The following is a 57,103-nucleotide window of genomic DNA, read 5'->3' as shown; positions in this document are numbered from 1 at the left end:
AAGGACTTATTATTATTTCAATGATTGATAATATTGATGATTATGTAACGAACATCAATGCCATTCGAGAACATGAATTCGATGCTGATGTCGTAGCGTTTATGCGTGAAGTTGAAGAACGGGGTGAATGGGATAATCCAACCTATCAAGCCTACGCCACGCAACTTGATCAGGCATATATCACGCGTCACCCAAATGCACCGCATCATCAGATTAGTACAATGGGTACGGCCGTCTATAATCATTTCCAGGGAAATAATGAATTTGTGATTACTGGCGAATTGGCCCATTGGTCGGTTGCAGAGCGGCTACATGAAATCACGGTGCAAACGTTACTAACATTTGGTGGCCATGAGTCAATGCCATTGTCAGTAGCGCGGGAGATGCGCGATAAAATGCCGAATGCGCGGTTGCGTGTCACGCCAGATGCTGGACACGTCCACATGGTCGATAATCCAGAAGTATTTTTCTATAATCTGCGACATTTTATCCAAGATGTTGAGACGGGCACTTTCCAACCAGATTAATTACGGCTAGCCCGTTCGTGAACTTGATTTAACAAACCGGTAAAAAAGGACTACACTATAAGGGTAGACATACACGCCGGGCCAATCACCTGACGCGCAAATTAAAAATGTGCTGGAGGTATGGATTTATGTCACAGAAGAATAAGTTGAAGAAGTTGTTGGAAAAGAAGGGGATTGAGTCAATTAACGTTGACGGAACACCAACACCTGTTCAAAGTGCTAAGGAGATCGATTTGATCGAAGCTGCCAAGGCAAACGGCATTATGTAATTGATAAATGAACAAAAATAAAGCCAGACACACGTGCCTGGCTTTATTTTTGTTCATTTTTAATCGTGCGCAATCCGGGCTTGGGCGGCTGCGGCAATTGCTGATACGATATCATCAATAAAGGTGTTCACACGACCGCCAGCGTGTTGCTCGTCGTTCAAACGACCAACGATACCGGGCTTTAATCGGTCGAGGTAGCCAAAGTTTGTCCAAGAAATGGTGCCGTAAACGCCAAGGATTGACATAACCAATTGCTCATCAATGCCGTAAGTACCATGATCACGGTCGATGCGACCTTGCAATGGTTGTGGCAATTGTCGAGCTTCCGCCAAGTCGTCAATTGCGAGACCGGTCATCACTGCATCTTGTACTTCGGTTTTGTGTAGGACGTGTTGTACTGAGTCAACGGCGTCTGCCATTGTTAGGTTGGGAATGATGGCCTTTTGACCGAACAAAACCAATTCGCCGATGTCTTCTAAGTTTACCCCGCGTGCGTTTAGCATCGCCACGACGTCTTCGTAATAGTCACGTTCTGTGAATAGCATAGTAATTTCTCCCGGAAAAAAGTAATAGTTCCATTATAGTCAATAACAAAAGCGAACGGTGTTTCACATGAAACATTCGCTCGCTTAAATTTTACGTTTAATTAAAAGGTTAAGACAACTTTACCAGCAGCTGAACCTTGACGAGCAGCAGCATGTGCGTCACGCAAGTTAGCTACAGTGAATGGCTTAATTTCGCCAACCTTGACGTTGATTTTGCCAGCGACCATATCGGCGTACAAAGCTGCCAGGTTAGGGCGCTTACCCTTTAGGTAAGTGTGTTCAGCATCAATGTCGAATGCGCTCATGGCTTCGTCATCGTAACTTGTTAGGTTGCGTAGCTTACCACCTTGCTTCAAAATCTTAGCAGATTGAATGGCAACGGCCCCGCCAATTGTGTCCAAAACAGCATCGAAATCAGACAAGTCGTTTTCATAAGCTGTGTGATAATCAACCGGTGTGACATCACCAAGTGACTTCAAGTAGTCGAAATCAGCTGGCTTAGCCGTTGCGTAGACTACCGCACCACGGTTCAAGGCAGCTTGAATAGCAACGGATCCAACAGAACCGGCCCCACCTTGAATCAAGACTTTTTGTCCAGCCTGAACGTCTAAGTCATCAGTAATCATTTGATAGCCAGTAGCAGCACCGATCACGGCAGCTACCGCGTGTTCGTCATCTAGTTCAGCTGGCACCTTGGCAACTGCAGATTGGCCAACGGGAACTTCTTCAGCGTAGGTTTGGTGGTGGCGCGTTGCGGCGACACGGTCACCGACTTGGAAATCCGTGACTTCTTCGCCGACGGCAATAACTTCACCAATCACGCTTGATCCAGGAATCAATGGGAGCTTATCGGCTTCACCGGCAAGTCCTTGGATAAACTTTACATCGTAAGGATCGATTGCAACCGCGTGGTTCTTAACTAGCACCTGCTTCTTCAAAATCTTTGGTGTTGGGGTGTCAATTTCTTCAAGTACATCAACGTCACCAAACTCTTTAATTTGAACTGCCTTCATGATACGAATACCTCCTCGTTTGACCAATCTTGATTTAATGACTTCATTGTAGCTTGTTTTATTGGGGATGTACAAAATAAGGTGATTAATTTGCCGGTATAGACCATTAAATTTTTTGACGTTCTGACAAAATTAATACAGCTGAAATCGTTTACAATGCCTATGTGCAGGCCTTATTATTAATACATACAAAAGGAACGTAAAGGGGGAAACGATGATGACATTATTTATGAGTGCAATGAGTTTGGGAGCTGCAGCCGCTGCAGCTATTGCTTACATCATCACGTTCCGTTTAGAGGATAAGGAAGACTTGGACTCTGACATTGAACAAGTTGATTCAACAGTAGCTACCAAGGTGGCAGTACAACATTAGTTAATGAAGCGCGATACTACAAGGCGGTCATAAGATCGGTTGTGGTATCGCGTTTTGATTTGCAACGTTTTTTAAAAAGGCATACACTTATTCTTCGTGAGTTTTAGAAAAAGGAAGGTAAGTAGCGTGTCGAAAGAAATTAAAATCGCGTTATTGATGGCAGCAAGTTTGTTTATGGATGTCATGGATGGCACGATTGTAACCACGGCTCTGCCCAAGATGGCCCAAACGTTTAATGTTAGTGCGGCGACGGCGAGTTTGTTGGTTAGTACATATATGATTGCCGTGGCTGTTTTCATCCCATTGAGTGGCTGGTTGGCGCAACGCTATGGTAAAAAGAACATTTGGTTGTGGGCGGTTGTGCTCTTTACGCTAAGTTCCTTTGGTAGTGCAGTAGCGCCCAACTTTACCGTGCTATTGATTATGCGAATTGTACAAGGAATTGCGGGGGCTATGATGACGCCAACGGCCCGGCTAATGGTGTTGGAAAAGACACCGGCAGATCAGCTGTTGAAGATGATTAGTTATTTGGTCTGGCCGTCATTGATGGCACCAGCTGTGGCGCCAGTTATTGGCGGTATGTTCGTGACATACTTTACTTGGCACTGGATTTTCTTGATTAATCTGCCAATCGGCTTGCTCGCTTTTTTGATTGGCGTACGGTTATTGCCACGTGATGATCAGCAACAACCACGGCCGTTTGATGTGCGTGGTTTCGTTGAATTAGCGCTGGCGTCAATGGCGTTGCTGACGGGTGCTGAAATGTTAGCACGTACAGGCGTGGTTGTCTGGTACGGTTTGATTATGGTCGTTATTGGTATTGTGTTGGGCGTAAATGTTTACCAGCACTTGCGCCGAGCTGAACATCCATTGTTCTCGGTGGCGACGATGAAGGTACCGACGTTCCGAGTGTCGCAAACTGGTGGGACGCTATTCCAAGTTACCATTGCCAGCTTGCCATACGTCTTAACGGTGCTGTTGCAAACGGTCTTTGGTTGGTCAGCGGCCCGCGCAGGATGGTATGTCATCTTTATTTTCATTGGTAACATCGGCATTAAGCCGTTTACGAATCCAATTATTCGTCGCCTTGGCTTCCGTGGGGCATTAATTGCGTCATTTTTGATGTTGATATTGAGTTCATTTGGATTGGCGCTGGTTCGGCCGCATACGACAGCGATTGCGATTATGTTCCTGGCACTCGTTTCGGGTGTTGGGCGGTCGTTGGCCTTTACGTCATATAATGGGCTACAATTCACGGATGTTGCCCCAATTCACCGGAACGGGGCTAATACCTTAACGGCTGTGACGCAGAGTCTTGGCCAAGGCTTGGGTATTTCATTGATTACGGTGATTATCCACATCTTCCGTCATGGTATGACACTGCAAGGCGCCTATGCATGGGGCTTTGTCGTGCTAGGGATTTTTGCCATTGTACCGATGATTGAAGTGATGTTGCTACCTAAAAATGCTGGTGAAGCGGCAATTAATTAAGTGTCATAACTAGACCAATCCAAGAAATGGTATACGCCAATTCTTGGATTGGTCTATTTTATTCCCTTTTTAATTTAACGGCATAAAACCCGGTGCTATAGTAATTAACGTTGATAAAAAAGAGTTGAAAGAGAGAAATGGTACATGTCAATTATGTATGCTTTGATTCCCGCCGTATTGTGGGGAGTAATGGGAATTGTAAATGGATGGGCTGGTGGTCGTGTCGCAAACCAAATTTTGGGTGGCGCGCTTGGTTCGCTGGTCTTCTCAATCGTAGTTGGCGTGTACGCCTTGTTTGAGGGACCAACTTGGCCCGTTGTCTTCAGTATGGCTGGTTTGACGTACGTCTTATCAGGAATCGCTTGGGCTGCCGGAACGAGCTTCCAATTAGCAGCCTTTAAGAAGATGGGTGTTTCACAGGCGTCTGGTTTGAATACAGCTGGCCAAATTGCGGTGAACGCGTTGGTTGGTGCAGCAGTATTTGGTGAGTGGCAAGGTGCCCACCAGTGGACAATTGGCTTGTTAGCCATTGTTTCCGTTATTATTGGTGTTTTCTTGATTTCAGGTAAGCCATCACACTTGAATAAGGATGGGGTACGGTTAACGATCATTTCAGTCTTTGCTTACATGATTTATTTCATGATTCCAAAGACAGTTGCTTTGTTACACTTGGTCCACGTTGATACAGGTACGTTGCACAACACGATGGCCTTGTCGTTGCCCATCGCCATCGGTCAAACAATCGGGGCTTTGGTTTTTGGTATTTTCATCTTCAATGGTGGAAACTTCAAGTTGCCATTATTGACGAAGGAAACGGCAAAGAATGGTTTGGCTGGTATTATGTGGGGAACTGGTGAGGTGATGATTCGTCTTGCTGTCTTGAACCCTGCAGTTGGTCAAGCGAAGGCCTCAACGTTGTCACAGATGGGCATTATCGTTTCAACGTTGGGTGCGATTTTGATCTTGAAGGAACGTAAAACAAAGACGCAAATCATTGGTATTGCCATCGGGGCCCTCTTCGTTATGTTGGGCGGTATTCTAGTAACGCTTGCTGGTTAAATTGAATTAATAGTAAAAGTCTTAACTGTCAGAAATGTGGTTAAGGCTTTTTTACGCTCTTTATTATTAGCAATTCTGACTGCGGTATAATGGTTGCTAGTACAGATTAGACGAGGTTAATCATGAAAAAATTAGCGTGGATAATCAGTGGTCTCCTCTTTTTAAGTATCCTGATTGGGTTGGTGGTTTGGTCGCAGACGCAACCTAAATTACCAGTGGCATCACAAGTAGATTTGCGGGTTAACTTGCAACCAGGATCCGCGCATGCGGTTGCGTCACAATTAAATACCTACCAACGTCGCGTATTAAAACTGTCGCAGGGGATGGTTACGTCGGCCAATGCAACCGATGATCAGAATCGTATTATATACACCATCCGGACAACTAATGTGTCAACAGAACTCATTAATTTTGGCTTGAAGCATGAACAAGCGCAGGTACAGAAGTTAACGGATAAGGTGCTGGGGGCCATGCGGGCTGGTGGGGTAACGCAGCCTGGATTAGAAATTCGAATTCTAAATCAGTCTGGGGATGCATTGAAGATATTAAAAATAGAATGAGAAAACCTATTGCACAAACGATGAGATGATGATAAAGTTCTAATCATACAAAAACGCCAAAAGGAGGGCAGACTTATGAATAATCGAATTAGCACAGCTATCATCATGACGACGTCCTCTGACTCAACCGTCCAGTTTAACGGTTGAGGATTTTAGCGTACAAAAATTATTAAGCGCTTAATCGAACACGCAATCGTTAACTGACGAAATTTTCGTCGAGACGATTGCGTGTTTTTGTGTGATATTGGGTTATTTTGAAAGTAGAGGGTATAGGATATGGCAGGGCAAGAGCATCATTTGAAACGGACGATGGGTGTTTGGACGGGTATCTCGATTGTAATCGGAACCGTTATCGGATCGGGAATTTTTTTCAAGCAGGGACAAGTGTTGGAAACGGCTGGTAGCACAACACTTGGGTTACTCGCTTGGGTTGCTGGTGGGGTAATCACTTTGGCAGCCGGGTTAACGATTTCAGAAATTGGCGCGCACATTCCCCAGACCGGTGGTATCTATATTTATATGGATAAGTTGTACGGTAAGTTTTGGGGCTTTTTGACCGGCTGGACGCAAGTTGTAGTTTATGCGCCGGCAATTGTGGCTTCTATTGCTGCATACTTCGCGTATCTGTTTGCTAATTTTTTTGGCCTACCAGATAGTGCGGTGATTTGGGTTGGATTGGGAACATTAGTGCTTATCACATTGATGAATTCGCTAGATAATCGAATTGCTTCGATGTTCCAAGTCGCTACGACCAGTATTAAGTTGATTCCAATTGCAGTCTTGATGGTATTTGGTTTGTTTTTCGGTAAGGCTGACGCACTGGGTCAGACGGTTACCCAGCTATCATCAACGGCAACGGGAAACTTTGGTATGGCCGTTTTGGCAACGTTGTTTGCTTACGATGGGTGGGCAACGCTGACCAATTTGGGGGGTGAATTAAAGAACCCACGGCGTAATATTCCCCGTTCAATTATTGGGGGTATTTTGATTGTTATGTTGGCCTATGTTGGTGTTTCATATGGTGTGTACCGTGCGATGCCTGCCGATCAAATTGTTAAACTTGGCAATAATGTGACTTATGAAGTAGCAAAGTCGGCCTTCGGTGAGCTAGGCGGTCGTCTACTATCGATTGGTATTTTGATTTCAATGGCGGGAACTTTGAATGGTAAGATGTTAGCTTTCCCACGTATGGTGTATGCGATGGCTGAAGATGGCATGTTGCCCAAGTTCTTAGCCCGTTTGAATAAAGCGCAGGCCCCGGTTGGCGCTTTGTGGACCACAGCTGTTTTAGCCGGTGCGTTGATGTTTACGTCAAAGGCAGATTGGCTATCAGATATGGCTGTGTTCGTCATCTGGTTGTTCTATACGGCAACATTCTTTGGTATTTTCATCTTACGTATTCGTAACAAACGGGCCGGTTTGGCACGTGATCCGGAAGTGTTTAGCGTACCGTTATTCCCGTTTGTGCCTTTGGTGGCTATCTTAGGTGCGTTGTTCATCTTGATTAATACGTTGATTTCTAGTTTTACAATGGTCCTCATTTCGTTTGTGTTTGTGGCTGTTGGTATTCCGGTTTATCTATACTATAAAAATAAGCAATAAATCAAAAAAGCGTCCCCGCATCTGCTGCGAGGACGCTTTTGATTTATTGCTTGTGCTTGTTCGTTGCGAAGAAGAATAGTGATAGCAACACGAGGAAGCCGGCTCCAATTGAAACTGAGATGCGTGTTTCAGGATTGATGAACATAAAGATGACAATCAAGACCAAAGCGAAGATTGCGAAGTAGTTCGTCAATGGGTAGAGTGGCATTTTGAAAGGGTGATCCTTAAGTAATTCCTTGTTTGAACGGCGGAAGCTAAGTTCTGACCAAAGAATAACGAACCAAGGCACCATACCAGGTAACACACTTGAACTATAAACCAGGACAAAGATGTTTGCCGTTGACTTACTATAAAGTGATAATACCGTGTTCAAAATCAAACCAAGTAAGATACCACCTGAAATGGCCAAAATTGAAACGTATGGGACGTGGTGTGAAGATAGCTTTTGGAAAACACCAGACGTCTCCTTGTCGCGTGACAACTTGAATAGCATACGACTTGAACTGTAAATGCCTGAGTTGGCGCCTGACATGGCAGCCGTCAAGACCACGAAATTAATGATTCCAGCGGCACCAGCAATTCCAACCTTTGAGAACGTTTCAACGAATGGCGAGCCAACGGCTGCCAGTTGGTTCCAAGGGTAAATCGTTACGATAACGAAAATGGCCCCGATGTAGAAAATCAAAATACGCCAAACAACTGACTTAACTGATGAGACGATAGCGTGACGTGGGTTGGCAGCTTCACCAGCTGTGATACCCAACACTTCGATTCCTTGGTATGACCCAACGATAATTGATAGTGAGAAGATGAATCCCTTCACACCACCGGTGAAGAAGCCACCATGTGACCACAAGTTTGATAGGCCAAGTGCGTGCCAGTGATTACCCAATCCTAAGAAGATGACCATCACACCCAATACAATCATCAAAATGATCGTGACAACCTTAATCATGGCAAAGTAGAATTCCATCGTGCCGTATGCCTTGGCTGAAGCAAGGTTCGCTAGCGTCAAAGTGGCAATAACGACCACGCCGGAAATCCAACCAGGTAGGTTTGGCCACCAGTAATTGAGATATTGGCTAACCGCGATAACTTCACTGATACCAACGACAATATATTGGAAAACGTTACTCCATTTTGTAAGATACCCAGCAAGCGGGTGAATGTAATTGGTTGCATAATCAGCAAATGATCCGGTTGTGGGGTTGATGAAAATCATTTCACCCAAGGCTCGCATCACTAAGTACAGGAGCAAGCCGACGAAAGCGTAGGCTAATAGGACGGAAGGACCAGTCCATTTAATTGTTGAAGTTGAACCCATAAATAGGCCAACCCCGATGGTACCACCCAAGGCAATCATCTGCATTTGATTTGACGTTAGCGACCGTTGTAACTGGCCGTCAGGTAATTTATCTTTGTTCTTTGCCATATTCTTTTTCTCCTAAGCATACAAAAAGACCGTCCAACTAGCCATGCACCGCAATGGGGTGTAGAACTGATTGGACGGCCTGTTAACAATCTTTATTTAACAGTACTTTAAAGAGCCCAACCAGCCAAAATGGTGGTTGAGGTGGTGGTCGTCGTGATGACAGTAATGCTGTTGTGACGGTATTGCTTAATCATAATGATGACCTCCATTTCTTTCTTGTTAGTACTTAATGATTAGAAGTTTATCATTATTACTAAAGGTACGCAAGCTAAAAAGGCATTCATTATATTTTGCATAGTCGATAATCATTTATGAAAAGTATTTAATAATAATGCGTTAAGTTCCGAAAACTGGGCATTTGTGGTGGTAAATTCAGTTGACAGTAACTGGTTTTGAATGTAGAATTATCACATTATTTTCTAATGATTGAATGAGTAAATCTAGTAGCTAGATGAGTAGTTGAAACGAGGAAACGTTTATGGAACAAAAGGGTTTGTTCGCGCGCATGGCGCGCAGAGAAGATCCGCGAAATTACGCGGATAAGGACGGCCATCTGAAGCCTGTGCTCGGATTGCGTGAAATGATCGCAATGGGAGTCGGAACGGTTGTGGGTGCTGGTATCTTTACGATGCCAGGTATCGTGGCGGCTGATTACGCAGGACCAGCGGTTGTTATTTCATTTATTATTGCAGCAATTATTGCCGGTTTATCAGCCTTGGCTTATTCAGAATTTGCATCAGCGATGCCATATGCGGGGTCAATCTATTCATGGGCTAACGTCATTTATGGTGAATTTGTCGGTTGGCTAGCCGGTTGGGCGGTCCTAGCAGAGTACTTGATTGCCTTGGCGTTGATTTCAGCATCGTGGTCATCATATTTCCAAGGTTTCCTATCAAGTTTTGGTATTGCGTTACCAAAGGCGTTGACGACATCGTTCTCGCTAGGTAACGGAACGTGGTTCGACTTGTTTGGTGCCTTGGCGTTGTTGGTTGTTGGTCACCTGGTTTCACGTGGTGTGAAGGGTGCCGCCAAGGTTGAAAACTGGTTGGTTATTGGTAAGATTGCGGTTATCGTTTTGTTCATCGTAGTGGGTGCTACTGCTGTCCAGTTGCAAAACTGGGTACCATTTGTACCGAAGCACGTGCCCGGAACAAACTTCGGTGGTATGCACGGTGTCATGATGGGAGCTGCGCAAGTCTTCTTCGCATACATCGGTTTCGACACAATTGCTGCCAACTCAGCCGAAGTTAAGAACGCACAAAAGACAATGCCGCGTGCAATCGTTGGCACGTTGTTGATTGCAACAGTTTTGTTCGTTGGTGTTGCAGCCGTTTTGACGGGTATGTTCCACTACACGAAGTTTGCTGGTAATGCTGAGCCGGCCGCTTGGGCATTGCGTCAATCAGGTCACTTGTTTACAGCGAACTTGTTGTCAGTTGTGGCGTTGGTTGGTATGTTCTCTGGTTTGATTGCCTTGATGATTGGTGGGTCACGTTTGGTTTACTCATTTGGACGTGACGGTTTGATGCCAAAGGCTTTTGCCAAGTTGGATAAGAATGGGTTGCCAAAGAATGGTACATTGGTTTTGACAATTTTGGCCGTCGTGTTGGGCGCCGTATTCCCAGTTGGGATGTTGGCAAACTTGGTTTCTGCCGGAACGTTGATCGCCTTTATCGTCGCCTCAGTGGGTGTTTTGAAGTTGCGTAAGCGTCAAGATATTGACCACTCAGGTTACAAGATGCCATGGTACCCAGTGTTGCCAATTATTTCAGCATTGGCTTCAATCGGTTTGTTCGTTTCTTTGAACAAGGATGCCTTGATTTTGACCCTTGTTTGGGTCGTTGTAGGTGCGTTGGTATACGTGGCCTATGGCGCAAAGCATAGTACCAAAGATTAATATTAAGAATTAAACGGGTTTAGCAACGTTGGTTGTTAAACCCGTTTTTATTTGCGGATATGCTGAAATTAATCGCAATAGACAATGCGGTCTGTGCGATAATGTAAGGATATCTAGAAAGAAGCGTAGGGGAGGGTAGTAGCGTGAAAGAAGTGCTAGTACTGACAACGGGAGGCACAATTGCCTCAACAAAGACGGAGAACGGGTTGGCGCCTGGGTTGGCGGCGGAAGTGTTAGTCAGTTATTTTGAACGTCGACCAGGGGTGAATTTGTCCGTTGAAAACGTGATGAGTAAGGATTCGACTAATATGCAACCGGAAGACTGGGTTGAAATTGCGGAACGAATTCAAGCGCATCACCAGGCGTACGACGCCTTCATCGTGACGCATGGTACGGATACCATGGGCTACTCGGCTGCTGCTCTGTCATATTTGCTGTATGGCTTTGATAAGCCGGTTGTTTTGACGGGATCGCAAGTGCCACTTGGTATGGCTGAAACCGACGCGGTGCGTAATCTACACGATTCGTTAACGTTTGCTAGCCAAACGGACCTGCAAGGTGTTTATTTAGTCTTTAATGGTCTTGTTATGGCGGGAACACGGGCAGTGAAGACCAAATCAAAGAGTTATGATGCGTTCGAAAGTATTAATTATCCGTACATTGCTAGCGTATCAGAAGGTAACATGGTGCCGTTGTACCAACCTGAACCTGAAACGCCGGTACTGACACCTAGCATTAATCTGGATACCAAGGTGTTTGTACTTAAGGCGTTTCCGGGTCTAACGGTCGATATTTTTGATTATTTGGCCGCTAATATGCATGGTGTCATTATTGAAAGCTTTGGTAATGGCGGTCTGCCATTCGAGCGTCGCAATCTTATTCCGGGTGTTGAAAAATTGACGGCAGCCGGTATCCCAGTTATTATTACGACCCAGATTTTAGAAGAGGGACAAGATATTTATCTCTATGAAGTGGGCAAGCGGGTTGCGGATGCTGGTGGTATTACGGCTGGTGATATGAACACCGAAGCAATCGTGGCAAAACTAATGTGGGTGCTAGGTCAGACGCGACAGCTTGAGACAGTTCGAACGCTTATGCAAACACCAATCGCGCACGACTTAGATTTTGTATAATACAATTAGTGAGACAAAATTTGCCTGTTACAGGCGTTACAAGCAGAAATGAGGTTGAAATGGCTGATTTGAAGTATGAAATTTTAGAAGAATTGGGGACGCTCTCAACGAGTAAGTCTGGCTGGGAGATGCAATTAAATGTCGTGCAATGGGGTGCCAACAAACCGAAGTATGATTTGCGAACGTGGTCACCGGATCATGCCAAAATGGGTAAGGGGCTAACGCTAACCCGCGAAGAAGTTGAAAAGTTGCATGATTTATTGGGACAAGTGCTTGCGACAGGTGATGGCCAATTTGAGATGCCTGAGGTGGTTGAATCAGAACCGGCGGTCGCCACACCAACTGATAAGCAGGTGAAAATGCAGCAACCAGCTGCGCATGATTATTTAGCGGATATGTATTATGCCGACAAAGTGGCGGCTGAATCTGAAGCAGAGGCGGAAGCGGACGCGCGACCTAAGTGGGGTCGTTTGGGCGATTTATGAAATTAAATTTTTGTTGATTATGCTGACTGTTATGCAGATTAATCATCAAAGTATAAAATACGAAACGTGATTAGACCGGTGCTACTGGCTAATCACGTTTTTGTTTAACCCGTTTATTGTTAACGGTGATGGTACATTTTTTGCATGATAGTTGTGCAGAAATGCCCTTGTTCCGGGGCTTGTAGTCCGCTAGACTGAGCTATATTAGCGACTTTTTGGGGGATGAAAATATGCGTTTAGTAGTGTTGGAAATGGATTGTTTGGCCGCGGGCAGTGTGAATTGGGGACGAATGGTGGCAGGGATGTTGTCGCAAGGTGTGACAATGGTTGTGATTCCGGATGCTAGTCAGCATGTGTCGGCCGGCTTGCCACAGCAAATTGGCGACGGCATTTTACCGCGTGATGGCGTATCGCAATTGCGCGCAGACAATCCGCTAGTGAGTTTAGAGGCGGCGTTTCGTGAATTTGGGGAGCGGCCAGTATGGTCTTGGTCAGCGACGACGCGATTGCGTGATGTTGAAAGAGGTGTTGGCATCATACATTTAGGCAAAATTGATGCAGTTTGGCATCGTGCAGTGGGGGAGGGGAGTGAAGCGCACATTTTTGATTTAGGTGCGACGGTGTTGGTGATTCCGCATGTGTCACAGACACGTAAACCGCAGGTGCAAGAAGAAGTGAAGCAACTACAAGATTATCTCCATGGTCAAATTAAACCGATGATGATGTTGCCGCCATTAGAGTGGATGCCACGATTACGCTTACGCGGTTGGGTACGATGCGACGTACTGGCGCAACAAAAAGAAGCGGATGTAGCCAAATTAAGACCAATCGTCATTGATTATGACTGTGATGTATTGATGTTAAAGCGTTGGCGCCTATCAGGTGATACAAATGATACTGGGGTGTTTGTTTCGATTGCCTAATTAAAGCTTATTGCCATATACAAATAACGTGACAATGGATTTGAGATGTCGCAATGCGTCGCCTGGGTAATCGTTGTATAATGTAAGTACACTAAAAATGATTGAGGGATATGACATGAACAAAGCGCCACAACGTGTCCAAGGCATCTTTGATGGTTTGGCAAAAGACTATGACAAGATGAACGATATTATCAGTTTGGGGACACACCGCAGTTGGCGTGCCAAGACGATGGCGTCAATCGATATTCCAAAGAATGGCCAAATTTTAGATGTTGCTGCTGGAACGGGTGACTGGACGATTGCGTTGGCTAAAGAATTAGGTGATAAGGGCCATGTGACTGGGTTTGATTTGAGTTCAGAAATGTTGGCTGTCGCCCGCGAAAAAGTTCGCGAAGCCGGCGTGAGTTTTTGGGTAACCCTAACGCAAGGGAATGCCATGGAACTACCATATGAAGATGACACCTTCGATTTGGTAACGATTGGATTTGGTTTGCGTAACTTGCCAGATGCTGAAAAGGGGATGCAAGAATTGTATCGTGTATTGAAGCCTGGTGGTCAGTTGGTTGTCTTGGAAACATCACAACCTGACAATCCGGTTATCAAGCCATTCTGGAAGATGTACTTCAAGGGTGTGATGCCGATGATGGGTAAGGTGTTTGCTCATGATAAGGATTCATATGACTACTTGGAAAAGACGACAGAAGAATTCATGTCATTTACAGCTTTGGCTGACTTGATGCGTGAGACTGGTTTCAAGACGGTTGCCTACCAACGTTTTAATTTTGGAGCAGCTGCAGCGCATTTTGGGATTAAATAATAATGAGAAAAAGCCACTTTGGAAAATTTGTCCAAAGTGGCTTTTCTAATTTTTGTTCTAGTCTAGATTGTAATTAATATCCGGTGTCACGGTTGCACCGAGCACGTTCTTGAAGTGCCAAAGTGCCCAACGGTGACCTTCTTGGGTAAAACTTGCGACGCCATCGGCATGGACGGTAATGTCGTAGTTCAAGTTGTAGGCGTCGACCGCTGTGTGCAAAATGCAAATATCGGTGTCGACCCCGGTCAAATGAATATCCTTAATATCACGTGATCGCAAATAATTATCCAAATCAGAATTAGCGAAACTGCTGTAACGATTCTTAGGATAAATCCACACGTTAGCATCGTCCTTGTGCGCAGCAACCCAATCAGCAAGGACGCCATAATAGTCGCGGCCTGGTGTGTTGGCGACGTTGTGAGCTGGATACAATTTTGTCTCAGGGTGATAGGGGTCATTTGGTACGTGTAAATCAGTTGGCAAAATGACGGCATCACCGTTAGCTAAAAATTCATCAGCAAGTTCGACCAATCGTGGTGCGAGTGCTTGAGCTGTCTCCCCGGCAGTTAATGGTCCCTCTGGTGCGACGAAATCATTTGTGTAATCAATAATCAACAAAGCCTTCATGGCAATCTCCTCTAGTTGAACTGAAAAATGACGTTTCTGTTTGTTGACTATTATACGTCGCGATTAGCAAATCACCTAGCGCCGAACGGGAATAATCATAGCCGTTAATGTTGATGAGGAAGTGTGCTTACCAGTTTCGACAACGAATGTATCGATTTGCCAAGTTTGGATTTGACGACCAGCGTGAATTGGCTTGGCGATGGCGCGCAATGTGCCTTCTGTCGCTTGTGCGATGTGGTGCGTGTGAATGTCCAAGCCGACAGGTACTTGCTTGGTGTTATCAAGGCCGTAGTTGGCGCCGAAGCTACCGGCTGTTTCGGCAAGCAACGCATTGATACCGCCATGAACAATGCCGTATGGTTGCTTAACTTCATCACGGATTGGCATGGTCAAAATGACTTCTTCCGCGGTTAGTTTTTCAGTAGAAATGTTTAAATATTCAATTGCATTCATTGTGATAATCAACCTTTCAATTTAAATGTATGTATTTTGTATGTACACCAAAATAAAGCGAACACGAACAAAAAGTCACACAAATGGTTAAAGTGGTAAATATAAGTTTAACGAGTTTTTGGAAAAATGGGTAGAAAAAAGCTATAATTTAAGAAGCATATTTTGAGACCAAGGGAATTGAAACTCGAAATTCAGAAAGTGAGATATATAAATGACTGTAGAATGGACAACCATCAAAGAATACTCAGAAATTTTGTTTGAGCGTTCGGATGCGGTGGCGAAGGTTACGATGAACAATCCAGCCCGTCACAACGCCTTTACACCGGTAATGGTGCAAGAGATGATCGATGCATTTTCAATGGCGCGTGATGATGCCTCAATTGGAGTTATCATTTTGACGGGAGCTGGTGATAAGGCATTTTCATCTGGTGGTGATCAATCAGTACGTGGTAACGGTGGTTACGTGGGACCAGACCACATTGCCCGTTTGAATGTGCTGGACTTGCAACACTTGATTCGTATTATTCCAAAGCCAGTCATTGCGATGGTCAAGGGTTGGGCCGTTGGTGGTGGAAACATCTTGCAATTGGTTGCCGACCTAACGATTGCGGCTGACAACGCCATGTTTGGTCAAACTGGACCAAAGGTTGGTTCATTTGACGCAGGTTACGGTTCAGGTTACTTGGCCCGTGTTATCGGTCACAAGCGCGCGAAGGAAGTATGGTTCTTGACGAAGTTCTACACGGCTGATGAAGCGTACAGCATGAACTGGATTAACCGCGTTGTGCCTTTGGCTGAAGTTGAGGATGCCACGATGGAATGGGCAAACGAAATTTTGAAGAAGTCACCAACTGCTATCCGTTTCATTAAGGCAGCAATGAACGCTGACACGGACGGTTTGGCTGGTTTGCAACAATTCGCGGGTGATGCCACGATGTTGTACTACACGACGGACGAAGGTAAGGAGGGTAAAAATGCCTTCCTTGAGAAGCGTGAGCCAGACTTTACGCAGTTCCCTAAGTTCCCATAAGCGGCATTTTTAAAGACAAAAGAACAGACGCCCCGCATCAATGATTTTGTGATGTGGGGCTTTCTATTGAAAGGAAGCACAATGGAAAATTGGCTAACCAAGCGCGCGAATTTAACGCCCGCCCGGATGGCGATTCGGTTTGGTGATGCAACGCTCACCTTTGCTGAAATGCGCAAGCGGGTGTTGCAGATTGCAGGACAAATCGCGAAACATGTGGATGATAATGAGCGCATTGCCTTAATTACGCCCAATAATTTAACGGGTTACCTTATGATTTTAGCGATTCAACAACTTGATAAGACGGTCGTGCTGTTGAATCGCCGGTTGTCACCTCGTGAAATGGCCTTTCAACTAGCAGATGCTGCAATCACAACGGTTTTACAAGATGATGCCTTTGTTGGCGAGTTGGCGAATGTTCACCAGCTTAACTTTTCAGCGATTTTAGCAACTGAAGCGGAACCAATCACGCCAGTTGCGGCGTTTGAATTAGATAAAGTGACGTCAATTATGTATACCTCGGGTACCACCGGTAATCCCAAGGGTGTCATGCAAACGTTTGGGAATCACTTCTATTCAGCAGTTGGTTCAGCGCTCAATTTGGGGCTGACGCCAAATGATGTCTGGCTTGCGGCGGTTCCAATCTTCCATATTAGTGGGCTGTCAATTATGATGCGCTCATTGATTTATGGAATGGGTGTTGTGCTATATGAACGTTTTGATGTCGAACGGATTAACCAGGAATTATTAACAGGTCAAGTGACAACCATCTCAGTGGTCCCAGTCATGTTGAAACAGTTATTGGCTCAGCTACCGGCAGGAGCTGTCTACCATGAACGTTTCCGGACCATGTTGCTTGGTGGCGGACCAACTGATTTAACGACTTTGGAAAAAGCGACGGCTGCCGGCATTGAGATTGTGCAATCATATGGGATGACTGAAACAGCGTCGCAAGTGATTGCACTGGATGCAAGCAGTGCAACGCGCAAGTTGGGATCGGCGGGGAAGCCTTTATTCCCGGTTGAAGTGCGAGTCCAAAAAATTAATGATGCTGACAAAGTCGGTCGCATTCAAATCAAGTCGCCAACCTTAGCGGTGGGTTATCTTAATCGCCCAGATAAGTATGCCGAGGCGTTTGTCGATGGCTGGTTCGATACCGGTGACATGGGTTGGTTGGATGATGAAGGCTTTTTGTACGTTGAAGGGCGTGAAGGCGATATGATTTCGTCAGGTGGTGAAAACGTGTTCCCTGACGAAATCGAATCGGTCTATGGTGAAGCGGATGCGATTGCCCAAATGTCAGTCGTTGGTATTCCAGATGATCGTTGGGGTGCTGTCCCGGTCGCTTTTGTGATGTTTAAAGGCGAACAAACGATGGATTTTGAGGCGTTACGTAACTTTGGTCGTGACCGATTGGCCCACTATAAAGTGCCGGTACGATTCTTTGAGACGGAAACTTTCCCCCGAACGGCTAGTGGCAAGATTCAACGCCACAAATTGCGGGATCAACTGACGACCGCACAAGAAATTAAATAACAAAAGCAGAAGCGATATAGCGAATTGGTCTATGTCGCTTCTTTTTTGTTCGCTAGACTGTTCGTAATGGACTTACGTATAATGATCGAAGTTGATTTTCGTCCGACAAACAGGGGGTATGGGAGTGCGAATGGCGTTGATGAATGAATGGTCAGTGGGACAAATGCCCAAATTAGGGCTTAAAGGGCCAACGGTACTATTGGGTGTGACAATGACGGTGTTGGGGATAATGCCGGTAGTTCGAGCGGCAGAACAAGACAAGGTCACCATGATGGTGGCACCTAATGTGGCAACTCGCGACCCTAAAAATTGGGATTGGTCTACCGATAATTTAGTAGCACGAACTGTGACGACAACGGTTAGTGGCGCCGTTAATGCCGCCGGGACGGTTTTGCCAGCTGGTACAAGTTTTGTGCAAGTGGCTGATGCACGAATTGTGAATGGATTTGCAGTGGGGCTAACCATTGATAATACCACCGGCCAATACCAGGCCGGTGACACGATTACGATCCCGTTGTATGGTGAAATGATTTCGGATAACACGGTTAATCGCCAGCGATATGATTTGGTGCGCGCGAATGGTGTGTTACAACATGATAAACAGATGATCGGGGCATATGAAGTTGTGGGACAAGCGTTACGGCTGACACTACAAGCAACCCCGATTGGACGGGTGGATTCACATTTAACGATTACCGGATCGACCGCGGCGCCACTGCCGGAAGCGCCAATTTGGGCAGCGAAAACCGGGTCCGCTCGCATCGTGTTCGGCCAGACTGAAGTTGTGGGCCATTTTGCATTCGCATCACGTTTTCAGACTGATGCGCCGGGCGTCGCAACGCAACATATTTTTACCAAAAGTGACCAGATGGGGGTTGGTAGTTATTACCAAGATGATGGGTATATGAATGCCTTGTTACGTGGGGATGCGACTAAGACGGCCCAAATTCGCGAAAATGACCAGTTTGCGACCAGTGATTTAGTGCAAATTCAACAGGTGAAAATTGAAGCGGGTACGGTGTTATCAGTGAATTCGTCGTCCGGCTACTCGACGTACTATGTGGTCGATAAAAATAAAAATGGTGACTACCAAGCGACAGTCATTTCAGCGACCACCCGTCAAATGAATACCGAACCGACTTACGCGCAAACGTTCGTGACCATTGATGGGGCTGCGTCAGACGAAACGATTGCGCGTGAGTTGGCACGAAATGGTCGCGGCGCGTACACGACGCGACTGAACGATGATGGCTCGTATACTTTGGCCTATAATATGGGGAATCCATACACTGAGTGGGGCATTGATAATTTTCATGATGGTTCATTCTCGACATTTTTGCAGCAACATCAGGCAACGGGGGCGTTGACATTAGCCGACCTAAAACAGCTTGACGCGAATATTGGCCGGGCTGGTGGTGACCACCCGTCAGAGGGGACAGGGTCACATGGGCACCAGTTCTATCTCCGGTTTGCTGATAACACAGCAGTTAATGCGGCCGTTAGCGTCCTGAAAACGTATGATGGTAACGGTGACTTGTTGGCGGTCGCCGCGCCGTTGTATGCCCAAACCACGCCGGATGTGGTTGATATTAATGGTCAAGCCCGTTTGAAGGTGTTTCACGTTGATGAATTTGGCCATGAAGTCGCGCCGACCGAAACAACCATTGCTAATCCAGGAACGGCCTACGCGACGACAGCTAAAACCTTGCCGGCTTATCGCATGGTTCGGGTGACAGATAATGCCCACGGACATTACGGTAAAGCCAATGAAACCATCGCGGTTGTGTATGTGTACGATTCATACGTCGAAGAAACACCTGCTGAAATAATTGCGGGGGATGACGATGGCGACGGTGATCGCACAGAACATGGCATTCCGCTTGATGATGATGTCGCGATGACACCTGCAGTTGAAATTGACCATGAGGATAAACAGCCTAAAATAATTGGCCCAGTTGAAACGCCCACACCAGTTAGTGTGCCAGTTGAACAGACACGGCAAGTGCCACGTCGACGAGTGACACTGCCGTCCGTTCGTGTAACACCGCCAAAACAAGATGTGCTGACACGTCGATTAGTGACGCCATCTCAACCAGTATTGCAACCGGCCCAGTCGGCACCGCATGAAGTAACGGCACGGCCAGCGAAGTTAGTGGCCCAGAATGCGCGTCGCCCGAATAACTTAGTTAATCAGAAACTAAACCCAGCGCCAAGGCCTGTAGCAACTCTGCCGGAAATGGTTACGCAGGCGCCTACACCAGCGTTACCAGCAACGGATTTTGCGGCGACGCCATGGCTAACTTGGGCCGGGCTGGGTCTGTTAACAACAGTAGCCGCCGTGGGTGTTATTCAGCAGAAAAAAGAATGACTTTCATACTTGAATTTCCAAAATTAGGGTCTATAATTATAGTCAATCTAGGAAAGGGGGTGATACGTTTTGTCAGATTATAGCAATCAAACGATTCGTATCGCCCTTGTATAGGAAACAAGGGCGATACGTAATTGTATTTAGCCCGGTAGGCAACTACCGGACGGCCATGCGGATTGCAATTTAAGAAGTATGGTCGGAAAGGCACCAGGTGGCGAACCTGGTGCCTTTTTCCTTTGGTTTCAAAACCTATTCATGAATTTCAAGCGGTAATCCATCAGGATCAAAAAAGAAGGTCATTTTCTCACCGGTGTAATCATCGGTACGAATGGGCTCACTCTTGATGCCTTGGGTAGCCAAATAGGCGACCGTGTCAGGGACACTGGCAACTTTAAAAGCCAAGTGGCGTAGACCGCGCGCTTCAGGGAACGATGGTCGCGTTGGAAATTTATCACTGATAAAAATCTCGAGTTCCTGTGTGCCAAGGCGCAAATCCAACTTGATATCATTTTTCTCTGGTCGCACGTTTTCGCGAATTACTTGGAAGCCAAGTTTATTAACATAGAAGTTTTTAGTGGCATCGTAGTTTGATGCGTTGATGGCAATGTGGTGAATGGTATCAAATAACATAGTTGTTCCTCCTATTAATCATTCTACCAAGACTTACGGAATGGAAATGATTATAATGAAGGAGAAACCTTAAATATTTAAGGTTCGGCAAAGTTGCCACTATGCCGATTTTAAGGTTCAGTCACTATATTTAAGTCATTAAATACGAAATGAAAAAATCTTTGGGTGCAGCGAGGTTAGTGAGATGGCAGGAAATACGATTAAATTATTGGTAGTTGAAGACGATTATGCATTGAACGATACGGTTCGTGAAACGATTTCAGATCTTGGTGAAGTGACGCAAGTGCATGACGGTGATGAAGGCTGGTACGAGATTGAATCTGGTGTTTATGATGCCGTGGTCTTAGATGTCATGTTGCCAGGTCAAGATGGTTTTACCATTTTGAAGAAAGCCAAGGAGCTTTATCCAACGTTGCCGATCTTGATGTTGACGGCAAAGGGCGAATTGTCTGATAAGATGCAAGGCTTTAACTTAGGCGCCGACGAATACATTACTAAGCCTTTCTATAAGGAAGAATTATTGGCGCGTTTGAAGACGTTATTGCGTCACGCGGGTGTTTTGGGTCAAGATGGCGCTTTGGAAGTTGGGAATGTGCAAGTTTTCATCGATCAACACCGGGTTCTCGTTAATAATGAAGAAATTAGTCTGCAAGGTCGTGAATTTGGTCTGCTGGTTTACCTTATGCAACACGTTGGCCAGATTGTGACAAAGGATCAAATTTTTGATCGTTTGTGGGGCTTTGACTCAGATACGTCATTGACGGTTGTTGAAGTTTACATGTCAAACCTTCGTAAGAACTTGCGCAACGCGGATGCCCAAGTAAACATTAAGACGTTGCGTAACGTGGGTTACACCCTAAATGCAGCGACGGAAGCTTAATGGTGCCAACTGAAAAACAGTCGAAAATCGCCGTGATGCTTGAAAAAATCAGGGCGTTTTTCGCGAAAATAAAACTACCCAAGTGGTTGCAAAGAATCCGCGCTTCGCTACCGCAACAGGTGAAGATGACTATTTTGATGGTCGTCGGTTTTACGATGGTGTTCTCGTTGATTGGGACGTTTACTATTAGCCAGTTCCGGGTCGTGATGTACGGCAATGCGCAGGAACGTGTCGAAAAGGCATTTGCCCCGCAAAGTGGGTTTGACCGGCCGTTGCAAACTGCCCAAGTGACTGACTATGTCCAAACGTTCCAAGATGCGTTGGCGTTGAAAGAAGGCAAGGTTTATTTGAAGTCATATCGGGGTAGTTGGTACTTTTTCTACCGGCATGGTGATCAAATGGCATTTGTTGATGTGACGACCGAACACGAGATGGTTGATGCGTTCCAGAATCGACTGGTATGGATTTTCGCACTGTCTGAAATTGCGTTGTTATTGATGGCGATTGCGTTAACTCGGGCCAATATGCGACCAATTATGCGTTCGTGGTCACAACAACGGACGTTCGTGGCTGATGCCGCCCACGAATTTAAAACGCCAATGACGGTTATTCAGAATAACTTGGAACGGATGCTTGAACGGCCAAATGACACGGTGATGGACCAAGTGGAAAACGTCGCGAATGCGTTAACCGAGGTCCGACATTTGAATAATTTGACCGGTGACTTGCTGACGCTGTCGCAAGCTGACGCTGATGTGCCATTGTTTGCGTTTGCCGACGTTGATTTGGCCGCCATTGCGCGTGAAGTCGGTGATATTTATGAATTTAATGCTGAAGAAAAGGGCCAAACATTGTCGGTTGATGTACCAGAAACGTTGCCGATGGTCGGGGATGCCCAACGTCTGCGCCAATTATTGGTGATTTTGACTGATAATGCGCAAAAGTATGCTGGTGAAGGTGCTAACGTTGTGATTAGTGCGAGTGCGGCTGGTAATAATATTAAATTGCAAGTTTCTGATACTGGTAAAGGCGTGCCGGATGCCGATAAGCAACATCTGTTTGATCGTTTTTACCGTGTTGATAAAGCGCGTTCCCGTTCAACGGGTGGGCACGGTCTTGGACTAGCGATTGCCAAGTGGGTTGTGCAGGGGCACCGTGGTTCGATTGAAGTGCTTGATAATCAACCACATGGGACAGTCTTTAGTATGACGATGTCGAAAAACCAAAAATTAAAATAAATCAGGTGTTGCGAACGCTCGAATTTTCCGATTAACGGTTGGATAATTCGAGCGTTTTTGCGTTTAAGATTTGTTTGTGGCTGGTTGAAGTTTCGCTTCGGTTACAAATCATAAGATGTTCCACGAACAGAAAGCGAGGAACTGCTTATGAAGATTGAACAAACAGGGACCCATGCCGTGATTGTTATCCCGGCATTTGAACCAACTGAAAATTTTATTACTGTTATGATGGCAATTCGCAAAGTGTCACGTCGCCCGGTTGTGGTGGTTGATGATGGATCAGGCATTCACTTCCAAACCATATTTGGTCAAGTGGCAGAGTTAGGCGCTGTTGTTTTAACTCATGAGACCAATCGGGGGAAGGGCGCCGCTTTGAAAACAGCGATTGGTTATGTCCAACAACATTTTCCAAACAGTGTCGGGATGGTGACGGCCGATTCAGATGGCCAACATGCGATTGACGATATCGTTCACATGGCGGAGGTGTTAGAGGCTGGCGAACAAGGTCTTGTGTTGGGCGTTAGAAATTTTGAAAAAGGGCAAGTGCCGGCAAAGTCGTATTGGGGGAATACCATTACGAGTAAGATGACGAAGTTGGCAACGGGTCTGACGATTCCGGACACACAAACGGGTTTACGCGGGCTACCAATGGCGATTTTACCTGCAATGGCTAATGTGCAAGGAGAGCGTTTTGAATACGAGATGAACATGCTGCTTGAATTAAAGTCGTTGCAAATCAAGCTGACGATGATTCCAATTCAGATCATTTACGAAGGGCAAAATGAAGGAACGCACTTTCATCCAGTGCGTGATTCGCTCTTAGTCTATCGACGTTTCTTGAAATTTGGCTTGTCTTCGTTAACTTCAGCCGGCGTTGACGTACTGTTATTCGCATTGTTGTTAATGACCGTGTTTCATAATGCGTCAACAGGAACATTGTTGCTAGCCTCTGTACTAGCGCGTCTGGTTTCTGGCGTTGTTAACTTCAGTTTGAATCAGCGCTGGGTGTTCCGAAGTCAGAATGTCGCGGGTGATCGTCGACGATATCTCATCCTATTTAGTGTTCAGATGATTTTGTCGGCTGTGCTATTACAACTTGTTGATACGGTTATTCCGCATCCAATTCCTGTGAAAATCATGGTCGATGTCATTATCTTTATTGGTAGTTACCTGATTCAAAAGCAACTAGTATTTAAGCAACGTCAGGAGCAAATTCATGAGTCGTAAATTAAATTTAATAACCGCAACCATCTTAACGCTTTATACGAGTTTCACGTTGGTAGATACGTTTATGCTGCAACACTCTGGTACGGCCATTGCAACGAGTACAAAGCAGGTCAAGACGACGGTTAAAAAAGAAACGAGCTCGGTTAAGACGACTGCAACGTCGTATGAAGATAGTCATATGAAAATTAAGGTCACAACAGAACGAGTATCTGGCACGAGTGTTTATGTGGCAGATATTACGGTCGATGATCCGAGTTTATTGCAGACTGCCTTGGCTAATAATACGTATGGCCGAAATTATACAGAAACCACGTCATCGATGGCGAGTGATCATCAGGCAATATTTGCCATTAATGGTGATTATTACGGCTTCCGCGACACAGGATATGTCGTTCGAAACGGTACGCTGTACCGTGATACAGCTGCTGCGGACACGGATGCGTTAGTGATTGATAGCGATGGCAATATGAAGTCAGTTAATCAAACTGATACTAGCGCTAGTACATTACTGAAGGATGGTGCGCAGCAAGTTTTGAGTTTCGGACCGACCCTTGTAGAAAATAGTAAAGTGACGGTTTCTGAATCTGAGGAAGTCGGGCAATCGCAGGCGTCAAACCCACGGACGGCCATTGGTCAGGTGGGTAAGAATCACTATATTGTCGTGGTTTCAGATGGTCGTACGTCAGAATCAACTGGTCTGTCGCTCTATCAGTTAGCTAATGTGATGGCCGATCACGGTGCGACCTACGCTTATAATTTGGATGGTGGTGGCTCATCAACAATGGTTTTGAACGGTAAAGTGATTAATAATCCAGTTGGTGGTTCTGGTCAGTCATCCGAACGTGCAGTGTCAGATATGCTGTATTTTGGTTACGCAAATTAAAGGAGCAAAAGATGCAACGATATAAAACGGTCCTAAAATGGGTAGGCGTTTCAATTTTTATTTTTATCTTCCATCTTGTGTATAATCATTTTGGTCATGGTGTGCAATCAGCGAGCCTGAATTGGGCGTGGTTGATACCGTTAATACCCGCGTTGATCCGTGGGACGCTGATTTTAACGAAAATCGATGTCACCTGGCAACTCGCGCTACAACGTTTTTGGCAATGGTCGAATTTGGCGATTTGGTCAATAACAATCTGGTTAGTCCTGCAAGGTATCTTGACGATTGCGGGAACGGGCTCTCAATATCTATACGGTTATGGTATTTTTGCCGTCTTGTTCTGGATTATTGGCGTCGGTGGCGGGTTGAAACAGCGATCTAAAGGTAATTAAAGGTGCGTAAGGCCACCAATCTACCGATGTGAAATCGGCCGATTGGTGGCCTTTTAAACGTGTTCCGAAAGGCTGAACCCTTAATATAACGCCATTTGACCCACTTACACCTCTACGCTGCGCGCCAAGGCATAAGCGGGTCAAACAACGTTATCATCAGGTTCAAAGCGCCTTTCGTCTCACTCTTTTTTTAAACGTGTTCCGAAAAGAATCGTCATTTTTTGTTCAAAAAATTTAAGGTTCATATCAGCCCAGTTAAGTCGTTGTTTAAGCTTTCTCCCGCATAGTAAAGATACTTAATCACGAGGTAATAATTATGACAACGAAGAAAACAATTGCAACGCTTGCGTTGGCAGGCGTATTAGTAATCGGTGGTGCCGGGTATGCGGTAACGCAGCAATCACAAGGTGATAATCAAACATCGCAAACAGCAAGTTCGTTATCAACTAAAAAGACGAATCTTGCGGTAACGACCAGTTATCCCACGAGTGCTAAAACTGGGGATGCTTCTGGCAAGGTGGCCGCCAAAGGGACTGTTAATTTGTCTAAGATGACAACTTCGGGTGAAGGAGTCAAGGTGTCAGGGAAGACGGTTACAATTTCAAAAGGTGGGACGTACTACTTTACGGGGACGGCAACGGACGCTCAAATCATTGTTGATGCCGGCGACAAGGATGCGGTCACGATTATTATGAATGGCGTTGATTTGACCGCTAGTCAAGGAGCTGCTATTTATGAAAAGAATGCCGATAAGACAGTTATCGAAACGGCCGCTAATTCCGTTAACCTAATTGACGGTGGGACGATTGCCGATACTGATGAGGTTAAAGGGGCTATCTATGCGACCCACGATTTGACGTTTAAGGGTGACGGAACACTGGCGGTGAATGGCGATGCTAAGGACGCAGTATATACCAAGGACGATTTGAAAATTAAATCAGGTACTCTATTTGCCAAGGCAGCTAATGATGGCTTAGTCGGACATGATTCCGTGCATATCACAGATGGAACGGTCAATGTAACGGCTAAGGATGATGCTATCGAATCGAATCAAGACAATGATGAAACCAAAGGGTTAGTTGAAATTAAGGGCGGCGATATTACGGTAGCGACCGGTACTGAATCTGGTAACCATGGTATTTCAGCCGAGCGTAAGTTAGTTATTTCTGGCGGTAAGGTCAAGGTAACTAGTTCATATGAAGGACTGCAGGCAAATGAGATCGACTTGAATGGTGGTGATACAACTATTTCAAGTACGGATGATGCGGTTAACGCATCCGGGAGCTACACGACGCCAATCTTAAATATTACGGCTGGTAAATTGGCGTTCTTAGCTGGCGGTGATGGCTTAGATTCGAACGGTGATGTGAAAATTTCAGGCGGTACAATCAACGCGATGATCAATTCATCGCCTGATAATGAAGCGGTTGATCTTGACGGTACCATGACATTTACCGGTGGGACGTTGCTGTATGGTGGAACTGGTACAGGTGCAACTTTCGATGGCGCTTATGTGAAGCTACCGAACGGTGTTAAAACCGGTGATGCGGTTAAGGTAAGCGATGAATCCGGCAAGGTTATTGCGACGTTTACGGCCAATGCTGACGGTGATACCGTAGCAGTTGCTGCAACGGGTATTACAGCTGGTAATTCGTATCAAGTGAGTGTCGCGGGAACAACGACTGCTGTTACGGCCGGGTCTGGTTTGACAGAAGGTATGGCTGGTGGCCCAATGGGTGGCATGCCGCAATAACGGGGGGAAGAGTCATGCAAGTATTTAATCGATATGAAGTGAAGTATTTAATTACGGCTGATCAGGTCGACAAAATTATTCAGCAGCTACTTAATTCCGGTAAGATGCGACTTGATAAGTATAATCAGGCCGGTGATTGGTACCCGATTCAATCGTTATACTTTGCGTCAATTACGGATGTCGTCTCACAGCAGGCATTGCGGTTGGAATTGAATGAATTTAAACAACGCCTACGTTTGCGAACGTACGGGCCGGCTCGTGCGAGTGAGCCGGCGTTTCTAGAAATCAAGAAGAAGTTCTTGAAGAAGACGTATAAGCGACGCGTAACGGTTGATTATCAAACGGCGACGGCCTTTTTAATGACGCAAGTTTTACCAACGAATCAAATTACGCGCGAGGTGGCTGCGCTGCGGGTCCAACAACAAGACCCGGTGATTAAAATTGCTTACGATCGCGTAGCGTTGCATGCGACCCAGGCGACCAGTGATTTGCGGATTTCGTTTGACCGGAATGTACGATATGACATGGCTGAACTAGATATTGCAACTGAGACGATTGGCTATCAATTATTAAAACCAGGGATGGTGTTGATGGAGATTAAAACCGAGTTGGGGATGCCTAGTTTTTTGCGCCAAATTTTGGGCGAATACAAGCTCCGGCCAACGCGATTTTCAAAATTCGAACGCGGTCTAAAGGATGGGTTTCAACGTCATGCGACTGCGTATCAAATGCTAATGGAAAAGGATTTTACACATGCTTAATTCAATTTTTACAACAACAAGTTCAGGGACGAGCGTCACATTACCGACGTTTATTCTTGCAATGGCGACGGCGATGTTGCTTGGTTTAGTGACTGCGCTTGTCTATCTAAAAACTTATAACTCACGCGTGTCACCACAGAAGTTTTCATTTACGCTGGTTTTATTGCCGGTCGTAATCGCGGTCATTATCATGTTAGTGGGTAATAATGTGGCCCGCGCCTTTTCTTTAGCTGGTGCTTTCTCAATTATCCGTTTTCGTTCAGCACCGGGTGATCCAGCTGAAATTACGTATGTTCTGATGACAATGGCCATTGGGTTGGCTTCTGGGCTGGGTTACCTAGCTTATGCGGTCATTTCGGCAATTATCTTGCTAGTCGCGATGTTGCTGATGAATGTCTTGAACTTTGGCGGTCACGAAACAACCGATCAATTATTAAAGTTGACGGTGCCGGAAGATATGTATGATAAGCAAATGGTAGAAGATGTGCTGAAACAGTACGCGCAAAAGGTTGTGCTCAAGCGTGTTAAGACCACAGAATTGGGTTCGTTGTTTGAGTTACAATACTTGTTGCGCATGAAATCCGGGGTTGATGAAAAAGCGTTTATTGATGCTTTGCGGACAACGAATGGTAATTTGGGTATTGCGATGCAATATAACTTGATTGCCGATGAATACTAATAAATAAAGCGGTTGAGACTTCTGTCCCAACCGCTTTATTTATTAAAGTTCATTATCATCATCGTTGAATGATGATGGCGTCTCGTTTTGCGGACGACCAATCCCAGTGATACCAGCCAGTGAATCAGTGGGCAAAACGGTCAAGATGAAACTAATAATTCCGAATAGTCCAGTGAAACTAAAGGCGATTGCAAAATGTTGATCAGAGTTGACGTTAGACACAACGCCACCCACAGCACTCAAAATCCAAATGACCCAAGCGAGCCAAGTGGCCGTACCGGCGTCGCGGTAACGGCGAATCAATAGCGCGATATTTGGCAAAATCATGGCCAAATACAAGATAGCGCCAATAATTAGAACGGCTGCCAAAATGGGTGTGCTGGTGAACATAAAGTGCACGGCGTCACCAAAATCGGCATGATTAATCACCTTGTCATCAACGTCGTGCAAAGATGCATCAGCCACTAAGGAAGCAACCAACAAGATGACCCAAACTGTCCAAATGATAAATTGCCAGAGGGCCATCCACCAATATTCAGCGCGGGTTGATTGTCCCGTGAAGTTGACGTACCCACGCCAGAAATTTTTAAATGCTTGCCACATTGTCACCATCTCAAAATACCTCCTCATACTTTGTAGGTTCATTTTGTCATAAAAATGAAACAATTCATATAAAAAAGCACCGATTTAACGGTGCCTTAATGATTTTAGATAAGTGGTTGTGGGTGAGCGTCGAAAATTTCGACGTCATCTTGGCGACCAACGACGACGGTGTCCACGATGTTTAGGAACAAACCGTGTTCCACAACACCAACCATGCTCGTCAATTCGCGCCCTAATGTGAAGGGATCCGTAATATCAGCGGGATGTAAATCAATCAAGAAGTTAGCCGAGTCAGTTCGGACAGGGTTACCATTTTGATCCAAACGCCATGAAGGCTTGTAGCCCTTAGCATCCAAACGCTTGAATAGTTGGTCTGATCCGTATGGGATGACTTCGACAGGTAGGTAGTGGGTTAGCTTTGGGGCTAACTTACCTTCGTCGACGACCCAAATGTTACGCGTTGAATTAACGGCAACGATTTTTTCCCAGAGCAGGGCCGCCCCACCACCCTTAATGGCAGCAAAATCAGGATCGATTTCGTCAGCCCCGTCGATTGTTAAATCAATGTGGTCAACGTCATCGATGTTGTGCATCGAGATACCAAGCTTTGCGGCAGTGCGACGTGTCTTGTCAGAAGTTGGGACACCAATGATGTTCAAACCTTCTTCTGAAACGCGCTTGCCAAGTGCTTCAATGACGTATGCAATGGTTGAACCAGATCCGATGCCGACGACCATGCCATCCTCGACAAATTCTGCCGCACGGTAACCAGCCATCTTCTTAAGTTCGTTTGTATCTTTCATGGGGCCAACTTCCATTTCATTAGAATTGTTACTTCTATTATCGCTTATTTAGGCAGGATAAGGCAAATGAGTTCTTATTGAAAAATGGTAAGGACAATCTGGTAAACTGGAATGACGATGAAAAAAGAAAGTGGGATACATCATGATTGACATGTGGGACGAAGATAAAATTCATGATTTTAGAGCGACACTCTTGAATTGGTACGATGAAGCAGGACGGGCAGATTTGCCATGGCGTGAAAACCATGATCCTTACCGGGTGTGGGTGTCAGAAATTATGCTGCAACAAACGCAAGTGCAGACGGTTATTCCATATTTCAATCGCTTTATGTCAATGTTCCCGACACTTAACGACTTAGCTAGCGCACCAGAACAGGCATTGCTAAAGGCTTGGGAAGGGCTGGGTTATTACTCACGCGTACGCAATATGCAAAAGGCTGCTATCCAAGTGCGTGATGATTACCAAGGCGTGTGGCCAGATCATATGGCGGCTTTGGAAAAACTGACAGGAATTGGGCCGTACACAGCGGCAGCGATTGCTAGTATCGCGTTTAATGAACCAGTACCGGCCATTGACGGGAATGCGTTCCGTGTGTTTGCGCGCTTATTCAAAATTGATGCGGACATCGCCCAACCTAAGACGCGCAAAGTGTTCTTTGAACTAGGCCTGCAACTGATTGATCCAGCCCGCCCTGGTGATTTTAATCAAGCAATTATGGATTTGGGGTCATCATATATGAGTGCGAAAAATTTTGATTCGGAACATTCACCGGTCAAGCAATTTAACGCTGCATATGCTGATGGGACGGAAGAATTTTATCCGGTCAAAACAAAGGCGCCCAAGCCTAAGCCAATTACGTATTTTGCGCTGGCGGTTAAGTCACCAGCTGGCTATTTGTGGGAACAACGGCCGGCCGATGGGTTGCTGGCGAATTTTTGGACGATGCCACTCTATGCGTTGACCGACTTTGTTAACGATCCGGATGCTGACTGGACAATTGCAGAAATGATTGCAGCTACTGAGCAGCGTTTGTTGACGGATTACGGCGTTAAAGCAACGCTCACGAAGTTGGCTGGCCGACCAGTAACGCACGTGTATACCCACCAAAAATGGACGGTCACTGTGCTGACGGCGGAAGTAACTGAACAGGATTTGACGCGGGGAACTTGGCGCCCTAAGACAGCCTTGGCTGCTGATCCACAACCTAAAATCCAAGAGAAGATTTGGGCAAAAATATAAGTAAATATTGCAAAAATATACACAAGCAAAATGTGGTAATATGGTTATACAATTTAGACGGGGCGCGTGAGGAATAACCTGACGTTTGAAAGGAAATAACCATGGCACAAAAAATTATGCTTGATATGGATCCAGGAATTGATGATGCAGCTGCGATTGCGATCGCTTTGACTGATCCACAGTTTGATGTTCAATTGTTGTCGACAGTAGCCGGTAACGTCGGCGTAGAGAAGACGGCATTAAATGCGTTGAAACTTGTCGAGTTTTTCGGTGTACAAGAGCAAGTACCAGTGGCAGCTGGTGCGAAAATGCCACTGCTGAAGCCATACGAGGACGCATCATATGTGCACGGTGAGTCGGGCATGCCTGGTTGGGATTTCCCAGCGGTGACGACCCAGCCGGTCGCCCAACATGCCGTTGAGGCGATGCGCGAAACCTTGATGCAAAGCACTGACCAGTTGACGTTGGTTATCACGGGGGCTTTCACGAATGTTGCCTTGTTGTTCCGTATGTACCCAGAGGTTAAAGCGAAGATTGATCGCTTAGTTGTGATGGGTGGTTCGCTCACTGGTGGTAATATGTCCAGTGTAGCGGAATTTAATATTTATACAGATCCACACGCTGCAAAAATTGTCTTTGAGGCTGGCTTGCCAATTGTGATGATTGGTCTTGATGTGACAATGAAAGCATTGCTGTCATATGACAACATCGCCAAGCTGTCAGACGTGAATGAATCAGGGGCGATGCTGCAAGCGGTGTTGCAACATTATGCAGACAACGAAGCCACTGGGAAGCCAATGCACGACGTGAATACGTTGTTCTATCTAGCTCACCCAGAAGCCTTTACGCTAACGGACTATTGGGTTGATGTCATCACTGAGGGTCCGGCCTTGGGCGCAACAGTTGCCGATGTGTTGGGGTCGCATCATGACACAACCAACGTGGCGGTAGCGACGGATATTGATGTACCAGCCTTTAACGCCTGGTTTATGTCAGAGGTCGCAACGTTTATGAAGTAATCTAAAAGGTCATCGCTAACCGTGCGGTGGCCTTTTTAACATCCTGTTTCACGTGAAACAATTACACCGTTAAAACCCGTGCAACTATTGAATAGACGGGCATTTTGCGGTATTCTTTTATTATTGGAATCAGTTTGGAGAATGATAATGAATCCCGAAGAATTTGCGGCGGCATTACGCGAGCACAATGTTGAACTGAATGCACAACAACTAGCGCAATATCAGCAATACTACGAGCGTTTAGTTGCGGTGAATGAGCACATGAACTTGACGGCTATCACAGAACGCGATGAAGTCTACATGAAGCACTTTTATGACTCATTAACACTGGCCTGGGCATACCCAGCTTTGCAAACTGAAGAATTGCACATGATTGACGTGGGTGCTGGTGCGGGCTTCCCATCATTGCCATTGAAGATTGCGTTCCCGCAATTGCAAATCACGATTATTGATGCGTTGAATAAGCGCATTAATTTCTTACGCGATTTGGTCAAGGAATTGGGCTTGGAAGGTGTCACGGTAGAACACGCCCGTGCCGAAGAGTTTGGTAACAAGAACGCACCAGCTCGTGAGCAATATGATGTGGCGACAGCCCGTGCGTTGGCGCGCCTAAATATTTTGGGCGAATTGACATTGCCATTTGTTAAGGTTGGTGGTGTTTTGCTAGCGATGAAGGGTAGCGCCGCTGATGAGGAGTTACAAGAGGCTAAGAAGGCTATCACGACATTGGGTGCCAAAATTGGTGATCAAATCGATGTCAGCTTGCCAAACGGTGACCCACGTTCAGTTATTGTGATTGAAAAGGTGAAAAATACACCAAAGAAGTATCCACGCAAGCCGGGTGATCCGGTTCGTAAGCCGTTGTAGGAAGGGGAAATCAATGGGACACGTTATTGCATTAGCTAACCAAAAAGGTGGTGTTGGTAAAACGACGACCACGGTCAATTTGGGAGCGGCCTTGGCGAGTTTGGGTAAGTCGGTGTTGATTATCGACACGGATGCCCAAGGAAACGCAACGTCTGGATCAGGCGTCCAAAAGTCAAGCATTGAGCAAGATGTCTATGATGTCTTGGTTCACGATGTGCCATTGGCTGATGTTATTTTGTCAACTTCGCACGAAGGCATGGACATCGTGCCAGCAACGATTCGTTTGGCTGGTGCCGAACTAGAATTGGCTCCGGCGATGGCTCGTGAATTACGTTTGAAAAACGCGCTGTCAGGTGTTCGTGAAAAGTATGACTACGTGCTGATTGATAATCCACCTTCACTTGGATTGGTAACAATCAACACATTCTCAGCAGCAGATTCAATTTTGATTCCTGTGCAAGCTGAGTACTATGCGCTCGAAGGACTTGGTCAGTTGATGAACAATATGAAGTTGGTCAAGCAACACTTCAACCCAGACTTGGAAGTTGAAGGGGTGCTGATGACCATGGTTGACCCACGAACGAACTTGTCGGCCGACGTTATTGCGAATGTGCGTGAGTACTTTGGTAGTGATGTGTACGATACCGTGATTCCACGTAATGTCCGTCTGTCAGAGGCGCCATCACGCGGGTTGGCTATTATTGATTACGACCCTAAGTCAAAGGGTTCTGAAGTATACATGGACTTGGCAAAGGAGGTCTTGGCTGCTCATGGCGAACGCTAAGAAGTCAGGTTTGGGAGGCCTTGGTGGTAACGGTGGCGGTCTAGGCGCCCTGTTTGATTCACAAGGTCTTGATACAACCATCGCAACGAACGACTCTGTTCGTGACCTAGCTGTTGATAAAATTGTGGCAAATCCGTTCCAACCGCGACATGTTTTTGATCAAGACGCTCTGCAAGATTTGGCGGCTTCAATCAAGGAAAACGGTGTGTTGCAACCGGTAATTGTCCGCCACAATCCAAAAGACAATGCCCAATACGAATTGTTAGCGGGTGAACGTCGTTGGCGTGCGTCACAATTGGCCGGTATGACTGAAGTACCAGCGATTGTGCGCAAGTTAGATGACGATCAGATGTTGCAAGCGGCCATTTTGGAAAACTTGCAACGTGAAGACTTGACGCCCCTTGAAGAGGCCCAAGCGTACCGCGATATGATGGATGCGTTGAAGTTAACGCAAGAACAAGTGGCCAAGCGTTTGGGAAAGGCCCGCTCAGCCGTGGCCAATTTTCTCCGTTTGTTGAACCTGCCTGATGAAGTGAAGGACCTCCTGAATGCAGGGGATCTTTCAATGGGGCAAGCCCGGACGTTGCTTGGTTTGCGTAACAAGCGTCGTATTGTGCCGGTGGCCAAGCGCGCTATCGCAGAAGGCATGACCGTGCGTCAACTGGAGCAACTGGTTAATAAGTTGAATGAGCAGTCAGATCCAACCAGCAAGGGCGCTGATGAACCATCAGCATACTTGAAGGCGACGACCGCTGCCCTGGAAGATAAGTTTGGTACCAAGGTCAATGTGACGCGTAATCGCAAGGGCGCTGGTAAAATTGAAATTGCATACTTGTCAGATGATGATTTGAACCGCATCTTTGATGTATTGGGCATTTCATTCGATGAGGACTAAGTGGGGGTTGGATAAATGTACAACTTGCATGATATCGTTGAAATGAAGAAGCCACACGCGTGTGGCGCAAATGAGTGGGAAATTATGCGCGTTGGTGCGGACATTAAGTTGACGTGCCAAGGCTGCGGTCACCAAGTCATGATGACACGCCACGACTTTGATAAGCGCTTGAAGCGTATTTTGCGCAAGGCGTCAGAACAACAAGATTAATTTAGAGAGATAGGTATATAAAAATGGCTCTTACAGCAGGAATCGTTGGTTTGCCAAACGTTGGTAAGTCAACTTTGTTTAACGCAATCACCAAGGCAGGTGCCGAAATGGCTAACTACCCATTCGCCACGATTGAACCAAACGTGGGAATGGTCGAAGTGCCTGATGATCGTTTGGCTCGTATCCAAGAATTGGTGCCAGCTGACAAGATCGTACCAACGACCTTTGAATTTACTGACATTGCCGGAATCGTTAAGGGTGCCTCAAAGGGTGAAGGTTTAGGTAACAAGTTCTTGGAGAACATCCGCCAAGTGAATGCCATTGTTCACGTGGTTCGTGCGTTTGATGATGATGACATTACTCACGTTAGCGGTAAGGTTGACCCAATCGACGATATCAACACCATTAACTTGGAATTGATTTTGGCCGATTTGGAATCTGTTGATAAGCGTTATGCGACGGTTGAAAAGAAGGCTAAGCAAGCTAAGGATAAGGATGCTGCGGCAGAATTTGAGGTCTTGGCTAAGTTGAAGCCTGTTTTGGAAGAGGGTAAGCCAGCCCGTTCAATCGACTGGAACGAAGACGAGCAAAAGATTGTACGTGGCTTGTTCTTGTTGACGTCAAAGCCCGTCTTGTACGTAGCAAACGTGGCGGAAGATGATATGGCTGATCCAGAATCATCAAAGTACTTCCAACAAATCAAGGAATTTGCGGCTGCTGAAAATGCTGATGTCATCGGTATTTCAGCCCGTGCTGAAGAAGAGTTGGCCGGCATGGATGATGAAGATAAGGCTGAATTGATGGAATTGCAAGGCATTACGGAACCAGGTTTGAACCGTTTGATTCGTTCAGCCTACCACTTGTTGGACTTGCGGACGTTCTTTACCGCTGGTGGTAAGGAGACGCGTGCTTGGACGTTCCGTGCCGGCATGAAGGCACCACAAGTTGCCGGAGTTATTCACTCTGACTTTGAGCGTGGCTTTATCCGTGCTGAAACGGTCGCTTTTGCTGACTTGGACGAATATGGTTCAATGAAGGCCGTTAAGGAAGCTGGCCGTCGCCGTTCAGAAGGTAAGGAATACGTTGTACAAGACGGTGATATCATCGAATTCTTGTTCAACGTTTAATTGGGGGACTACATGACAGAATCACAAGAAACGCAAGCTCAACCAGCGTTGCCAACGCGTGCCGATTTGGCAACATCTGGTTTGACGAAGCGTAATCAAGAATTTATTTGGCAAATGGTGCAACTCGTTGATGGGGATGCATCAAAGGCCGGTTTGATTGCCGAAGTTGGGGCAAAGTTGTTGGACGGTCAAAAGACGGGTGCCACAGCGAAGCAATTGTTTAACACGCCAGCTGAAGCATTGGGCTTCAAGGCAAAGCAAGCGGCTGAAACGCCTGCCCGTGGTTATGCCACGTACGGCTTCTGGCCATTGATGGTTGATAATGCCATTGCCTTCTTTATGATGTTTAGCTTTATGTTTGGCTTGACGTTGATGTTCAGCAAGGCTAACCAAGCCGGTAGTGCTGGGGCAGCCGGTATCACATCACTTGTTTTGACGTCATTGTTGGGTGGTGTCTTCTTCGCCGCCGTAACGATGACCCTTGCACCAAGCAAGGATGGCGTACAGACACCACTTTGGAAGAAGATTGTGGTTTCTGTTGGTGCGTTTGTCCTTTGGTTCTTGGCATACATGGGCTTCGCCTACTTGCCATCAATCATCAACCCATTGTTGCCAGGTTGGGTCTACTTGATCCTTGCGGTATTGGCCTTCATCGGCTTCCGCTTCTGGCGCGTTAAGACGGGTATTCAAGGTGGATTCTTGGGTAGTGCAACACGTCCACGTCAAGACACGAAGTAAGCACAGAAATCAGTGAGGGATTAGCCATGAAGATTTTGATTGTTGACGATGATCACGAAATTGCTGAATTGCTTGAAATCTACGTGAAGAACGAAGGTTACGAGCCAGTGATTGCCAGTGATGGTAGGGAAGCGATGACAAAGATTCGCACGAACCCTGATATTGGTTTGATTATTTTGGATATCATGATGCCTGATATGAACGGTACGGAAGTGTTGAAGGAAGTTCGTAAGGACAACCCCGTGCCAATCTTGATGTTGTCTGCTAAGTCAGGTGCGATGGACAAGATTCAAGGGTTGATTACGGGTGCGGATGACTACGTAACGAAGCCATTCAATCCGCTTGAAGTGATGGCCCGCGTCCGTGCGTTGTTGCGTCGTGCCCAAAACGGTATGGCACAAGCAACGCCAGAAGTCTTGGACATTGGACCTTTGACGATTAACAAGGATAGCCACGAAGTTAAGACGGCTGACGGTGTTGAGGTTAACTTGACGGCGTTGGAGTTCGGTATCTTGTACTTGTTGGCTTCACACCCAAATCGTGTGTTCAGTGCTGACGACATTTTTGAACGCGTTTGGCAACAAGAATCAGTTGTGTCTGCGAAGACAGTTATGGTGCACGTTTCACACTTGCGCGATAAGTTGGAAGCAGCAACTGGTGGTAACCAAGTGGTCCAAACCGTTTGGGGTGTTGGTTACAAGATTGAAGTTTTGTAAGGTATAGATTTGCATCTATGCAATAGAAAGTGAGAAGTAGGGATGAAACTAAGTGTACTGGATTGGCTCCTGTGGGTGGTCAAGGCAGTCGTTTCGGCCCTGCTTTTTGTATTTATGGGCATTGGGGGCATCTTAGTCACCCGTTCAGCCTGGACAAGTGCCAACTGGCTGCTTGAATTACAAGCAGCTTGGGCGCAACAGCAACCACTCGTCATTATCGTTGGCTTAGTGGTCGTTGTGTTGTGGCTGTTGTTGATTCGCCATTTCTACGAAGCAGTATTGCTTAACCGCTTAATCGAAGCGGTGAGTGATTTGGCACCACGTGTTCGTGATACAGAAAGTGAAGGATTGCCGGAAAAGCGTTGGGGACGTCGATTGCGGCCCCTCGTAACGAATGTAAATGGCGTTTTTGATGCCGCGCAAGCCGCAATGGCTGAAGAACGTGAAATTGAGCGTTCAAAGGACGAAATGATTACGAATGTGTCGCACGATTTGCGGACACCATTAACATCAATTTTGGGTTACTTAGGCCTGATTATTAATGATGAAGATGAAAAGTTAGCACGCAAGGATTTGGTGAAATATGCTAACACGGCCTTTTCGAAGGCGGGCCAAATGAAATCGTTGGTCGAAGATTTGTTTGATTACACACAGGTCCATCAGGTTGATTTCAAGTTACGCTGGGCGCCGTTAGATTTAGCGGCCATGTTGCAACAATTGGCAGTTAACTACGAGTTAGAAGCTAAGAATAAGCACGTTGTTGTCTCAGCGGTTACCAATCCGGATACGATTGAAATGGTTGGTGATCCTGACCGTTTGGCACGTGTCTTTATGAATTTGATCAATAACGCTTTGAAGTATGGCGATGGCGCAACATTTGTGCGGTTGACAGCCAAGACTAACAAAAGCGAAAATTATGTAGAAGTTCGCGTGCAAAATAACGGTGAAAAAATTCCGGCCGATTCAATCAAGCGGTTGTTTGATCGCTTTTATCGGGTGGAGAGTTCACGGAATACTAAGACGGGTGGGACCGGTCTTGGTTTAGCAATCGTGAATGGCGTTGTCGAGGCGCATGGGGGGACGGTGCGAGTTGAATCAGATGATGATTTGACGAGCTTTATTGTCCAGTTGCCTTTACAACCAGAACTAGGAAATGAGGCCTAAGAGATATGACAAAGCGTGTGTGGGCAGGCTTACTGGCGGGAATTCTGTTAGTGACAGGGATTGCTACGTCGGCATCAGCTGCAACGGTGACGCCCAAAGTGGACGCGCAAAGTGCAGTGGTGGCCGATGTGCAGACTGGCCAGGTGTTAGCAGACAAAAATGGTAACGAGCGGATGCCGATTGCCTCAATTTCAAAATTATTGACGGTTTATTTGGTTGAACAAGCCATTAAAGAGGGACGTCTGTCGATGCAGTCACAGATTAAAGTGCCGGCCTCGATTGTCGCCATTAGTAATGAGCCAGCTTTGGCTAATGTGCCACTTAGTACGGAACGTGCCTATACCATTCAAGAGTTGATGGAAATGGCATTGATTAAATCAGCGAATGCAGCGGCGTTAGCATTGGGCTATGCCGTGTCTGGTACGGATACGGGTGTTAACCAACAAATTCAAGATTTGTTAACCAGCTGGGGCATCAAGGATACGACCATTGTATCTGGTGCCGGTTTGACGAACGGTGATATGGGTGCGTTAACGAATCCTAAGCTGGGTGCGGATGTGGAAAATGAACTGTCGGCCCGTGAATTAGCGATTGTTGGTCGTCATTTGGTGACTGATTACCCTGAAATCCAACAAATTACGAGCATGCAAACAGCGGAGGTTCCAAGTGGGGCTACCGGGACGGAAACGATTGAAAACTCAGATAAATTGCTAGCTGATGGCCAAGGATATAAGTTTACCGGTTTGAAAACTGGGTATGCCTTGTCAGTCCACAGTACGTTCATCGGGTTAACAACCTTGGAAGGTCGCCAAGTGGTGACCGTAGTGCTCGGTAGTGACCACACATTCTCCCAAACGGTGGCCATGTTAAACGCGGTTAAGTCGGCGATGACGGTTAAGACCTTGGCTAAGGGAACGGTTATTCAACGGGTGCAAGTTGAAGAAGCGCGTGCCGGGGAAGAACGTTTCCCAATCGCTACGAAGACGGCGGTCTCAATGTTCGTGCCAACCGCATTACGCGACGGCAAACTCAACATGACGATTCGGTCAAATAACGATATGATTGCGCCAATTGCAAAGGGGCACGTTGTTGATCACCAAGAAACGGTTTTCGTTGATGGGGGCACAACAGCCGAACGTAACGCAGCGAATGACTATTTAGCAAGTCCGCCTAAGGTAGATTTGATCATGACCCGCGATGTTGCACAAGCATCACAAGTTGTACAATGGTACCGCGATGCGAAGCGCGTCATCATGAGCCTATTTGAATAAATACCAAAAAAGCACAACGCCTAATGCAGGTGTTGTGCTTTTTGAATTTGGTTAACATATGTCGTGCTACTGCACGAGCAACAGGCCTGACTTTGACTATCAAAGTGTTGAGAAGGGGAAACATGAATGGACGTGCACCCCTAATCAATGATAATCAAACAAATAGAGACTATCTTGGCTGCTGGCATGGGGGTGGGGAAGTGGCGTAGCGATTGTAGCAGGGTAACTCACAAGTTCGGCCGACCGCCGGTTAGATAAGGCGATACGGACCCTGAACCTTAGCACAATTATTTGGGTGCTAGCCGGTGCTCGCGCCGGCGGAGTTGCCCGGATGCAATCTTTGTCGGATCCGCTTCCCCACACCCATGCCTCGTCGCAACGCGACGACCCCACAGAACGACTACTTCTTAGTAGGCACTTCCTTAATCGGGTTGCGTTCACGCATGATGGCCAATAGCTTCTCAGCTTCCATTTTGTGGAAGACGACGTTGGCAGCGTCGCGCATTAGCTGGAGATCAATGTTGTCAGGATCAAATTCAACTGGCACAGGACCTTGTAAACGTGCCATCAACGCATCAACGAACGCGTTGTACGCCTTCTTAGGGTAATCGCCAATCGTTACTTGATCGATGGCTGCACGGATTTCTTCCAGTGAGAAGACGGGCTTCATCAATGAAATAATCAAGATATCCGCGATTTGCATCGTTTGGTACTTCTTTTTAACGGGTGCCAAGATGACCTTTTGCTTAACGTAATTGTTAATCATCGTTGACGTGACAGCCGGCATGTTTAAAGGTGCCAGGACTTCATTTACATATTCAACGACCTGGTCCATATACAAATCAAATGTTGGCAAGTCCTCCCAATGTGGAAATTCGACTTCTTTTAGGCCTTCGCGCCATGATAGATATTCGTTCATTTGGCAGATTGTCCTTCCGTGGTATACTTTATATGAATTAATTTTACCACATCTAGAGTGAGGAACTATATATAATGTTTGAATCTACTAAGTCACGCGTTGTTACTGAAGAACTTGCTAAGCGACTACCTGAGGAAGCGCAGACTGCAGTTTGGGGAATGTTTGATACGATGATGAACTACAAGGCCATCATGTTCCCTGAAGTTGAGATTTGGTTTGCGGATGACTACACAGATAGTATCGTGGGTGTGATGTTCGTCCAACACGACGGTGATTTCCAACAAGAAATGGAAATGCCTTACTCTGGTGACCACTCATGGTTGGGCAAGGGATTGATTGTCTCAATCCGTGATGAAGATAATATCGTCATGGACGTGTCAGCACGCGTCTTGGCATACGAAGCAGCTGTTGCGGAAGAAGAAGCTAACAACGACGCTGAGTAATAAAAAACACGCTTAACGGCGTGTTTTTTTAGTTTTGAAACTATTCCATACATCACAGCGTCTAATAAGTGTTGAAAGTTAGGGGGAACGTAACATGCGTGAAGAATTAATCGCAACGCTGAAAGAAAATCAAACAGCGTTGTACCGCGTTGCGTTAGGCTACGTTCATACGGAAGCAGAGGCGCTGGATATCGTGCAAATCAGTGCTGAAAAAGCGTTACGTCAGGTGGGACAGGTGAAAGAAAAACAATATCTCAAAACCTGGTTGTTTCGAATTTTGATTAATACAGCCATCGATGCACAACGTAAACAAGCCCGCCGCCATGAAATTGGTGACGATGTCTTAACGTTTATGCCAGCTTTGGCAGGAGTTGCACCAGAAACTCGCTTAGCACTTGAACAAGCGGTGAGTGATTTGTCTGATAAAGAACAGGCGATTATTCGGTTGCATTTTTTTGAAGATCAAACCTTTGGGGAAATTGCGCTGACATTGCAGTTGTCAGAAAATACGGTCAAAACAACGTATTATCGCAGTCTGAAGAAATTGGAAGCCTTGATGGACGGGGGAATTTAACATGACTTTAGCAGATTTGAAGATTCAGTATACACAACAGGATATTCCAACTGAAAAGTTGACGGCTGTTATCAACCAAGCGATTGTCGCAACTGCACCAAAGCGCAAGCGCTTGAATTGGTGGCAATCATCAGTGATTGGTGTCGGTGCTGTAGCAGCAGCTTTTACGCTGGCGCTTAACACATCGTATTCATTCGCGAATGCATCAGAACGGGTGCCAGTTGTGCGTGATGCCGTGAAAGTTTTATTGTTCCGCGAGTACAAGCATGTCGACAAGACGTCGTATGCGGATATTAAGGTGCCTTTGTTGACGAACCTACGTGACCGGCAATTATCTGATAAGTTAAATACGGCCTATGCAGAAGAGGGTCGCGCATTATACGAGTCCTTCATGAATAAGACCAATGATACGCCCAAGTCGATGACACAAACCTATGCTGAAAAGGTAAACAACGAGCAGCTGCTTGTGCTGGAACGTCGTCAGGATATCTCGTCGGCCGATACCGCTACGAAGCTGCGTTACACAACAATTGATAAGCAAAACGGGCTGGTCGTAACACTGCCGATGCTATTTAAGGCGAACGCCTATCAGGCAATTTTGAAAAATTATGTCAATGAACAAATCGCAGCGTCGAAGCAGTATGACACACCGGTCGCAGCGATTGGACCTAAGCAGACGTTCTATATTAATAATAAGGGTGAACTAGTATTGGTTTTCCAGCGCGGTGAAATTGCACCGATGTATGTTGGTGCGGTTGCGATGACGATTCCAACTGATGAGATTGATAGCCAATTGATATCACATGCTTACGTGAAGTAATTGTATCTAATTGAATTTTAATATAACCGCTGTTTTGTGTATGAACAGCGGTTTCTTTGTGTTATGCTAATTAGATTATGACAGAAAAAGGAGGGCGGAAAGTTGCAAGATTTCATGCAGTTGGATCGTAATTTGAAGCTACGATCATTAACTGTTTTTCTAACAGTCTTACTGGGTAGTTCAATTGGACCGAATGTAACGGTTTATTACGTTGAATATTTTGGGGCCTTCATTACCGGCTTTTTGTTGATTGCCGTCTCAGTGGCCGGTTTTATTGCTGGCTTGTATGGTGGTCACTTGGCCGATGTGTTGGGGCGTAAAAAGACCATCTTGATTGGATCGGCCATGATTATTGGCGGCTATGCGCTGGCTATGCTGATGAATTCGCCGTGGTATACCAACCCGTATATCACGTTCGTTGGGTTCCTGACTGCTTCAGTCGGGGCGTCATTCGCCGATCCGGCCGAACAAGCGATGATGATTGACTCGTCAACATTGAAAAATCGTAAGTTTGTCTTTGCGTTGATTTACTGGATCATTAACATTGGTGTGATGATTGGGGCGGCCGTTGGTGGTTGGTTCTTCCGTGATTACCTCTTTGAATTGTTAATGGGCTCAATGATTGTCGGCATTATTAATGCGGCGATTATCAAGTGGGGGATGGCGGAAACGCTGGATATGACAACCGTTAAGACGAATTCGTCAGTCTGGAGTGCTATCAAGTCATACGGGCATGTGCTGACGGATAAGCGTTACTTGCTATTCATGTTCGGAACGATTTTCTCGGTCGTTGTTTATTCACAACCAGATTTCTATTTGGCAGCGCACTTGGCAGAGTCGTTCCACGACTACACACTGTTTGGCATTCATTTTTATGGCCAACGGATGCTCTCGTTTATGCTGGTAATTAATACGGTCTTAATCGTCTTAACGATGTCAGCATTTAATCATATGACAAATCGCTGGCCGCTAATCCGTGGTTATATGATTGGGACATTCTTGCAAGGCCTCGGCTTTGCCATGGCCTTCTTGCTCCGCGACTTTTGGCCACTGGCCTTTACGGCGGTTGTCTTCACGGTTGGTGAGATGATTAATGTGCCATCAAGTCAGACGTTGCGTGCGGATATGATGAACCCGGAGAAGCTCGGGGCTTACTCAGGTGCGTTTGCTGCGACGCGGCCACTGGGTAATATTGTTGCTGGGGTGATGGTGTCAGCCTCGCACTTTGTTGGCAATATCGGTGCGGCCGTAATGTTGATGGTTGGGGTGCTGATTGCGATTTATTCAGTTGCCACTGCTGCAAAAATGAAAGCGTCATTTTAATAGTCGATTATATGAGAATAGCCGCAGGATCATGATGTTAAATGATCCTGCGGCTATTTAATTTATTAGTTTGCTTTATCTTTCTTATGATTATCGACCTTTGATGTCTTAGTATCGGCAGCTTCACTTTTAGCGGCAGCTTTGTCAGCAGCTTGTTGTGAGGACAGCGCCTTCGATAAATCGGTTGCATTATCATTTGCGGCATCCACGGCGCTCTTAGCAGAGTCCTGTGCGGCCTTAGCTGCATCATTCGCCGTTTTAACAGCTGCTTCTGCAGAATAACGCGCCTTAGTTAGTTCGGATGACTTCTTATCAAGCGCAACTTGTAGCGAAGAAGCCTTGTCCGCTGATTCGTCGGCGTTCTTGAGTGCCGTCACGTAATCCTCACCACTTTTGGCGGCCTTGTTTAACAAATCAACACCGCCGTTCGTTGCCAACACCAGGCTATACAGGTTTAACGCTGATTGCCAATTGTTGTGGCGGATTTCTTTGTCCGCACGCTTAAGGTAGTTAAGTTGCTCAAGGGCGGTGCGGTTTTCGACGGAAACGCGAATGCCACGGGCCGCAGAGTAGTAGATAGCGGCATCTGACCAGTTGTGGGCCGCGACGGCATTACGCGCATTGCGCATATTGCCTTGATAGCTTTTGTTTTCATTGAATGCATCAACACCCCAGTAGATCCCGGCTGCAGTTGCAGCGAGGGCGATTAGGGTGATGACAGTCCACTTAAGTTTCATGTGACCTCCTTGAAGATAGAACGCTTACCATTGTACAGGAAAAATAGTGCGAAAAACAGGACAAATATGAAATTAACCGCATTAATCAGGCTGTAGACTGAAAAAATATAACAAAAAAGCCGACAAGCAAATGCTCATCGACTTCGTTAGCTGGGATAGCTGGATTCGAACCAGCGATACACGGTACCAAAAACCGATGCCTTACCACTTGGCCATATCCCAATAATAAATGGGGGCTATAGGATTCGAACCTATGAACCCGAAGGAATGGATTTACAGTCCACCGCGTTTGACCAGACTTCGCTAAACCCCCATCATATAAACGCTTTAGCGATATGTATCGCCTCAACGAATATATACTATACAGAATATTTATTTAGATGTCAACACTATTTCTTGAACTTTGTTTTGCCAAGCATCAAAGAAGTTATCAGCCGTCCATTCTTGCAAGCGCCGACGGTTATAACCAACGCTGGGGTTGTAGTAAGTAACCCCATTTTTTTCACGTGGCGGCACGGTAACGTGAATGTGGCCGTAAAAGACATGACGCACATTGTCGTAACTTTCGAGTAGTTCACCAGTGCGTGGTGACCCTAAGACGCCGTTCACAGTTGCCCAGCGTCGATCGCCGATTGGAAAAATCAATTCATCCCCAATTGGGGCAAAGTGGGTCATGAAAATGACTTGCTTACCGGCAGCTTGTGCGTCATCGAGGAGCACCTTCATTTGGGCCAACCCTAAATCCATGCGCTCCGGATCGGTCATTGGTTGTTCAATAATCCGGTCGTAGTAAAAACCACGGCGGAAGGCGGCAACATCTGCCGGGTCAATGCCCCGGGCAAATGGGTAATCATACCAACCATTGTGACCGATAATCCGCCAATCCGTGCCGGGAATGTCGACGTACTTATTATGAAGGTAAAAATCATTCACGGGTGATTCGAGCTCAGCAAAATCTGTGCCACGCCCCATGTCGTGATTACCAGCAATAAACAAGACTTTGGTCTGGTCACCCAGGTTTTCTTGCAAATCACTCACATATGCCATTGATTTCTTAAAATCGTTAAAAAGGTCACCAGCAATTAGGTAATAATTAACGTTCATTTCTAGAATTTTTTGTGTTTGTTTCGCTAAAATTTCGGCGGGTTCTTGCTTATTTATGTCCAAGTGATTGTCACTTGTAACAGCGATTTTAACCATGATATCGCCTTTCTTTCCTGATATATCAATTCATTGTACCAAACGCGAAACTATCCTTGTAGGAAAAAGTAAAATCAATTTCTGATACCTTCTTGTGGAAATGAAGAAATTCAAGTAAACTTAATAAGTATTTTCTAATGAATTAGTTATGTTAAAACAAATAAATATAAATTCGTAAGGAGCTTTTCTATGGAATCAGAAAAGAAATTCCTGGGACAACCACGCGGTCTACAAACATTGTTTATGACCGAAATGTGGGAACGTTTCAGTTACTACGGTATGAAGGCCATTTTGCTTTACTACATGTGGCATTTGATTGCGACAGGTGATTTGAACGTCACGAAGGCAACGGCAGCGTCAATCATGGCCATCTATGCGTCAATGGTTTACCTATCAGGTGTTGTCGGTGGTTTCATCGCTGACCGTTTGCTAGGTCAACGTCGCACGGTCTTCTGGGGTGGTGTTTTGATCATGTTTGGTCACATCGCCTTGTCATTGCCATTCGGGGCACCGGCCATGTTCGCCTCAATGATCTTGATTGTGTTGGGAACTGGTTTGTTGAAGCCTAACGTTTCATCATTGGTTGGGTCACTTTATAAAGATGGTGATTCAGCCCGTGATGCTGGGTTCTCAATCTTCGTCTTCGGAATCAACTTGGGTTCATTTATTGCCCCATTGCTAGTTGGTTGGACGCAAGAACAGGCCGGCTTCCACGTCGCCTTCTCATTGGCCGCTATCGGTATGTTCTTCGGTTTGTTGCAATTCCACTTTGGTGGCAAGCACTTGCACGAAGATTCAATGTACGCCCCAGACCCATTGCAACCGCAAGAAGTGAAGCCTTTGGTCACTAAGATTGTCCTTGGTGTCATTGCCTTTGCGTTGGTTGTCTTGTTGATGGTTTTGATGGGCTGGACGAGCTTGCAAAACTTCGTTAACTTGTTGACGATTGTCGCTATTTTGTTGCCAATCGGTTACTTCACGTTGATGATTACGTCAGCTAAGGTTAACAAGGAAGAGCGTTCACGTGTTGTCTCATACATTCCATTGTTCTTGGCAGCTGTGTTGTTCTGGGCCATTGAAGAACAAGGATCAATCGTTTTGGCAACTTTTGCTGCCGAACGTGTTGATACGTCATGGTTCCCAGCGTCATGGTTCCAATCACTGAACCCATTGTTCATCATGCTATACACGCCATTCTTTGCCTGGTTGTGGGTTAAGTGGCAAAAGAACCAACCATCTTCACCAATGAAGTTTGCGATTGGGTTGATGTTCGCCGGTGCGTCATTCTTGTTGATGGCCTTGCCTGGTGCAATGTTTGGTACGGCTGGTAAGGTGTCACCACTTTGGTTGGTTGGCTCATGGGCCTTGGTTATCATCGGTGAAATGTTGATTTCACCAGTTGGTTTGTCAGTTACAACGAAGCTAGCGCCTAAGGCATTCATGTCACAAATGATGTCAATGTGGTTCTTGGCTTCATCAGCTGGTTCAGCGTTGAACGCCCAGTTGGTAACGTTATATAACCCTAAGAACGAAGTGGCTTACTTCGCTTGGTTCGGAATCGCCTCAGTTGTGCTTGGTGTGGTCTTGGTATTCTTGGTACCACGTATCAAGCGCTTGATGGCCGGTGTTAAATAGTAAACGAAAAGAGCAGTTGATGATTTTCCATCAGCTGCTCTTTTTCTGTTGGAAAAGTAAGTGAAAGCGCCTATAATCAATTCTTGTCGAAAAAAATAGGAATTAGGTGGAAGAGAATGACAGAAGAGAAGTCATACAAGAAGTGGTTAGCTTTGGCAGCCATGTCTTTGGGCGTCTTTATGGCCTTGTTGGATGTCACGGTTGTGAACGTGGCATTGCCAACAATGGCGGTTGATTTTAAGACAACGTTTAACAATCTGCAATGGGTCCTAAATGCGTATACGATCGTGTTTGCGGTCATGTTGCTGATTGTGTCGAAGCTTGGTGACATGTTTGGTCGTAAGAAGATGTTTATCGCCAGCATGTTCGTTTTCGTTATTGCCTCAGCGGTTAACGGGATGGCAACGTCACTAACAGTGCTCGACATTGGGCGCGGGGTCCAAGCGATTGGAGGCTCAGGCTTGATGTCATTGGCAATGGCATTGGTCGCTTCAAACTTTGAAGGCCGCGAGCGCGGTACGGCGCTAGGAATCCTAGGATCTGTCATTGGTTTGTCGACGGCGTCAGGCCCCTTGGTGGGTGGTTACCTGGTTGAAGCCTTTGGTTGGCCATCAATCTTCTATATTAATGTGCCCGTTGGTATCATCGCAGTTATCATGACGTGGATTAACGTTAAAGAAACGCCAAGCTATGGTAAGGGTCAAAAGATTGATTTCGTGGGCATGATCTTGTCAGCGGCGGCTTTATTCTCAGCTGTGTATGGCTTGATTCAAAAGGAAAGCCACGTGCACTGGGCATGGACTGACGCCCGTATCGCCGGTTGGTTGATTGCAGGTATCGTCTTGGCAGTTATCTTCGTGTTGGTTGAGTTGCGTGTGAAGACGCCAATGATGAACTTGAAGATGTTTAAGAGTGTTAACTTCGTGGGTGCCGTAATCGTTGCCTTTACGTTGGGAGCTGGTGTGTATGCCATTAACGCCTATCTAACGGGGTTGATGCAAAATTACATGGGCTACACGGCATTCCAAACTGGTTTGCGCCAACTAGTGATTTCAATTTGGTCACTGATCTTGGGACCGGTAACCGGTATCTTGGGTAACAAGTTCTCAAAGAAGTGGATGATTTCAGGCGCTTTGTTGCTTGGTGGAATTGGCTTCTTGTTGTTGGCCAACGCCATGACGACGAAGCTAACGTTTATTCAATTGGTACCAGCAATGGTCTTGATGGGATTGACGAATGCAATCGTTAACCCAATGTTGAATACGGCCGGTCTTGAAGGCGTTGCGCCATATGAAATGGGGATGGCAGCTGGATTGCTTAATGTTTTCCGCCAATTCGGTGTATCATTCGGTGTCGTGATGCTTGGTTTGACCCAGACGAATCACTATGAAGACTACTTGAACGCGCACCTCGGAACGGTCAAGATGCCTGAAGCGGCAGCGACTGGCTTGCACAAGGCCTTGGTTGAAGCTGGGCCATTTTCTGGCCACGCGGTTGCCTTTAGCGATCGCCTGACTAAGGCACCGTTCGCGCACGACTTCCAACAAGTCGTGCTCCATGCTTATGATAAGGGCATGATTGCTGTGGGCGTTACCGCGGCAATTACAGTCTTTATTGGTGCAATCGGTGCCGCACTCTTTATGCGTGACCGTAAAAATGCTTAATTAAATACAATTAATTTTTAAACACCCGATTGTCTGTTTGCTTACAGAAATCGGGTGTTTTTTGACTAAATTATCTAAAAAATGACGGGAAATTAAAAAACGTTAATTGTGTAAGCGGTTTCAAACGGGTAGCGTAGTAGGTGTTGAGTGGCAAATTTTTTGATTAGGGGAGCTATTATGTCAATTTTAATCGCATTAGTGCCGGCATTAGCGTGGGGTTCTGTTGGAATCGTTACGACTAAAGCTGGTGGAACTGCGGCGCAAGGAATTATGGGGATGACCATTGGTGCCATCATACTTGGTTTTGGTACCTTGGCCTTCTTCGTTATTCCGAATGCCGGGATGGATTATGCATTTAATTCACGGATTTGGATTGTTGGATTTATTTCAGGTTTGATTTGGGCAGTTGGTCAGGTTGGCCAACTGATTGGATTTAAGAAACTAGGGGTGTCGATTGGAAATCCGCTTTCGACATCCGGGCAAATTGTTGGTAACGCTTTGATGGCCGCCGCTGTGCTTGGTGAATGGCACACGGGCCGGATGTGGTTCTTCGGGGTCTTGTCAATTGCGCTGGTAACAGGTGGTGCTTTGTTGACGACCGTTCGCGATAAGAATGCGCCGGCAGAAACGAACCCAGAGCGTGACTTCAAGGGTGGTGTTTCAGCGGTTATCGTTTCAACACTAGCCTTTATGATGTACTTTGTGTTGCCTAACTTGCTTAACAAGTGGGGTTACATCTCAGATGCCGTTCACAACCAAAACAACGGGTTGGACTATATGACAGCGATTGTGGCACCACAATCAGTTGGTCAAATTCTAGGGGCTTTGTTGATTGTGGCGTTCTACTTCAAGGAAACGAACAACATCATGAAGTCTGGAACGGCACGTCAAGTTATTACTGGTTTGGTATGGGCATTGGGAAATGTCTTTATGTTCATCTCAACTGGAAATCCAGACGTTGGTCAAGCAACGGCGACGACATTGTCACAAACCGGAATTATTGTTGGAACCTTTGGGGCCATCTTTATTCTTGGTGAGCATAAGACGAAGCGTCAAATGGGTTATATTTTGCTTGGAACGGTGTTGGTAATTGTGGGGGCAATTTTGATTTCAAAGTTGTCAGTGTTATAGGAGGAATAAATCATGTCACTTTTGGGGGCTATTGAAGCAGGTGGTACGAAGTTTGTTGTTGCGGTTGCGGACGTCAATGATCCGGATACGGTCATTGCACGTGAGAGTTTTCCAACCCTAGATGGTGCGGGAACCCTGGCGCAAGTTATCGCATTCTTTGATCAATACGAGGATATTGCGGCAATTGGGATTGCGGCCTTTGGACCAATTGATATTAACCCAGACAGTCGCACCTATGGTTATGTGTTGGATACGCCTAAGCGTGGTTGGTCAGGTTATGATTTCTTGGGTGCCATGAAGGCTTGGCGTGACATCCCTTACTTCTGGACGACAGATGTGAACGGTGCGGGTTGGTCAGAATACGTTTCTGGGGCGGCCGCAGACGTTGAAAACGTGGTATATCTGACAGTTGGAACTGGGGTGGGTGCTGGTATTATCCAACACGGTCACTTGTTGAGTGGTAACTCACACCCTGAAGCTGGGCACATTATGATGCGTAAGCACCCACAAGATAACTATGCCGGGCACTGCCCATTCCACGGGGATGCTTGCTTAGAAGGTTTGGCAGCTGGTCCAGCGATTGAAGATCGTTGGCACGAATCTGCTAAGTCATTGCCAGATGATCACTTGGCCTGGGAAATCGAGGCCTACTACTTGGCCCAAGCGGCCGTGACATACACCGTTACGTTGCGTCCAGACCGCATTGTTTTCGGCGGTGGTGTGCCACACCGTGAAGTCTTGTTGCCAATGGTTCGCAAGGCGTTTGCAGAACAATTAGCTGATTACTTGCCAGTTGATGATTTGGATAAGTACATTGTTACCGTGGGAAACGGTGACAATGCAGGAGTTCTTGGTTGCTTCTACTTGGCTAAGAGCTTGCTAGCAGCGTAATAAATTGCAGAAAAAGACTAGGGTAACCTGGTCTTTTTTCCGTAATTTGGGAAATAATGACCTAGATGAGCACTTTTTCGCATACGTAACTAACTAAAAGTAACAAAACACTTGTATTTACTAATTGTAAGCGCTATCATATGTTCATGGTTAGTTGGAGAGATAAACCAACTAATGTTAAACGACTGTCTTAGGGGGAAAAGACAATGAACGAGAAGAAGCGTATGTCGACCAGCCTGATTTACTTTTTTGGGGCGCTGGGTGGACTACTGTTTGGTTATGATACGGGTGTTATCTCAGGAGCCATCCTATTCATTCAAAAGCAGTTGCATTTAGGTTCTTGGGAGCAGGGCTGGGTTGTTTCGGCCGTGCTAATTGGGGCGATTTTAGGATCAGCAACCATTGGACCTGCGTCAGATAAATTTGGCCGCCGCAAGTTATTGATGTTGTCATCGATTATCTTCGTCATTGGGGCGATTGGTTCTGGATTAGCACACAATTTTGAACTCTTGGTCATTTCACGAATTGTGCTTGGTATTGCGGTTGGTGGTGCATCGGCCTTAATTCCAACGTATCTATCAGAATTAGCACCGGCTGAAAAGCGTGGTGGGATTGGGACGATGTTCCAATTGATGATTATGAGTGGAATTTTACTGGCTTACATTTCAAATTATGTTTTGTCAGACTTTGATTTGGGTTGGCGCTTCATGCTAGGCTTGGCTGCCGTGCCAGCGGCAATTATGTTCTTCGGTGGGATTGCACTGCCTGAATCACCACGTTACTTGGTACGCCAAGGGGATGATCAGGAAGCATTGGCTGTGCTGAAGCAGTTGCAAAGCAATGATCAACAAGCACAAGCTGAGTTGGATGATATTAAGTTGCAAGCCTCGATGAAGAGAGCTGGGTTTAAGGAACTCTTTGGGGTTATGTCACGTCCCGTGCTAATCATGGCCATGGGCTTGGCAATTTTCCAACAAGTCATGGGTGCTAATACAGTGCTGTACTATGCACCAACTATTTTCACCGATGTTGGTTTTGGTGTCAGCGCCGCGTTGATGGCTCACATCGGGATTGGTATCTTTAACGTGATTGTGACTTGGGTTGCCATGAAGGTGATGGATAAGATTGATCGTAAGAAGATGTTAATTGCCGGTGCCTGGGGCATGGGAATTACATTGATGGTCATGTCAATTGCGATGAAGTTTTCCGGTCACTCACATGTGGCATCATACATTGCTGCGTTTGCTTTGACGATTTACATCGCATTTTTCTCAGCAACTTGGGGACCAGTTATGTGGGTGATGATTGGTGAGTCATTCCCATTGAACATTCGTGGTTTAGGTAACTCGTTCGGCTCTGTTGTGAACTGGACAGCGAATACGATTGTTTCGTTGACGTTCCCGCCATTGTTGAATGCATTTGGTACTGGTTCGCTATTCATTGGTTATGCGGTATTGTCATTTGTGGCCATTTGGTTTGTCCGCAAGTACACGATTGAAACTCGTAACCAATCACTTGAACAAATTGAAGCAAGCTTACGTTCACGGGCTCACGCTAAGGGTTGGACAGAAGACTAGCAGGTATATAATAGGGGCCGGAAAGTGATTTCCGGTCTCTTTTTTTCATGAATTAATCGCATTTCGTGAATAAGATGATTTAATTTCAAAAAAGGGGTTGCCAACTTGTGTGATACTTGGTAATATATATTTTGTTGTTGCGGGGGTTTAGCGAAGTCTGGTCAAACGCGGTGGACTGTAAATCCATTCCTTCGGGTTCATAGGTTCGAATCCTATAGCCCCCATCGCATCATTGGGATATGGCCAAGTGGTAAGGCATCGGTTTTTGGTACCGTGTATCGCTGGTTCGAATCCAGCTATCCCAGCTGATGAAAGTCGGTGAGCGAATACGCTTGCCGGCTTTTTTGTTGCCGTTAAAACGCCTGTCATAAATTGTTGACACAAAAAGTAAGCAGCGTTATTATAATATTCGTTGAAAAATGATTGGGATATGGCCAAGTGGTAAGGCATCGGTTTTTGGTACCGTGTATCGCTGGTTCGAATCCAGCTATCCCAGCTATTGAAGGCGGTGTGCAGTAATGCATGCCGTCTTTTTTGTTAACTAACCGTAAATCCCCGCTAAGTCGAGTATGTTAAACTAATAGCTAGAGTAAAGGGATATAGATAAGGATATGGGTATGCTAAGCAATTATGATTTGAAGATGCGCGCGCGGTCGCGTGTTAAAGGACCGGCCTTTGGCATTTCGCTAAAAATATCATTGATTTTGATTTTGTGGCAAATTGTCTCAACGTACTGGGATGGCCAACGCACACCAAATCCAAGTTCTTTGGGCTTTGGTGAGTCGGTTCAGTATTTGTTCGGGATGTTCACAACAAGCATGGTGAGTGAAATCATCTTTGGTGTCTTTGGGCTAGGCACGGTGTGGGCCTTTGTTGAATGGCGTCGTTCACAAGAAGCGCCAGCGAACCCTGTACAAGTGAGTTTGAAGTTCTGGGGCCGTGAGACATTGGTTGACGTGGTTGTATTGTATGGCCTACGTTTCTTGTTCACGGTATTGTGGACCTTCTTGTTGATTGTGCCGGGGATTATTAAGTCATTTGCTTACTCACAAGCGGGCTTGATCTTCGCAGAAGACGTTAAAAACGGTGCTAAAATCACGAGCTTGTCAGAATATTTGACACGCTCACAAGACTTGATGCAAGGTTACAAGGGACGCTTTTTCTGGCTACAATTGAGCTTTATCGGTTGGTGGATTTTGGTGGCATTGACCTTTGGAATCGCCGCAATCTACGTGATTCCGTATTACAATGCGACGATGGCGGAGTTCTACATGGAAGTGGTCCGCGAACGACGTTATGGTGCGCGTCGCCCAGCTGGTGACACCGAAATGCCAGTTGATGAGAATGATGAACTATAATAGATAGCAACAAAAGGTTAGGGTTTACTCTAGCCTTTTATTATTGAAATTAAAGCGAGATTGAGATAATGAAGACGTTAGATGTACGGGGGTTGTATGAGCAACTCTATAATCAAATGGGACCCCAACGCTGGTGGCCGGCTGAACGCTGGATGGAAACGATTGTCGGCAGTATTTTAATTCAAAATGCGTCAGCCAAGACCGTTGATCCAGTCATTGAGAAGGTCGGACGTGAAACCGGCTTTGATCCACAAATCCTGATTGGCTTATCACAAGAAGAGTTGGAACAACTCATTTTTGAAGCGGGCCTTTATCGTAGCAAGGCAAAGTATTTGCGAGCGTCATTAGAATTCTTTGGTCAATATGATTTTGACTTGGCGCCATTGCAAGCGTTGGAAACGGCTGAACTACGCAAACGCATTCGCGCGGTGAACGGGATTGGTAACGAGACGGCGGATGTGTGGCTGGTATACATATTTGGGCGCGCGCAATTTATTGCAGATTCCTATTCACGCCGGTTAATGAACTTCTTGGGTGGCCCTGAGAAGTTGACTTATGAAAAGGTCCAAAAAGTCGTGATGAATAATTCTGATTTCACGCCAGATGAAGCGCGTGAGTTTCATGCGCTGATTGACGAATTCGGTAAGTTATATCTGCGTAATCGCGACCAATTCTTAACGAGTTGGCTTCGTGATGCCAATTTTAATGAACATATTTTGAATCAATTTTAGTAAAGGAGCTCTTGATGGCTAAGAAAGTCGCTGCCTATAAGAAAATCCGACCACCGCGTGTGCGAATTGGTCGTAATAATGATGCTGGTTACGCCATTCGGGTCGATGTGACGGATACGCGGGCGGACATTTATCAACCCTATACCCACCCGAAAGCGGATCAAAAGGTTCAAATCGACTTTCTCGACCATCAAGAAGTGGCCAGTCGGCGGATTTGGCAACAATTTATCCAGCAAAATGCGGCCCGGGTAACGGAACCGGATGTCGATTTGGTGAGCGTGCAATCTGCCCGGCAGTCGGGTAGTGTGTATGTGAGTTTTGTGCAACATGAAAAGCCGGCCTACCAGACCCTCCGTATTGCGCATCATTTAGGCCCAAATTGGCAAAAACTGCCCGTTATTCAAACACGGTTCCTACAACAAGCTACTGAAGTCGGCGATTGGGTGCGTAAAGTGGTGGCTGGGCAATCATTCGTGCCATTTACGTTTGAAATGTACACCTGGTTACGTTGGTGGTCACAACCTGGTCTGACGCAAACGCTTGAGAAGCACGGTAAGCATTGGCTTGTTGCCAAAGGAGATCAGCACGACGGTGTGTCGGCTGAACAAGTTAATGTCGCGTTGCAGTTACAGCACGGTGCGCTGTTAGTGCCACGTGGTGAACAGATGGTTGTGAGTGATACCGGCATTGCGGTGATGAATTACTTTGCCCGTTACTATGAAGCGCAGTTTGCGAAGGCGTACGGCGCTGATAGCGTTTGGCAAACTGATGCGCTCCTCGAGGCAGCAACGGCTGATACGTTGGGCCAATTTAGTACTGCCAAGGTGAAAAAGCGTCAGGCGGTGAAGATTCCGAATCGCATACCGAAAGATTATCGTGGGGATCGTTGGGGATGACAAACGCTGAACTACAACAACTCGTTGAAAAATTGTCGGTGGCTGATTTTGGTCGGCCGTTCCAACACCAAGCGACCTTTAACCGGCGTCTGCGGACAACCGGTGGTCGCTATGTGCTACAAACGCACAATTTGGAAATTAACCCCTTGATGATTGAAGAGTTTAACGAAGACACCTTGATTGGCGTGATTAAGCATGAGTTGGTGCACTACCATAACCACATCCAAGGGCTACCTTATCAACATAAGGACCGTTATTTTCAAAGTGAGTTACAACGGATTGCTGGTTTGAAATATGCGCCGGCGACGTCAAAAGCTAAAGTACGCCAACAACCGAAACATTTATGGGTGTATACCTGCAAAAATGGGCATGAAATTTACCGCCAACGTCGGATTAACGAATTACGGTATGTTTGTGGGATTTGTGGCGCCCCAATTCGACTCACTGGTGAACTAAAACGTGACGTCTAACTGCTGTAAAAAGTTTCAAGCCTAAAGGAAACCCTAAAAGCCAGTAATATTGCTTGCTTGTAGCTAGATAGTAACGTTATTATAGAATTTGGTTTTAATAAGTGAACTGAATGTAGGAAGAGAAGAAAAATGGGGCAAAATTCTGCAGGAAAGCGACGGTATATTACAGGTTTTGACGGGTTACGCGCCATCGCTGTAATTGGGGTTATCGTATTTCACCTTTGGCCTAACCGCCTAACTGGCGGTTGGCTAGGCGTGCCGTTGTTTTTTGTGTTATCCGGGTATCTAATTACGGATTTGTTAATCCAAGAATATGATCGCAACGGACGAATTGACTTGATTGGGTTTTATCGACGCCGAATCAAACGACTATACCCAGCATTGGTGGTGATGTTATTTGCCACGGCGACGATGATTGGGCTATTCGCACGCGATTTACTTTATAATTTACGCGCAATTATTAGCAGCAATATGCTGTACATATATAACATTTGGGCGACGAAGCACGGTGAGTCATATTTCGATTCATGGGGTGGTGCTTCGCCATTTACCCACTTATGGTCATTATCAATTGAAGGACAATTCTACTTCATTTGGCCAATTATTGTCTTTATCGTGTTGGCGTTGCGCATTAAGCGAACGAAGGTGTCGATTGCAATTTTGGTTGTTGCCACGTTATCGGCGATTTGGATGGGTGTCATGTATGACCCAGCCAAT

General features: G+C 46.0%; 59 protein-coding genes and 5 tRNA genes (2 of these 64 only partly in view). 51 read left to right on the top strand and 13 right to left on the bottom strand.

Going from position 1 to position 57,103, the window contains the following annotated elements; genetic code table 11:
• Positions 1–527, top strand: the 3' portion of a protein-coding gene (locus ESE_RS0110390) for a proline iminopeptidase-family hydrolase (protein WP_010375054.1). Its footprint begins 391 nt before the window's first position; only the last 527 of its 918 coding nucleotides appear in the window; its start codon lies off the left edge, out of view; the stop codon is at positions 525–527.
• A gap of 128 nt (positions 528–655) precedes the next feature.
• Positions 656–796: a hypothetical protein gene (locus tag ESE_RS12395; RefSeq protein ID WP_010375053.1), complete on the top strand. Its 141-nt coding sequence runs from the start codon at positions 656–658 to the stop codon at positions 794–796.
• Positions 797–855: 59 nt separating this feature from the next.
• Here ESE_RS12395 and ESE_RS0110380 read toward each other — a convergent pair whose 3' ends face one another.
• Both ESE_RS0110380 and ESE_RS0110375 read right to left on the bottom strand, forming a co-directional pair.
• Positions 856–1,341, bottom strand: coding sequence for a phosphatidylglycerophosphatase A family protein (locus ESE_RS0110380; protein ID WP_010375052.1), 486 nt, complete (start codon positions 1,339–1,341; stop codon positions 856–858).
• Between the two features lie 101 nt (positions 1,342–1,442).
• Positions 1,443–2,354, bottom strand: a complete 912-nt coding sequence (locus ESE_RS0110375) for an NADP-dependent oxidoreductase (protein ID WP_010375051.1) — start codon at positions 2,352–2,354, stop codon at positions 1,443–1,445.
• A gap of 214 nt (positions 2,355–2,568) precedes the next feature.
• Here ESE_RS0110375 and ESE_RS12290 point away from each other — a divergent pair, with 214 nt between their 5' ends.
• The 5 genes from ESE_RS12290 (at position 2,569) to ESE_RS0110350 (ending at position 7,439) form a co-directional block, all read left to right on the top strand.
• Positions 2,569–2,727, top strand: coding sequence for a hypothetical protein (locus ESE_RS12290; protein WP_153280280.1), 159 nt, complete (start codon positions 2,569–2,571; stop codon positions 2,725–2,727).
• 126 nt (positions 2,728–2,853) lie between these two features.
• Positions 2,854–4,218 carry an MFS transporter gene (locus ESE_RS0110365; protein WP_010375048.1) on the top strand — a complete coding sequence of 455 codons (1,365 nt, stop codon included), beginning with the start codon at positions 2,854–2,856 and terminating at the stop codon, positions 4,216–4,218.
• A gap of 144 nt (positions 4,219–4,362) precedes the next feature.
• The gene (locus ESE_RS0110360; RefSeq protein WP_010375047.1) at positions 4,363–5,277 is read left to right on the top strand and encodes a GRP family sugar transporter; all 915 of its coding nucleotides are present in this window, start codon (positions 4,363–4,365) and stop codon (positions 5,275–5,277) included.
• Positions 5,278–5,399: 122 nt separating this feature from the next.
• The gene (locus ESE_RS0110355) at positions 5,400–5,837 is read left to right on the top strand and encodes a hypothetical protein (RefSeq protein ID WP_010375046.1); all 438 of its coding nucleotides are present in this window, start codon (positions 5,400–5,402) and stop codon (positions 5,835–5,837) included.
• Positions 5,838–6,113: 276 nt separating this feature from the next.
• Complete coding sequence (locus tag ESE_RS0110350) at positions 6,114–7,439, top strand: APC family permease (RefSeq protein WP_010375045.1); 1,326 nt, start codon at positions 6,114–6,116, stop codon at positions 7,437–7,439.
• 43 nt (positions 7,440–7,482) lie between these two features.
• On the opposite strand, the gene ESE_RS0110345 is transcribed toward ESE_RS0110350, so the two are convergent.
• Positions 7,483–8,871: an amino acid permease gene (locus tag ESE_RS0110345; protein WP_010375044.1), complete on the bottom strand. Its 1,389-nt coding sequence runs from the start codon at positions 8,869–8,871 to the stop codon at positions 7,483–7,485.
• 478 nt (positions 8,872–9,349) lie between these two features.
• Here ESE_RS0110345 and ESE_RS0110335 point away from each other — a divergent pair, with 478 nt between their 5' ends.
• From ESE_RS0110335 to ESE_RS0110315, 5 genes are all read left to right on the top strand, one after another.
• A complete protein-coding gene (locus ESE_RS0110335; RefSeq protein ID WP_010375043.1) occupies positions 9,350–10,768 on the top strand; it encodes an APC family permease in 1,419 nt (472 codons plus the stop codon).
• Positions 10,769–10,911: 143 nt separating this feature from the next.
• Positions 10,912–11,901 (top strand): asparaginase, encoded by a 990-nt coding sequence (locus ESE_RS0110330; RefSeq protein ID WP_010375042.1) that lies wholly within the window; start codon positions 10,912–10,914, stop codon positions 11,899–11,901.
• Between the two features lie 59 nt (positions 11,902–11,960).
• Positions 11,961–12,386, top strand: a complete 426-nt coding sequence (locus ESE_RS0110325; RefSeq protein ID WP_010375040.1) for a YdbC family protein — start codon at positions 11,961–11,963, stop codon at positions 12,384–12,386.
• Positions 12,387–12,616: 230 nt separating this feature from the next.
• A complete protein-coding gene (locus ESE_RS0110320) occupies positions 12,617–13,309 on the top strand; it encodes a hypothetical protein (RefSeq protein WP_010375039.1) in 693 nt (230 codons plus the stop codon).
• 115 nt (positions 13,310–13,424) lie between these two features.
• On the top strand, positions 13,425–14,126 hold the full coding sequence (locus ESE_RS0110315; RefSeq protein ID WP_010375038.1) for a demethylmenaquinone methyltransferase: 702 nt from the start codon (positions 13,425–13,427) through the stop codon (positions 14,124–14,126).
• Positions 14,127–14,183: 57 nt separating this feature from the next.
• Here the strand turns inward: ESE_RS0110315 and ESE_RS0110310 are convergent, their stop codons facing one another.
• Positions 14,184–14,753 carry a cysteine hydrolase family protein gene (locus ESE_RS0110310; protein WP_010375037.1) on the bottom strand — a complete coding sequence of 190 codons (570 nt, stop codon included), beginning with the start codon at positions 14,751–14,753 and terminating at the stop codon, positions 14,184–14,186.
• Positions 14,754–14,828: 75 nt separating this feature from the next.
• Positions 14,829–15,206 (bottom strand): PaaI family thioesterase, encoded by a 378-nt coding sequence (locus ESE_RS0110305; RefSeq protein ID WP_010375036.1) that lies wholly within the window; start codon positions 15,204–15,206, stop codon positions 14,829–14,831.
• 211 nt (positions 15,207–15,417) lie between these two features.
• Between ESE_RS0110305 and menB the strand changes: the two genes are divergently transcribed.
• The 3 genes from menB (at position 15,418) to ESE_RS0110290 (ending at position 20,137) form a co-directional block, all read left to right on the top strand.
• Positions 15,418–16,236: a 1,4-dihydroxy-2-naphthoyl-CoA synthase gene (gene menB, locus ESE_RS0110300; RefSeq protein ID WP_010375035.1), complete on the top strand. Its 819-nt coding sequence runs from the start codon at positions 15,418–15,420 to the stop codon at positions 16,234–16,236.
• Positions 16,237–16,317: 81 nt separating this feature from the next.
• Positions 16,318–17,769: an o-succinylbenzoate--CoA ligase gene (locus tag ESE_RS0110295; RefSeq protein WP_010375033.1), complete on the top strand. Its 1,452-nt coding sequence runs from the start codon at positions 16,318–16,320 to the stop codon at positions 17,767–17,769.
• Positions 17,770–17,887: 118 nt separating this feature from the next.
• Positions 17,888–20,137, top strand: coding sequence for a MucBP domain-containing protein (locus tag ESE_RS0110290; protein ID WP_080553244.1), 2,250 nt, complete (start codon positions 17,888–17,890; stop codon positions 20,135–20,137).
• Positions 20,138–20,386: 249 nt separating this feature from the next.
• Here ESE_RS0110290 and gloA2 read toward each other — a convergent pair whose 3' ends face one another.
• Positions 20,387–20,767 (bottom strand): SMU1112c/YaeR family gloxylase I-like metalloprotein, encoded by a 381-nt coding sequence (gene gloA2 / locus ESE_RS0110285; protein WP_010375031.1) that lies wholly within the window; start codon positions 20,765–20,767, stop codon positions 20,387–20,389.
• A gap of 184 nt (positions 20,768–20,951) precedes the next feature.
• On the opposite strand from gloA2, the gene ESE_RS0110280 reads away from it, so the two are divergent.
• From ESE_RS0110280 to ESE_RS0110245, 8 genes are all read left to right on the top strand, one after another.
• A complete protein-coding gene (locus tag ESE_RS0110280; RefSeq protein ID WP_010375030.1) occupies positions 20,952–21,647 on the top strand; it encodes a response regulator transcription factor in 696 nt (231 codons plus the stop codon).
• 125 nt (positions 21,648–21,772) lie between these two features.
• Complete coding sequence (locus ESE_RS0110275) at positions 21,773–22,885, top strand: sensor histidine kinase (protein ID WP_010375029.1); 1,113 nt, start codon at positions 21,773–21,775, stop codon at positions 22,883–22,885.
• A gap of 147 nt (positions 22,886–23,032) precedes the next feature.
• Positions 23,033–24,112 (top strand): bifunctional glycosyltransferase family 2/GtrA family protein, encoded by a 1,080-nt coding sequence (locus tag ESE_RS0110270; protein ID WP_010375028.1) that lies wholly within the window; start codon positions 23,033–23,035, stop codon positions 24,110–24,112.
• Positions 24,102–24,995: a phosphodiester glycosidase family protein gene (locus tag ESE_RS0110265; protein ID WP_010375027.1), complete on the top strand. Its 894-nt coding sequence runs from the start codon at positions 24,102–24,104 to the stop codon at positions 24,993–24,995. Before ESE_RS0110270 ends, ESE_RS0110265 begins: the two co-directional genes overlap by 11 nt.
• Positions 24,996–25,006: 11 nt before the next feature.
• Positions 25,007–25,387, top strand: a complete 381-nt coding sequence (locus ESE_RS0110260; protein ID WP_010375026.1) for a hypothetical protein — start codon at positions 25,007–25,009, stop codon at positions 25,385–25,387.
• Positions 25,388–25,703: 316 nt separating this feature from the next.
• On the top strand, positions 25,704–27,140 hold the full coding sequence (locus ESE_RS0110255; protein WP_010375025.1) for a carbohydrate-binding domain-containing protein: 1,437 nt from the start codon (positions 25,704–25,706) through the stop codon (positions 27,138–27,140).
• A gap of 14 nt (positions 27,141–27,154) precedes the next feature.
• Positions 27,155–27,901, top strand: coding sequence for a polyphosphate polymerase domain-containing protein (locus ESE_RS0110250; RefSeq protein WP_010375024.1), 747 nt, complete (start codon positions 27,155–27,157; stop codon positions 27,899–27,901).
• The gene (locus tag ESE_RS0110245; RefSeq protein ID WP_010375023.1) at positions 27,894–28,580 is read left to right on the top strand and encodes a DUF4956 domain-containing protein; all 687 of its coding nucleotides are present in this window, start codon (positions 27,894–27,896) and stop codon (positions 28,578–28,580) included. The genes ESE_RS0110250 and ESE_RS0110245 overlap by 8 nt, the downstream gene beginning before the upstream one ends.
• 42 nt (positions 28,581–28,622) lie before the next feature.
• Here the strand turns inward: ESE_RS0110245 and ESE_RS0110240 are convergent, their stop codons facing one another.
• Positions 28,623–29,192, bottom strand: coding sequence for a DUF805 domain-containing protein (locus tag ESE_RS0110240; RefSeq protein ID WP_010375021.1), 570 nt, complete (start codon positions 29,190–29,192; stop codon positions 28,623–28,625).
• 95 nt (positions 29,193–29,287) lie between these two features.
• A complete protein-coding gene (gene rpiA, locus ESE_RS0110235; protein ID WP_010375019.1) occupies positions 29,288–29,986 on the bottom strand; it encodes a ribose-5-phosphate isomerase RpiA in 699 nt (232 codons plus the stop codon).
• A gap of 142 nt (positions 29,987–30,128) precedes the next feature.
• Here rpiA and mutY point away from each other — a divergent pair, with 142 nt between their 5' ends.
• The 11 genes from mutY to ESE_RS11705 all read left to right on the top strand — a co-directional run bounded on the left by mutY (position 30,129) and on the right by ESE_RS11705 (position 40,017).
• Positions 30,129–31,226 (top strand): A/G-specific adenine glycosylase, encoded by a 1,098-nt coding sequence (gene mutY / locus ESE_RS0110230; RefSeq protein ID WP_010375018.1) that lies wholly within the window; start codon positions 30,129–30,131, stop codon positions 31,224–31,226.
• Positions 31,227–31,327: 101 nt separating this feature from the next.
• A complete protein-coding gene (rihC, locus tag ESE_RS0110225; RefSeq protein ID WP_010375017.1) occupies positions 31,328–32,245 on the top strand; it encodes a ribonucleoside hydrolase RihC in 918 nt (305 codons plus the stop codon).
• A 147-nt stretch (positions 32,246–32,392) separates the two neighbouring features.
• Positions 32,393–33,112, top strand: a complete 720-nt coding sequence (gene rsmG, locus ESE_RS0110220) for a 16S rRNA (guanine(527)-N(7))-methyltransferase RsmG (RefSeq protein WP_010375016.1) — start codon at positions 32,393–32,395, stop codon at positions 33,110–33,112.
• A 13-nt stretch (positions 33,113–33,125) separates the two neighbouring features.
• The gene (locus ESE_RS0110215) at positions 33,126–33,896 is read left to right on the top strand and encodes a ParA family protein (protein ID WP_010375015.1); all 771 of its coding nucleotides are present in this window, start codon (positions 33,126–33,128) and stop codon (positions 33,894–33,896) included.
• Positions 33,883–34,791 carry a ParB/RepB/Spo0J family partition protein gene (locus ESE_RS0110210; RefSeq protein WP_010375014.1) on the top strand — a complete coding sequence of 303 codons (909 nt, stop codon included), beginning with the start codon at positions 33,883–33,885 and terminating at the stop codon, positions 34,789–34,791. Before ESE_RS0110215 ends, ESE_RS0110210 begins: the two co-directional genes overlap by 14 nt.
• A gap of 15 nt (positions 34,792–34,806) precedes the next feature.
• On the top strand, positions 34,807–35,001 hold the full coding sequence (locus ESE_RS0110205) for a DUF951 domain-containing protein (RefSeq protein WP_010375013.1): 195 nt from the start codon (positions 34,807–34,809) through the stop codon (positions 34,999–35,001).
• A gap of 23 nt (positions 35,002–35,024) precedes the next feature.
• Positions 35,025–36,128: a redox-regulated ATPase YchF gene (ychF, locus tag ESE_RS0110200; RefSeq protein WP_010375011.1), complete on the top strand. Its 1,104-nt coding sequence runs from the start codon at positions 35,025–35,027 to the stop codon at positions 36,126–36,128.
• Between the two features lie 12 nt (positions 36,129–36,140).
• Positions 36,141–36,866: a DUF1129 family protein gene (locus tag ESE_RS0110195; RefSeq protein WP_010375009.1), complete on the top strand. Its 726-nt coding sequence runs from the start codon at positions 36,141–36,143 to the stop codon at positions 36,864–36,866.
• A 26-nt stretch (positions 36,867–36,892) separates the two neighbouring features.
• Positions 36,893–37,582: a response regulator transcription factor gene (locus ESE_RS0110190; protein WP_010375006.1), complete on the top strand. Its 690-nt coding sequence runs from the start codon at positions 36,893–36,895 to the stop codon at positions 37,580–37,582.
• A gap of 42 nt (positions 37,583–37,624) precedes the next feature.
• Positions 37,625–38,746: a sensor histidine kinase gene (locus ESE_RS0110185; RefSeq protein WP_010375005.1), complete on the top strand. Its 1,122-nt coding sequence runs from the start codon at positions 37,625–37,627 to the stop codon at positions 38,744–38,746.
• A 5-nt stretch (positions 38,747–38,751) separates the two neighbouring features.
• Entirely contained in the window at positions 38,752–40,017 is a 1,266-nt protein-coding gene (locus ESE_RS11705) for a D-alanyl-D-alanine carboxypeptidase family protein (protein WP_010375003.1), read from the top strand.
• Positions 40,018–40,417: 400 nt separating this feature from the next.
• Here the strand turns inward: ESE_RS11705 and ESE_RS0110175 are convergent, their stop codons facing one another.
• The gene (locus ESE_RS0110175; RefSeq protein WP_010375002.1) at positions 40,418–40,936 is read right to left on the bottom strand and encodes a DUF1836 domain-containing protein; all 519 of its coding nucleotides are present in this window, start codon (positions 40,934–40,936) and stop codon (positions 40,418–40,420) included.
• Between the two features lie 74 nt (positions 40,937–41,010).
• On the opposite strand from ESE_RS0110175, the gene ESE_RS0110170 reads away from it, so the two are divergent.
• The 4 genes from ESE_RS0110170 (at position 41,011) to ESE_RS0110155 (ending at position 44,096) form a co-directional block, all read left to right on the top strand.
• On the top strand, positions 41,011–41,379 hold the full coding sequence (locus ESE_RS0110170; protein ID WP_010375001.1) for a hypothetical protein: 369 nt from the start codon (positions 41,011–41,013) through the stop codon (positions 41,377–41,379).
• Between the two features lie 94 nt (positions 41,380–41,473).
• Complete coding sequence (locus ESE_RS0110165; RefSeq protein ID WP_010375000.1) at positions 41,474–41,953, top strand: RNA polymerase sigma factor; 480 nt, start codon at positions 41,474–41,476, stop codon at positions 41,951–41,953.
• Position 41,954: 1 nt separating this feature from the next.
• Positions 41,955–42,773: an RsiV family protein gene (locus tag ESE_RS0110160; RefSeq protein WP_010374999.1), complete on the top strand. Its 819-nt coding sequence runs from the start codon at positions 41,955–41,957 to the stop codon at positions 42,771–42,773.
• Between the two features lie 102 nt (positions 42,774–42,875).
• Positions 42,876–44,096 carry an MFS transporter gene (locus ESE_RS0110155; protein WP_010374998.1) on the top strand — a complete coding sequence of 407 codons (1,221 nt, stop codon included), beginning with the start codon at positions 42,876–42,878 and terminating at the stop codon, positions 44,094–44,096.
• Positions 44,097–44,161: 65 nt separating this feature from the next.
• Here the strand turns inward: ESE_RS0110155 and ESE_RS12625 are convergent, their stop codons facing one another.
• The 4 genes from ESE_RS12625 to ESE_RS0110135 form a co-directional block, all read right to left on the bottom strand.
• Positions 44,162–44,833: a hypothetical protein gene (locus ESE_RS12625; RefSeq protein WP_010374997.1), complete on the bottom strand. Its 672-nt coding sequence runs from the start codon at positions 44,831–44,833 to the stop codon at positions 44,162–44,164.
• A 150-nt stretch (positions 44,834–44,983) separates the two neighbouring features.
• Positions 44,984–45,055, bottom strand: a tRNA-Gln gene (locus ESE_RS0110145).
• An 8-nt stretch (positions 45,056–45,063) separates the two neighbouring features.
• A tRNA-Tyr gene (locus ESE_RS0110140) sits at positions 45,064–45,146 on the bottom strand.
• Between the two features lie 59 nt (positions 45,147–45,205).
• Positions 45,206–46,033 (bottom strand): metallophosphoesterase, encoded by an 828-nt coding sequence (locus ESE_RS0110135; RefSeq protein WP_010374996.1) that lies wholly within the window; start codon positions 46,031–46,033, stop codon positions 45,206–45,208.
• A 189-nt stretch (positions 46,034–46,222) separates the two neighbouring features.
• On the opposite strand from ESE_RS0110135, the gene ESE_RS0110130 reads away from it, so the two are divergent.
• The 13 genes from ESE_RS0110130 to ESE_RS0110070 form a co-directional block, all read left to right on the top strand.
• The gene (locus ESE_RS0110130; protein WP_010374995.1) at positions 46,223–47,668 is read left to right on the top strand and encodes a peptide MFS transporter; all 1,446 of its coding nucleotides are present in this window, start codon (positions 46,223–46,225) and stop codon (positions 47,666–47,668) included.
• A gap of 116 nt (positions 47,669–47,784) precedes the next feature.
• Entirely contained in the window at positions 47,785–49,332 is a 1,548-nt protein-coding gene (locus ESE_RS0110125) for a DHA2 family efflux MFS transporter permease subunit (protein WP_010374994.1), read from the top strand.
• Positions 49,333–49,509: 177 nt separating this feature from the next.
• Complete coding sequence (locus ESE_RS0110120) at positions 49,510–50,463, top strand: GRP family sugar transporter (protein WP_010374993.1); 954 nt, start codon at positions 49,510–49,512, stop codon at positions 50,461–50,463.
• Positions 50,464–50,475: 12 nt separating this feature from the next.
• Positions 50,476–51,354: an ROK family protein gene (locus ESE_RS0110115; protein ID WP_010374992.1), complete on the top strand. Its 879-nt coding sequence runs from the start codon at positions 50,476–50,478 to the stop codon at positions 51,352–51,354.
• A gap of 206 nt (positions 51,355–51,560) precedes the next feature.
• On the top strand, positions 51,561–52,931 hold the full coding sequence (locus tag ESE_RS0110110) for a sugar porter family MFS transporter (protein WP_010374991.1): 1,371 nt from the start codon (positions 51,561–51,563) through the stop codon (positions 52,929–52,931).
• Between the two features lie 141 nt (positions 52,932–53,072).
• Positions 53,073–53,155: transfer RNA gene (locus tag ESE_RS0110105), tRNA-Tyr, on the top strand.
• A gap of 9 nt (positions 53,156–53,164) precedes the next feature.
• Positions 53,165–53,236 (top strand) — tRNA-Gln (locus ESE_RS0110100).
• A 119-nt stretch (positions 53,237–53,355) separates the two neighbouring features.
• A tRNA-Gln gene (locus ESE_RS0110095) sits at positions 53,356–53,427 on the top strand.
• A 121-nt stretch (positions 53,428–53,548) separates the two neighbouring features.
• Positions 53,549–54,289: a DUF975 family protein gene (locus ESE_RS0110090; protein ID WP_050790594.1), complete on the top strand. Its 741-nt coding sequence runs from the start codon at positions 53,549–53,551 to the stop codon at positions 54,287–54,289.
• 68 nt (positions 54,290–54,357) lie between these two features.
• Positions 54,358–55,020: an endonuclease III domain-containing protein gene (locus ESE_RS0110085; protein ID WP_010374989.1), complete on the top strand. Its 663-nt coding sequence runs from the start codon at positions 54,358–54,360 to the stop codon at positions 55,018–55,020.
• Between the two features lie 14 nt (positions 55,021–55,034).
• On the top strand, positions 55,035–55,916 hold the full coding sequence (locus ESE_RS0110080; RefSeq protein WP_010374988.1) for a hypothetical protein: 882 nt from the start codon (positions 55,035–55,037) through the stop codon (positions 55,914–55,916).
• Complete coding sequence (locus tag ESE_RS0110075; RefSeq protein WP_010374987.1) at positions 55,913–56,386, top strand: SprT family protein; 474 nt, start codon at positions 55,913–55,915, stop codon at positions 56,384–56,386. Before ESE_RS0110080 ends, ESE_RS0110075 begins: the two co-directional genes overlap by 4 nt.
• A 129-nt stretch (positions 56,387–56,515) precedes the next feature.
• Positions 56,516–57,103 carry the start of an acyltransferase family protein gene (locus ESE_RS0110070; RefSeq protein WP_010374986.1) on the top strand. Its footprint extends 1,296 nt past the window's final position, so 588 of the gene's 1,884 nt are visible here — the first part of the coding sequence; its start codon is at positions 56,516–56,518; its stop codon lies off the right edge, out of view.

This window comes from Weissella cibaria KACC 11862, from assembly GCF_000193635.1.
In the GTDB taxonomy this organism is placed as follows: domain Bacteria; phylum Bacillota; class Bacilli; order Lactobacillales; family Lactobacillaceae; genus Weissella; species Weissella cibaria.
Note: the sequence above shows the minus strand (reverse complement) of the source record. Positions and strands in the feature narration are given on the sequence as shown.

Bases quoted from the DNA above. Each gene is read 5' to 3' on its own strand.
- gloA2 (WP_010375031.1), bottom strand. From the start codon at position 20,767: ATGTTATTTGATACCATTCACCACATTGCCATCAACGCATCAAACTAC.
- ESE_RS0110335 (WP_010375043.1), top strand. From the start codon at position 9,350: ATGGAACAAAAGGGTTTGTTCGCGCGCATGGCGCGCAGAGAAGATCCG.
- ESE_RS0110215 (WP_010375015.1), top strand. From the start codon at position 33,126: ATGGGACACGTTATTGCATTAGCTAACCAAAAAGGTGGTGTTGGTAAA.
- ESE_RS0110275 (WP_010375029.1), top strand. From the start codon at position 21,773: ATGACTATTTTGATGGTCGTCGGTTTTACGATGGTGTTCTCGTTGATT.
- rpiA (WP_010375019.1), bottom strand. From the start codon at position 29,986: ATGAAAGATACAAACGAACTTAAGAAGATGGCTGGTTACCGTGCGGCA.
- ESE_RS0110170 (WP_010375001.1), top strand. From the start codon at position 41,011: ATGTTTGAATCTACTAAGTCACGCGTTGTTACTGAAGAACTTGCTAAG.
- ESE_RS0110295 (WP_010375033.1), top strand. From the start codon at position 16,318: ATGGAAAATTGGCTAACCAAGCGCGCGAATTTAACGCCCGCCCGGATG.
- ESE_RS0110130 (WP_010374995.1), top strand. From the start codon at position 46,223: ATGGAATCAGAAAAGAAATTCCTGGGACAACCACGCGGTCTACAAACA.
- ESE_RS0110185 (WP_010375005.1), top strand. From the start codon at position 37,625: ATGAAACTAAGTGTACTGGATTGGCTCCTGTGGGTGGTCAAGGCAGTC.
- ESE_RS0110195 (WP_010375009.1), top strand. From the start codon at position 36,141: ATGACAGAATCACAAGAAACGCAAGCTCAACCAGCGTTGCCAACGCGT.
- ESE_RS0110355 (WP_010375046.1), top strand. From the start codon at position 5,400: ATGAAAAAATTAGCGTGGATAATCAGTGGTCTCCTCTTTTTAAGTATC.
- ESE_RS0110210 (WP_010375014.1), top strand. From the start codon at position 33,883: ATGGCGAACGCTAAGAAGTCAGGTTTGGGAGGCCTTGGTGGTAACGGT.
- ESE_RS0110310 (WP_010375037.1), bottom strand. From the start codon at position 14,753: ATGAAGGCTTTGTTGATTATTGATTACACAAATGATTTCGTCGCACCA.
- ESE_RS0110125 (WP_010374994.1), top strand. From the start codon at position 47,785: ATGACAGAAGAGAAGTCATACAAGAAGTGGTTAGCTTTGGCAGCCATG.
- ESE_RS0110115 (WP_010374992.1), top strand. From the start codon at position 50,476: ATGTCACTTTTGGGGGCTATTGAAGCAGGTGGTACGAAGTTTGTTGTT.
- ESE_RS12395 (WP_010375053.1), top strand. From the start codon at position 656: ATGTCACAGAAGAATAAGTTGAAGAAGTTGTTGGAAAAGAAGGGGATT.
- ESE_RS0110240 (WP_010375021.1), bottom strand. From the start codon at position 29,192: ATGGTGACAATGTGGCAAGCATTTAAAAATTTCTGGCGTGGGTACGTC.
- ESE_RS0110090 (WP_050790594.1), top strand. From the start codon at position 53,549: ATGCTAAGCAATTATGATTTGAAGATGCGCGCGCGGTCGCGTGTTAAA.
- ESE_RS0110325 (WP_010375040.1), top strand. From the start codon at position 11,961: ATGGCTGATTTGAAGTATGAAATTTTAGAAGAATTGGGGACGCTCTCA.
- ESE_RS0110075 (WP_010374987.1), top strand. From the start codon at position 55,913: ATGACAAACGCTGAACTACAACAACTCGTTGAAAAATTGTCGGTGGCT.
- ESE_RS0110305 (WP_010375036.1), bottom strand. From the start codon at position 15,206: ATGAATGCAATTGAATATTTAAACATTTCTACTGAAAAACTAACCGCG.
- ESE_RS0110165 (WP_010375000.1), top strand. From the start codon at position 41,474: ATGCGTGAAGAATTAATCGCAACGCTGAAAGAAAATCAAACAGCGTTG.
- ESE_RS0110260 (WP_010375026.1), top strand. From the start codon at position 25,007: ATGCAACGATATAAAACGGTCCTAAAATGGGTAGGCGTTTCAATTTTT.
- rsmG (WP_010375016.1), top strand. From the start codon at position 32,393: ATGAATCCCGAAGAATTTGCGGCGGCATTACGCGAGCACAATGTTGAA.
- ESE_RS0110270 (WP_010375028.1), top strand. From the start codon at position 23,033: ATGAAGATTGAACAAACAGGGACCCATGCCGTGATTGTTATCCCGGCA.
- ESE_RS0110255 (WP_010375025.1), top strand. From the start codon at position 25,704: ATGACAACGAAGAAAACAATTGCAACGCTTGCGTTGGCAGGCGTATTA.
- ESE_RS0110110 (WP_010374991.1), top strand. From the start codon at position 51,561: ATGAACGAGAAGAAGCGTATGTCGACCAGCCTGATTTACTTTTTTGGG.
- ESE_RS0110175 (WP_010375002.1), bottom strand. From the start codon at position 40,936: ATGAACGAATATCTATCATGGCGCGAAGGCCTAAAAGAAGTCGAATTT.
- ESE_RS0110080 (WP_010374988.1), top strand. From the start codon at position 55,035: ATGGCTAAGAAAGTCGCTGCCTATAAGAAAATCCGACCACCGCGTGTG.
- ESE_RS0110085 (WP_010374989.1), top strand. From the start codon at position 54,358: ATGAAGACGTTAGATGTACGGGGGTTGTATGAGCAACTCTATAATCAA.
- mutY (WP_010375018.1), top strand. From the start codon at position 30,129: ATGATTGACATGTGGGACGAAGATAAAATTCATGATTTTAGAGCGACA.
- ESE_RS0110245 (WP_010375023.1), top strand. From the start codon at position 27,894: ATGCTTAATTCAATTTTTACAACAACAAGTTCAGGGACGAGCGTCACA.
- ESE_RS0110135 (WP_010374996.1), bottom strand. From the start codon at position 46,033: ATGGTTAAAATCGCTGTTACAAGTGACAATCACTTGGACATAAATAAG.
- ESE_RS0110190 (WP_010375006.1), top strand. From the start codon at position 36,893: ATGAAGATTTTGATTGTTGACGATGATCACGAAATTGCTGAATTGCTT.
- ESE_RS0110160 (WP_010374999.1), top strand. From the start codon at position 41,955: ATGACTTTAGCAGATTTGAAGATTCAGTATACACAACAGGATATTCCA.
- ESE_RS0110360 (WP_010375047.1), top strand. From the start codon at position 4,363: ATGTCAATTATGTATGCTTTGATTCCCGCCGTATTGTGGGGAGTAATG.
- ESE_RS0110265 (WP_010375027.1), top strand. From the start codon at position 24,102: ATGAGTCGTAAATTAAATTTAATAACCGCAACCATCTTAACGCTTTAT.
- ESE_RS0110250 (WP_010375024.1), top strand. From the start codon at position 27,155: ATGCAAGTATTTAATCGATATGAAGTGAAGTATTTAATTACGGCTGAT.
- ESE_RS0110280 (WP_010375030.1), top strand. From the start codon at position 20,952: ATGGCAGGAAATACGATTAAATTATTGGTAGTTGAAGACGATTATGCA.
- ESE_RS0110320 (WP_010375039.1), top strand. From the start codon at position 12,617: ATGCGTTTAGTAGTGTTGGAAATGGATTGTTTGGCCGCGGGCAGTGTG.
- ESE_RS0110345 (WP_010375044.1), bottom strand. From the start codon at position 8,871: ATGGCAAAGAACAAAGATAAATTACCTGACGGCCAGTTACAACGGTCG.
- ESE_RS0110205 (WP_010375013.1), top strand. From the start codon at position 34,807: ATGTACAACTTGCATGATATCGTTGAAATGAAGAAGCCACACGCGTGT.
- ESE_RS0110120 (WP_010374993.1), top strand. From the start codon at position 49,510: ATGTCAATTTTAATCGCATTAGTGCCGGCATTAGCGTGGGGTTCTGTT.
- ESE_RS11705 (WP_010375003.1), top strand. From the start codon at position 38,752: ATGACAAAGCGTGTGTGGGCAGGCTTACTGGCGGGAATTCTGTTAGTG.
- ESE_RS0110315 (WP_010375038.1), top strand. From the start codon at position 13,425: ATGAACAAAGCGCCACAACGTGTCCAAGGCATCTTTGATGGTTTGGCA.
- ESE_RS12290 (WP_153280280.1), top strand. From the start codon at position 2,569: ATGATGACATTATTTATGAGTGCAATGAGTTTGGGAGCTGCAGCCGCT.
- ESE_RS12625 (WP_010374997.1), bottom strand. From the start codon at position 44,833: ATGAAACTTAAGTGGACTGTCATCACCCTAATCGCCCTCGCTGCAACT.
- ychF (WP_010375011.1), top strand. From the start codon at position 35,025: ATGGCTCTTACAGCAGGAATCGTTGGTTTGCCAAACGTTGGTAAGTCA.
- ESE_RS0110350 (WP_010375045.1), top strand. From the start codon at position 6,114: ATGGCAGGGCAAGAGCATCATTTGAAACGGACGATGGGTGTTTGGACG.
- ESE_RS0110290 (WP_080553244.1), top strand. From the start codon at position 17,888: ATGGGAGTGCGAATGGCGTTGATGAATGAATGGTCAGTGGGACAAATG.
- menB (WP_010375035.1), top strand. From the start codon at position 15,418: ATGACTGTAGAATGGACAACCATCAAAGAATACTCAGAAATTTTGTTT.
- ESE_RS0110375 (WP_010375051.1), bottom strand. From the start codon at position 2,354: ATGAAGGCAGTTCAAATTAAAGAGTTTGGTGACGTTGATGTACTTGAA.
- rihC (WP_010375017.1), top strand. From the start codon at position 31,328: ATGGCACAAAAAATTATGCTTGATATGGATCCAGGAATTGATGATGCA.
- ESE_RS0110380 (WP_010375052.1), bottom strand. From the start codon at position 1,341: ATGCTATTCACAGAACGTGACTATTACGAAGACGTCGTGGCGATGCTA.